Source organism: Micrococcus sp. HSID17227 (genome assembly GCF_003989405.1).
In the GTDB taxonomy this organism is placed as follows: domain Bacteria; phylum Actinomycetota; class Actinomycetes; order Actinomycetales; family Micrococcaceae; genus Micrococcus; species Micrococcus luteus.
Map to the genome: position 1 here is coordinate 1 of NZ_RBLN01000001.1, position 48339 is coordinate 48339.

At 66.7% G+C, this 48339-nt stretch carries 40 protein-coding genes, 1 tRNA gene and 3 pseudogenes; 13 read left to right on the forward strand and 31 right to left on the reverse strand.

Features of this window, described 5'->3' with window-relative positions:
• Positions 1-77: 77 nt before the first annotated feature.
• Together D8M29_RS00005 and D8M29_RS00010 are read right to left on the reverse strand one after the other, a co-directional pair.
• Positions 78-821 (reverse strand): recombinase family protein, encoded by a 744-nt coding sequence (locus tag D8M29_RS00005; RefSeq protein WP_238692744.1) that lies wholly within the window; start codon positions 819-821, stop codon positions 78-80.
• A 62-nt stretch (positions 822-883) separates the two neighbouring features.
• Positions 884-1300 (reverse strand): hypothetical protein, encoded by a 417-nt coding sequence (locus D8M29_RS00010; protein WP_036341018.1) that lies wholly within the window; start codon positions 1298-1300, stop codon positions 884-886.
• 195 nt (positions 1301-1495) lie between these two features.
• On the opposite strand from D8M29_RS00010, the gene D8M29_RS00015 reads away from it, so the two are divergent.
• Entirely contained in the window at positions 1496-2200 is a 705-nt protein-coding gene (locus D8M29_RS00015; protein ID WP_235188204.1) for a DUF6349 family protein, read from the forward strand.
• 64 nt (positions 2201-2264) lie between these two features.
• Here the strand turns inward: D8M29_RS00015 and D8M29_RS00020 are convergent, their stop codons facing one another.
• From D8M29_RS00020 to D8M29_RS00135, 24 genes and pseudogenes are all read right to left on the reverse strand, one after another.
• Positions 2265-2855, reverse strand: coding sequence for a hypothetical protein (locus D8M29_RS00020; RefSeq protein ID WP_036341012.1), 591 nt, complete (start codon positions 2853-2855; stop codon positions 2265-2267).
• A 15-nt stretch (positions 2856-2870) separates the two neighbouring features.
• Positions 2871-3371 (reverse strand): single-stranded DNA-binding protein, encoded by a 501-nt coding sequence (locus D8M29_RS00025; protein WP_052001302.1) that lies wholly within the window; start codon positions 3369-3371, stop codon positions 2871-2873.
• 86 nt (positions 3372-3457) lie between these two features.
• Complete coding sequence (locus D8M29_RS00030) at positions 3458-8467, reverse strand: helicase (RefSeq protein ID WP_231919627.1); 5010 nt, start codon at positions 8465-8467, stop codon at positions 3458-3460.
• A gap of 59 nt (positions 8468-8526) precedes the next feature.
• A complete protein-coding gene (locus tag D8M29_RS00035; RefSeq protein WP_036341009.1) occupies positions 8527-9075 on the reverse strand; it encodes a hypothetical protein in 549 nt (182 codons plus the stop codon).
• Between the two features lie 221 nt (positions 9076-9296).
• Positions 9297-11087 (reverse strand): TraM recognition domain-containing protein, encoded by a 1791-nt coding sequence (locus D8M29_RS00040; protein WP_058630947.1) that lies wholly within the window; start codon positions 11085-11087, stop codon positions 9297-9299.
• Positions 11084-11554 (reverse strand): hypothetical protein, encoded by a 471-nt coding sequence (locus tag D8M29_RS00045; RefSeq protein ID WP_231919628.1) that lies wholly within the window; start codon positions 11552-11554, stop codon positions 11084-11086. Before D8M29_RS00045 ends, D8M29_RS00040 begins: the two co-directional genes overlap by 4 nt.
• An 80-nt stretch (positions 11555-11634) precedes the next feature.
• Entirely contained in the window at positions 11635-12087 is a 453-nt protein-coding gene (locus D8M29_RS00050) for a hypothetical protein (RefSeq protein WP_036341000.1), read from the reverse strand.
• On the reverse strand, positions 12084-13586 hold the full coding sequence (locus D8M29_RS00055) for an ATP-binding protein (protein ID WP_058630946.1): 1503 nt from the start codon (positions 13584-13586) through the stop codon (positions 12084-12086). The genes D8M29_RS00050 and D8M29_RS00055 overlap by 4 nt, the downstream gene beginning before the upstream one ends.
• Positions 13583-14383 (reverse strand): hypothetical protein, encoded by an 801-nt coding sequence (locus D8M29_RS00060; protein ID WP_036340994.1) that lies wholly within the window; start codon positions 14381-14383, stop codon positions 13583-13585. Before D8M29_RS00060 ends, D8M29_RS00055 begins: the two co-directional genes overlap by 4 nt.
• Before the next feature lie 52 nt (positions 14384-14435).
• Complete coding sequence (locus D8M29_RS00065) at positions 14436-15908, reverse strand: SCO6880 family protein (protein ID WP_052001299.1); 1473 nt, start codon at positions 15906-15908, stop codon at positions 14436-14438.
• 6 nt (positions 15909-15914) lie between these two features.
• Positions 15915-16868: pseudogene (locus D8M29_RS00070) on the reverse strand (conjugal transfer protein TrbL); the annotation flags it as partial.
• The gene (locus D8M29_RS00075; protein WP_127434959.1) at positions 16751-17758 is read right to left on the reverse strand and encodes an IS481 family transposase; all 1008 of its coding nucleotides are present in this window, start codon (positions 17756-17758) and stop codon (positions 16751-16753) included. The pseudogene D8M29_RS00070 and the gene D8M29_RS00075, both read right to left, overlap by 118 nt.
• A 111-nt stretch (positions 17759-17869) precedes the next feature.
• A pseudogene (locus D8M29_RS00080) lies at positions 17870-18439 on the reverse strand (conjugal transfer protein TrbL); the annotation flags it as partial.
• 36 nt (positions 18440-18475) lie between these two features.
• A complete protein-coding gene (locus D8M29_RS00085; protein ID WP_052001297.1) occupies positions 18476-18745 on the reverse strand; it encodes a DUF6112 family protein in 270 nt (89 codons plus the stop codon).
• 115 nt (positions 18746-18860) lie between these two features.
• A complete protein-coding gene (locus tag D8M29_RS00090; protein ID WP_036340989.1) occupies positions 18861-19127 on the reverse strand; it encodes a DUF6112 family protein in 267 nt (88 codons plus the stop codon).
• A gap of 12 nt (positions 19128-19139) precedes the next feature.
• The gene (locus D8M29_RS00095) at positions 19140-20771 is read right to left on the reverse strand and encodes a M23 family metallopeptidase (RefSeq protein WP_231728765.1); all 1632 of its coding nucleotides are present in this window, start codon (positions 20769-20771) and stop codon (positions 19140-19142) included.
• Between the two features lie 16 nt (positions 20772-20787).
• Positions 20788-21513, reverse strand: a complete 726-nt coding sequence (locus D8M29_RS00100; protein ID WP_036340984.1) for a hypothetical protein — start codon at positions 21511-21513, stop codon at positions 20788-20790.
• Positions 21514-21549: 36 nt separating this feature from the next.
• Positions 21550-22530, reverse strand: a complete 981-nt coding sequence (locus D8M29_RS00105) for a ParB N-terminal domain-containing protein (RefSeq protein ID WP_058630943.1) — start codon at positions 22528-22530, stop codon at positions 21550-21552.
• Positions 22527-23375 carry a hypothetical protein gene (locus tag D8M29_RS00110; protein ID WP_036340978.1) on the reverse strand — a complete coding sequence of 283 codons (849 nt, stop codon included), beginning with the start codon at positions 23373-23375 and terminating at the stop codon, positions 22527-22529. Before D8M29_RS00110 ends, D8M29_RS00105 begins: the two co-directional genes overlap by 4 nt.
• Before the next feature lie 92 nt (positions 23376-23467).
• Positions 23468-23929, reverse strand: a complete 462-nt coding sequence (locus D8M29_RS00115; RefSeq protein ID WP_052001295.1) for a hypothetical protein — start codon at positions 23927-23929, stop codon at positions 23468-23470.
• Positions 23926-24591, reverse strand: coding sequence for a DUF2637 domain-containing protein (locus tag D8M29_RS00120; protein WP_052001293.1), 666 nt, complete (start codon positions 24589-24591; stop codon positions 23926-23928). The genes D8M29_RS00115 and D8M29_RS00120 overlap by 4 nt, the downstream gene beginning before the upstream one ends.
• A complete protein-coding gene (locus D8M29_RS00125; protein ID WP_052001291.1) occupies positions 24591-25556 on the reverse strand; it encodes a bifunctional DNA primase/polymerase in 966 nt (321 codons plus the stop codon). The genes D8M29_RS00120 and D8M29_RS00125 overlap by 1 nt, the downstream gene beginning before the upstream one ends.
• A gap of 281 nt (positions 25557-25837) precedes the next feature.
• Positions 25838-26707, reverse strand: a complete 870-nt coding sequence (locus tag D8M29_RS00130) for a helix-turn-helix domain-containing protein (protein WP_080695013.1) — start codon at positions 26705-26707, stop codon at positions 25838-25840.
• A gap of 254 nt (positions 26708-26961) precedes the next feature.
• Entirely contained in the window at positions 26962-30120 is a 3159-nt protein-coding gene (locus tag D8M29_RS00135; protein ID WP_036340976.1) for a bifunctional cytochrome P450/NADPH--P450 reductase, read from the reverse strand.
• A 211-nt stretch (positions 30121-30331) separates the two neighbouring features.
• Here D8M29_RS00135 and D8M29_RS00140 point away from each other — a divergent pair, with 211 nt between their 5' ends.
• The 5 genes from D8M29_RS00140 to D8M29_RS00160 all read left to right on the forward strand — a co-directional run bounded on the left by D8M29_RS00140 (position 30332) and on the right by D8M29_RS00160 (position 34674).
• Positions 30332-30973 (forward strand): TetR/AcrR family transcriptional regulator, encoded by a 642-nt coding sequence (locus D8M29_RS00140; RefSeq protein ID WP_036340973.1) that lies wholly within the window; start codon positions 30332-30334, stop codon positions 30971-30973.
• 176 nt (positions 30974-31149) lie between these two features.
• A complete protein-coding gene (locus tag D8M29_RS00145) occupies positions 31150-32592 on the forward strand; it encodes an MFS transporter (protein WP_238693307.1) in 1443 nt (480 codons plus the stop codon).
• A 55-nt stretch (positions 32593-32647) separates the two neighbouring features.
• The gene (locus D8M29_RS00150; protein WP_036340967.1) at positions 32648-33220 is read left to right on the forward strand and encodes a TetR/AcrR family transcriptional regulator; all 573 of its coding nucleotides are present in this window, start codon (positions 32648-32650) and stop codon (positions 33218-33220) included.
• Between the two features lie 32 nt (positions 33221-33252).
• Positions 33253-33891 carry a GNAT family N-acetyltransferase gene (locus tag D8M29_RS00155; protein ID WP_036340964.1) on the forward strand — a complete coding sequence of 213 codons (639 nt, stop codon included), beginning with the start codon at positions 33253-33255 and terminating at the stop codon, positions 33889-33891.
• 150 nt (positions 33892-34041) lie between these two features.
• Positions 34042-34674, forward strand: coding sequence for a DUF1345 domain-containing protein (locus tag D8M29_RS00160; protein ID WP_052001289.1), 633 nt, complete (start codon positions 34042-34044; stop codon positions 34672-34674).
• Between the two features lie 3 nt (positions 34675-34677).
• Here D8M29_RS00160 and D8M29_RS00165 read toward each other — a convergent pair whose 3' ends face one another.
• Both D8M29_RS00165 and D8M29_RS00170 read right to left on the reverse strand, forming a co-directional pair.
• Positions 34678-35553: a M23 family metallopeptidase gene (locus D8M29_RS00165; RefSeq protein ID WP_036340961.1), complete on the reverse strand. Its 876-nt coding sequence runs from the start codon at positions 35551-35553 to the stop codon at positions 34678-34680.
• Complete coding sequence (locus D8M29_RS00170) at positions 35550-36089, reverse strand: helix-turn-helix transcriptional regulator (RefSeq protein WP_052001286.1); 540 nt, start codon at positions 36087-36089, stop codon at positions 35550-35552. Before D8M29_RS00170 ends, D8M29_RS00165 begins: the two co-directional genes overlap by 4 nt.
• A 333-nt stretch (positions 36090-36422) precedes the next feature.
• Between D8M29_RS00170 and mobF the strand changes: the two genes are divergently transcribed.
• From mobF to D8M29_RS00190, 4 genes are all read left to right on the forward strand, one after another.
• Positions 36423-39983, forward strand: a complete 3561-nt coding sequence (gene mobF, locus D8M29_RS00175) for a MobF family relaxase (protein ID WP_231728764.1) — start codon at positions 36423-36425, stop codon at positions 39981-39983.
• Positions 39984-40127: 144 nt separating this feature from the next.
• Positions 40128-41666 carry an SIR2 family protein gene (locus D8M29_RS00180; protein WP_080695011.1) on the forward strand — a complete coding sequence of 513 codons (1539 nt, stop codon included), beginning with the start codon at positions 40128-40130 and terminating at the stop codon, positions 41664-41666.
• Positions 41663-42532 (forward strand): sce7726 family protein, encoded by an 870-nt coding sequence (locus D8M29_RS00185; protein ID WP_127434960.1) that lies wholly within the window; start codon positions 41663-41665, stop codon positions 42530-42532. Before D8M29_RS00180 ends, D8M29_RS00185 begins: the two co-directional genes overlap by 4 nt.
• Positions 42519-43457, forward strand: a complete 939-nt coding sequence (locus D8M29_RS00190) for a sce7725 family protein (RefSeq protein WP_127434961.1) — start codon at positions 42519-42521, stop codon at positions 43455-43457. Before D8M29_RS00185 ends, D8M29_RS00190 begins: the two co-directional genes overlap by 14 nt.
• A 101-nt stretch (positions 43458-43558) precedes the next feature.
• On the opposite strand, the gene D8M29_RS00195 is transcribed toward D8M29_RS00190, so the two are convergent.
• The 3 genes from D8M29_RS00195 to D8M29_RS00205 all read right to left on the reverse strand — a co-directional run bounded on the left by D8M29_RS00195 (position 43559) and on the right by D8M29_RS00205 (position 46641).
• Positions 43559-43912 carry a hypothetical protein gene (locus D8M29_RS00195; protein ID WP_101556366.1) on the reverse strand — a complete coding sequence of 118 codons (354 nt, stop codon included), beginning with the start codon at positions 43910-43912 and terminating at the stop codon, positions 43559-43561.
• Positions 43913-44008: 96 nt separating this feature from the next.
• On the reverse strand, positions 44009-45034 hold the full coding sequence (locus D8M29_RS00200; RefSeq protein ID WP_036340952.1) for a hypothetical protein: 1026 nt from the start codon (positions 45032-45034) through the stop codon (positions 44009-44011).
• Positions 45035-45510: 476 nt separating this feature from the next.
• Entirely contained in the window at positions 45511-46641 is a 1131-nt protein-coding gene (locus tag D8M29_RS00205; RefSeq protein ID WP_127434962.1) for an oxidoreductase, read from the reverse strand.
• Positions 46642-46813: 172 nt separating this feature from the next.
• On the opposite strand from D8M29_RS00205, the gene D8M29_RS00210 reads away from it, so the two are divergent.
• From D8M29_RS00210 to D8M29_RS14425, 3 genes and pseudogenes are all read left to right on the forward strand, one after another.
• Positions 46814-46889 (forward strand) — tRNA-Ala (locus tag D8M29_RS00210).
• Positions 46890-47132: 243 nt separating this feature from the next.
• Positions 47133-48212: a hypothetical protein gene (locus D8M29_RS00215; protein WP_036340945.1), complete on the forward strand. Its 1080-nt coding sequence runs from the start codon at positions 47133-47135 to the stop codon at positions 48210-48212.
• Positions 48134-48339 (forward strand): annotated as a pseudogene (locus D8M29_RS14425) (UTP--glucose-1-phosphate uridylyltransferase); the annotation flags it as partial. The gene D8M29_RS00215 and the pseudogene D8M29_RS14425, both read left to right, overlap by 79 nt.

A 48339-nucleotide genomic window follows, 5' to 3' on the forward strand; every position in this document is an offset into this window, starting at 1 on the left:
CCGGCTCGTCGAAGGCCAGGCCGTCACGAACTGGAAGCAGGCCCTCGCCCAGCTCGCCGCGGCCTACCCCGACCGGATCAACCCCTACCTGTGACCACCCCGCTTACACAGACAAGTTGACACGCCCGCGGGGCGCGCTCGGCGTCGATCTCGACGGTGCGGTACTCGCGGCCCTGCTCGTCACGCTTGCGGACGTTGAGATACCCGACTGGTGCTCGCATCGGGGTTCCGCCGGTCTCGAACTTCTGGTTCAGGCCCTTGCTGACCTCGGATGCGAGGTTTTTGGAGTAGAACTCTGCGATGGAGGACATGATGCCGTGCAGCAGCATCCCCGAGGGCGTCTCGTCGATGTTCTCCGTCGCAGACACCAAGGTCACCCCGGCTTCGACCAGGCGGCGGTGAATCTCCACATCGTCCAGTCGGTTGCGGGCGAGGCGGTCGACCTTGTGGACGATGCAGTATGTGACTTGATGCGTGGCGATGTACTCCAGCATCCGTTGCAGGTCTGGCCGGTCAGCTGAGCGGGCGGACTCTCCGGCGTCCACAAACTCGGCGACGATGCGTGCGCCGAGGTCTTCGGCCTTGCGCGCGTTCGCCTGGCGCTGAGCGGGGATGGAGAACCCCTCGTCACGACCCCCCTTGGTCGCCTGCTCCTTGGTCGAGACACGTTGATACGTCACCGCTGTCAGAAGCGGCGACGTATCCGTGTCGTGTATCGGCATTGTCAGGGTCATGGTGGCCTCCTTGCTCGCCAGACGACGAATGGGCGTGCGTCGTGTTTCCGGTGCTGTGTCGATCACCGATGCGACGCTGCTGCTCATCAAGCTCCTGGGCGTGAAGTCCATCCGCGATGTGCAGAACCAGCGCGATCAGTTGCTTGTTGTCAGGCTTGGAGCGCACCCGAGGCTCGGCCGAGATACGTCGGCCCGTGCTCGTCACCCGGTAGTGCCTCATACCCGCCAGGTGAACTCGCCTGCCCGTTAGCGTCACGGGCGACGCGGCGTTCCTTGCGGCGGGCGGCACGGAGCCGGAGGTAGATGCCGAAGCCGTGAAAGAGGAAGCGGAAGCCCTCGCAGATCCCGATCAGAACGAAGAGGTGGAGCCACTCCGGGCCTCCGTTGTCGATCAGGACGGTGCACCCGTAGGCGAAACCGAAGTAGACGACCCCGGCGAGCACGGCCCACAGACCCCACTTCGGGTCGCGCTGAGTGCGGAACCAGTCGAGCAGGATGGTCGAGGGTATCCAAGGCCGCAGCACCCGGAAAAGGATGACGACTGCGATGAAGATGAGCCAGATCATGGTCAAGTCCTCCCGAAGCGGCGACGCTTCCTATGGGATGGACTTGCCGGGGCGGCTTCCCCGGTTCGTCTGCCACCTGCCTGGGGCCGGTGACGACTAGCTGAACATTGATGTCGCCTACCCCTAGTCTAGCGCCTGCACGCTGCTGTCGGAAGAGCGGTCGTCGTGGGTCGGGTACCTACCCGTATGGCCACGATGGAGCAGCTGGCGTTCGACTTCGATGAGTTCGCCCGCGAGGACGCCCGCGCGCGACTGCCCGAGTGGGCCGGAGCACCGCTGCACTACACCGAGGACTACTACCCACCGAGGCTGCTGGACGAGGCGTTTGAGCACTGGCGGTTCATCAACGGCAGCTTCGGCTCGTTCGCGCGTAGCCATATGTGGCACCGCTTCAGTCATGCCACTGTCGAGTTCGGCGAGCATCGCGCCGAGATGTTCCACGCCGATCTTCGCCCTGAGCCCGACGCGGAGGGGCCGGGCGATCTGCTGAAGAAGATCGTCTGCGGGCCGTGCGCGTGGCAGTCCGACGCCGGCGGCGAGTCAGATGCGGTCGAAGCGTGGCACGATCACGCCGTACCGGGGTGGCGAGACCTCCCCGTGGTTCCCGGCCAGATTCGGGTACGCACCGACAAGGGCCTGTCGAAAGTGGCCCTGCGGTGGATTGAGCAACGCTACCCGCAGCACATGCAGATACCTGGTGCCCCGATCATCACCGAACGCCAGCAGTTCGGCATCCGCCACGTTCCTGCCTACTCACCCTGGGGCGGCTACGACCTGTCCGCTACCGCGCTGGAGCGCCCCGCGCCTCGGCCCGCAGGTCACGCCGTGCGCCGGGAGCCTGCCCAGTTCGAGCCGTCAGTGAGCGCGCCGCGTCGGACCGGGCGCATGCTCGGCGACTGACCGGCACACGAGAGCGGGGCCGAAACTTGGGAGTAGGGCTTCGGCCCCGTAAGCGGTGCGATGCTCAGCTGATCTCGCCGGTCTCGGGGTTGAGGTTGGCGTAGAAGTCGTGTTCGAGTTGGCGGCGGCGCTCGACGTCGGCGATGACGTAGGCCACGAAGTCCTCGTCGCGGTCGGTGATCGGGGTGTCTTCGATCGGTTCGGCCTCGTCCTCGCCGGGCCAGACGGTCTGGCGCGTGGGCCGGTCGCGGTCGAGGCGGGTGCCGCACGCGGCGACCCAATCACGCAGCCGCTGCCTGGCGTCCGCGAAATCCCGGTGCCAGCCGATCGGGGCCGAACCGTTCTGCTGCGGGTCGAACGCGCACAGCCAATGGGTGTGAAGCGCTGAGAGTTCCCAGTGCAGCTCGGGGTGACGGTGCCACATGGGAGGCACCACCGACGACGGCAGCCCGTAGGTCGTGCGAAGCCAGTTCACCCACTGGTTCAGTTCCAACCATGCGGCCTCGGCGTCGTCGGCGGTCAGCAGATTCCAGTTGATCGGGCCGGGCGGTTCATCGAGCATCGGCCCCGCCGCCCCGACCCGGTTTGTGGTGCCGTGGTCGATTTCGGGTTCTGGCTCGTCCTGCTCGGGTACGAAGTCCTCTTCGTCATTCATGGTGTCGGCCCTGTCCTACTGCGACATCACGGCCGGTTCGCGCTGCTGCGCGGGCCGGTCGTCGCGCTCGAACCCTTGGCTGCGGTCGAGGCCCGGGGCCTCACGCTGCGGTGTCTCCTGCTGCGGCGCACGGTCGACGGTGTAGGGCGTCCACATCATGTCGTGGCCGATCTTCGTGGCCACGAACTCTTCACGCTCGTTGCCGTTCTGATCGGTAAACGGCCGCACGTACCCCTGTGCGATGAAGCGGTCGTCCTGCTGGAACTTCTGGCTCGCTTCCTCGGCGGTCTTGCGGAAGAGCACCATGTCGTGGAACGTGGTGCCGGTCTTGACAAACGAATCCTCGCCGTCACGACGGAAGTGATCGACGCCGACGCGCGCGTACAACCGCGCGATCCCGTTCTTGCTGTACGTGAGCCTGGGTTCGGAGTCGATGTATCCGACCAGCGCTTCACGTGGTCGCAGCTTCGCCCGTTCCTGCCTCTGGCCGTCGTGCGGCTCGTTCTGCTCGTCCATCAGCTTGCCTCCTACCTCACGGTGCCCCGCCAGTAGGCGGCGCTGCTTGTGTGTGGCGGCAAGGTGCACGAAGCGGCCCGCGAGCCTTAGAACCCTCGCGCGGGCGTCTCCCGCGCCCACGACTGCGCCGACGAACCAGCTCTGCTGGATACCGGGGTGCGTTCGGGGTTCGGGCGGACACCGAGCGCGGGCCGGTGTGCTCGCACGGTCTCGACGTTCAGCCCATTCGGTGGGTTCCCCGGCGCGGGTTCGGGTTGTGCTGCGTGGTCGATGTCTTCTTGCATCGCGGCCAGCTGGGTCTCGATTCTGGCGAGGTCTTTCTCCGCGTCGGCAAGGGCCTGGGCGTGGCGGAACGGCTGGCCGATGCGCTGCTCGGCATCGTCGCGTTCGGTCTCGGCGCTGGCGAGGTCGCTGCGGGCTTGCTCGAGGAGGGAGGGGATGCCGGATGCGCGGTTCTCGATGCGCTGGATGAGTCCGACGCCGCCGTCGAGGAACGACTGGCGGGTCATGATGAACCCGCTACGCGGCACCCCGTCGAGCCGAATGTTCACCACGGGGTCGGCCCCGAGTGCCGGGCTGGTCGAGACGATCACGTCAAAGCCGCTGATCTGGCCGATGACGCCGTGGTCGCGGGAGGCGTAGCGCGGTGCCCACTTCAGGTCGGAGTCGTGCGCCCAAGTTGCGAGCGCGTGTGCAGCATCGGCCCGGGAGGTGTAGGTGTTGTCGCGTAGCTCGATGCGGAACCTGTCACCGGAAGTGTCGGTCACGCGCGGCAGCACCGCTTCGAGGGCTTCGATGTCGGCTGCGGCACTCCGTGCATGGTCACTGGCGCGGTCGCGGGCGTGGACGAGCATCGACTCGTTGCGGTGATAGGCGCGTTCGAGACGGCGGAGCCGTTGTACTTCGGTATGCACCGTGGAGTGCTCCAGCAGAAGCGGGTTCCCCGAGGAGATGGCCTTGGCTTCGGCGGCGGATAGGGCGGATGAGTCAATCTCCTCGATCTCGCGGGAGTCGAGGTTTCCACGCATGAGCTGCGCGATGAAGGTCGCCTTCCGCTCGACCCCTTGCCACATGTAGGAGTCGAATGACCGTTCGGTGACGAACCGGACGATGCCGATCTCGGGGTTTTGGTTGCCTTGGCGCAGGATGCGGCCCTCGCGCTGGGCGATGTCGCTGGGTCGCCACGGGCAGTCCAGGTGATACAGCGCGACGGCCCGGTTCTGGACGTTGGTGCCGACGCCCATTTTCTGTGTGGAACCCATCAGCACCGCGACGTGCCCGGCACGCGCGGCAGCGAACAACCTGGCTTTGTCCACGTCGGTCTTGGCTTCGTGCATGTACCGGATGGACTCGGGCGGCATCCCGCGCACGACAAGCTGCGCCCGCAGTTCGTCGTAGGCGTTCCACTGGGTTGGGTTCGGGGTGCCGATGTCGGAGAACACCAGCTGCAACGCACCCCGCACGGGCGACTCCTGCCCGGTGATCGGGTCGAGGTAGATGTTGTCTTTCGTCTGCTCCCAGACCCGGTGGATGCTGTCGGCAGCCAGGTCCACCTTGGTCGGCCCAGACGGGTCGGTGGATGCGATCATGCGGATATCGAGGGCGGCCTTGCGCCCATCGGTCGAGATGGTGAGCATGTTGTCTTCGCTGGGCGACACCGCCCGGGCTGCGACCTTCTCGGCACGCTTGCCGAGGGTCTCGATGAACTGCTCCAGCTCGACCGTGGGCTGGATCGCGACCGTCGCCGGTGCCCGCCTACCATCCTCGCGCTCGGCGATCTCGGGGGTGGGCAGTTGCAGATCCTCGGCGGTCTTCACATCCGCGAAGATCGACCAGAGTTTCAGCATCTCGGGCACGTTCTGGAACTTGGCGAACCGCGTCTTCATGCGGAACGTGTTGTTGCCGGTCGGGGCCATCTCCATCTGCGTGACCGTCTGCCCGAACGTCGCCGCCCACGCATCGAACGCGCCGATACCGGCGGCGTCGAGCAAGTCCGGGCGCAGGTACTTCTGCATCACGAACGCCTCGGTCACGCTGTTCGAGATCGGCGTCGCGGTCGCCCCGGTGACCACCCGTTCGCGGCCTTCGGAGCGCAGGTATTCGAGCTTCATGTGCAGATCGGAGGCACGGTTGGAACCCTCGATCGCGGCGTCTTGGATGTTCGAGTCGGTGGCGAGGTTCTTGTACATGTGCATCTCGTCCACGACCACGTAGTCGATGCCGGTGTCCTCGAAGCACACCCCGGCATCTCGGCTGGTGTCGATGCGGGCTTTGACCTTGTTCTCCAGCTGGAGCAGCTTGCGCTGGATGCGTTTGACGCTCATCGCGTTCTCGCCCGTCGCGGTGGCGAGCACTTCCCGCATGTCGTCGACCTGGGCTTGGATGTACGCCTGCTGGGTCTCGGTGCGCAGTGGAATCTTCTCGAACGCGCCCTGCGTCATGAGCACGCCATCCCACTCGTTCGCCGAGGTCCGTGCGACGAACAGGCGGCGCTTGTCGGCGGTGAGGTCTTTGCTGGACGCGGCGAGAATCCGGGCCTGCGGATAGATTTGCAGCCACTCGCGGGAGAACTGTTCCAGCATGTGATTCGGAATTACGAGCACGGGCTTGTCGATCAGCCCCATGCGGCGCATCTCCATCACGCCCATGATCATTTCCGCTGTCTTGCCCGCCCCGACCTCGTGGAACAACCCGGCAGCCGGTTCGGCGATCATGCGGGCGACGGCGGAGCGCTGGTGCGGGCGCGGGGTGAAGTTCTCCGCCAGCCCCGGCAGGCTCAGGTACTCGCCCGCGTCGGTGTAGTCGCGCAAGACGATGGAGTTGAAGCGCCGGTTGTACTCGGCCACGAGCGTGCGGGCACGCTCCGGGTCTTCAAACACCCACTCGGCGAACCGCTCTTGCAGGGCGTCGGCTTTCTCCTGCGCGGCGGTGGTCTCCAGCGGGTTGAGCACGCGGCGCTTCTTGCCGTCGACGTTCTCGATCTCGTCGTAGACGAGCAGGGTCTTCTGCTCCATGATCGCCTGGGCGATATCGGGGGCCGGGCGACGCTCGGTGCCCCACTCGTTGGTGGCCAGCAGCCCTTGGCGTCCTCCCCGCACTTCCCACATGCCTGGCAGCGGGTTCTCCACGTTCACGTCGCGGGTGCGCAGCAGCTCGTTCAAGAACTGCGCGTGCACGTCGGCGCTAATCCACACCGCGCCCATGCGGGCGCTGATCTCTTCTACGCCGAGTGCTTCGGGTACGACCTCGGTGAGCGCGTCGACATTAGCCTGGAACGCCGGGTCGTCGGCGGCGCGCTCGGTGGCGTGCTCCAGCTTCATGCGCACGTCGCCGGAGAGATACGCGGGGGCGTGGATGAGCTCGTCGGTGATCGGGTCGGTGAACACCAGCCCGGTAAGCGAGGCGCGGGCTTCGGTTTCGTCCATGCCGAGCATGTCGGCGATCAGCGGCAGGTCGATCCTGCCGGTGCGGTCGAGGCTGACCGCTATCGCATCGGCCGGGGTGTCAACGCCTTGGGGTTCGGTGCGCGGGGAGACGACGCGGCGTGTCATGATCGCCGCCGGGGTCGCGGTCTGGTCGGTGTCGTCAAACTGCTCCAAGGCGAGCACGAGCGCCCCGAACGGGTCGGAGCGCAGCAGCCGGATCGGGGTCGGCACCGTGCGGGCGTAGGTGTCTTCCCCGGCCTCGTTGGTGCGGCCGGTGCGGCGCAGCGTGTACCGGTTCAGCGGCCCGTACCTGCCAGCATACTTCCGGTAGTCGCGGTACAGGCCCTCGCGCGCCTGGTTGATCTCGTCGGTGTCATCGACGGTCGCGGCCTCCAGTTCGAGCAGCCGGTGCGCGCCGTCGCGCAACCCCAGCAGGGCGCGCAGCTCCGGCCCCGCCGATTTCGGCACGTCCAACGGTTCGACGGAGCCTTGGACGACGGTGCCGAACCCGGTGTCGGTGGCGACGATGCTGCCATCCCACAACTGCGGCGGCGACGGCACACGCGCGGCCTGCCGTGCCTGATACTCCGCCGTGGGCGCAGTGAAGACCCTTCCGGTGCGGCGGGCTGTGAACGTGATCTGGTCGAGCACATCGGCCAGGTCGGCCTCCAGGCGGTCGAGGTCGCCATCGACGGTGAGCGTCGGGGTGCCGTACATGCCCTGCCGGATGCTCAGGGTGCCGAGCACATGCTCGGGGTGGTGATCGAAGTAGGCGTTGATCTTCGCGCGCTGTCCGTCCAGGCTGATCGGGGTGACCGTTTCCCACAGGTCATCTGCCGGGGGTTGCCCGTCCTCGCGGCGGTGCAGGATGAGCAGATCGGTCACCACGTCGGTTCCCGCCGTGCGCCGATGTGCCCCGGCGGGGAGCCTGATCGCGCCCACGAGGTCAGCGAGCATCGCCATCTCGCGGCGCGCGCCGGGGTTCTGCGCGTCCATCGTGTACTGCGACGTGAGCACCGCGACCATCCCGCCGGGCCGGGTGAGCCGCAGGCTCTTGAGGATGAAATGGTTGTGCATCGACAGCCGCGTCGGATTGTGCACCGGGTCGTGCAAGGTCACGTCTGAGAACGGCACGTTCCCGATCGCCGCATCGAACGAGGCTTCGGGCAGCCGGGTGTCGGCGAACGACTCAGTCCGTACCTCGGCGTGCGGATACAGGGCGCGGCTGATCGCCGCGGTCACCGGGTCGAGTTCCACCCCGGTCATGCGCGCGGTCTCGGGGGCCATGCCGAGGAACGTGCCCAGCCCGGAGCCGGGTTCCAGCACCCTGCCGCCGTCGAAGCCGAGCGCGGTCATGGTCCGCCACATCTGCCGCACGATCAACGGGTCGGTGTAGTGCGCGTTGATCGTCGTGCGTGCGGCGGCATCCCACTCGTCCGGGGTCAGCAGGCTCCGCAGCTGCTCACGCTCGGTTGTCCAGTCCTGCCTGGACTCGTCGAACACATCGGGCACCGCGCCCCAGCTCGACCAGCGCGCGAGCGTCTGCTGCTCATCAGCGGTCGCCGGGCGTTCCTGCTCGACCAGCAGCCGGGCGGTTTCGATCGCCGCGATGTTCGCGCGAAAGCGGGCTTTCGCGCCCGAGGGAGCGAGGTCGTCGTGCGTGGCGGGCACGAACCGCCCCACCGTCGCGGCAGGCTCCGAGTCGGTGGCGGTCTCGTCGGCGGTGGAGGTTAGCGGACTTCGCGCAGGAAGCGGATCGTCGCCGCTTCGGCCAGCAGGCTCTGGTGTTCTTCCAGGTACTGCCTCGGGATCTCCGCTTCGACCAGACCCTCCAAGAACCAAGTCGGCACGGCCCAGTCTTTGGCTTTCTGCTCCAGGTCGACCGTCGAGGGCATCAGGTCGGGGGCGTCTTGCATCCGCTCGGCCCAGGTCACCAGATTCTCGTCCGACGGCCGGGTCTGCTCCCACTCCTCGCGGGCCTCGTCCAGCGGCAGGCTCGGGTCGCTGACCCAGGCGAGTTGCTGCATCACGACCTCCTCCGCTATCCGTAGCGCCGTCATCCGGCGTGCCACGTCCTGCAAGTAAGTCTGCTCCGAAGAGGCCGTCTTCGCCAGCACCGACGCCGGTGTTGTCTCGATCTGTCGCGCCAGTTCGCTGATCTGGCCCTGCGCCTCCTGGCCCAGATCGGTGAAGAACCGGGTCGGGTCGTCGAGGTTCTGGAACCGCTGGGGTGCGTGGGTCTTCCAGTGCGCCATCGCCTGCGCTCCGTACTTGTTCATGTGTCGATCCCTCCAGTCCGGTCGCGGTTTCGGCTGCTTCGTTGATCTGCTCGTCGGCGGTCTGCTCGGCCAGCCCCCACAGGTCGAACTCGAGCTGACCGGGCGGCGCTTTCCGGCTCCTGCGGGCCATTGGCCATCACCTCCACGCCTCTGCCGTCGTTGCTGCGACCACCGATCGCAGCTCGCGGCCACGGTTCAGCGGTCGGTGAATGAGGTGCAGCTCAGGGGCCATTCGCGCCTCGTTCCAGCAACGCCTCGATCTCGATCCGATCGGCTTTCAGTCGCTCGCCGTCGTCTCGCTTCGTCCAGGCCCGCAGATCGGTGATGATCGGCGGGGCCGAGCGCAGCAGCGTGACCGCGGTGCCGAACGGGAGGGTGCGGATTCGCTCGGGCGGCATGATCGCGATGCGTCTGACCGAGCGTTGATTGGACCGGGTGCCGTGGTCGCCCAAGGTCACACTGTCGGTGAACTCGTCGCGTTCCCCGATCAGTGAGGAGAGGTCTTGCAGATCACGGCTGTTGGATGCGCCGCCGAGGACGATCTTGGTGATCGCGGCATCCCAGGTCGCGTTGGCCTGGTTCTCGCTCCAGCGATCCCGCGCTTGGGCGAGGCTTTGGAGCACGGGCATGGCGGTGATTCCCGTTCCGCCTCCCTCCGACATGAGTGTCGGCAGGCTGGGAAGCGGGCTGAGGTTGGCGATCTCGTCCAAGGCCAGCAGCAGGGGCGGGTCGAGGCGTGCGCCAGGTGAGCGTGCCGCTACGCGGCGGGCTGCCTCGACGAGGTCTTCCACGAACGCCGCCACGAGCGCGGCACTCGCGCCCGCGCCCGCGCCGGTGGCGAGCAGGTAGAGGGTGCCGCGCGAGAGGATGAACTTCTCCGGGTCGAAGTCTTCGCCCGCGCCAGGTGAGACCGCATCGAGCACGCGCGGGTCGGCCAGGGCGCTCAGCGACAGTGACACGCCCTGCCAGATGGAGTCGCGCGTCCTCGGGTCGGCGTCGATCATCGCCTCCAGCGACTCGGCCCAGCCGCCCGCCGCGAGTGGGCTGTTCGTCAAGATCGCCACCGCATCGGCGGCGGCTGTGGGGTCGAGCGTCCACCGGAACAATTCCGACGGTGGCCTGTGGTCGATCGCGGCCGCGTGCAAGAGCGCCTGCAGCGCGGAGCGGGTCTTGCCCTCCCAGAACCCGCCGCCCTCCACGCCGCCCGAACTTAGGCCGGTGGCCGAGGCGAGGCCGGTTGCGCGGATCATCGCCGTCAGCGGGTCTTCGCAGCCCCTGATCGGTGACCAGCGCAGCCCGGCCGGGATGCCCTCGGCCAGGTGCTGCGGGTCGAACACGGCGGTCGGGCCGATGCGTTGGCGCGCGCGCAGGCTCGCGGTGAGGTTGTCCGGGCGGGTCGAGGTGGCGACCACTCCGCCGGGCGCATCCAGGATCGTCGGCACGACGATCTGGAGGGATTTGCCGCTTCGAGGCGGGCCGATGACCAGCAGAGAGTCCTCCACGCTGGCCCACACGTCAAGCCCATGCGAGGTGCCGATCCGATAGCCCACATCGGACGGCGCGGGACGCTCCAGAGAGGGCCGGAGATTCCCTGCCCGAGATAGCAGCGCCTTGGCGGAGGCGGCCTGAGCCACGTCATGTTTCGTTGCCGTGCCGGGAAGTCGATGAGGGTCTTGCGCACTCTTGCGCGACTGGCGGCGCAGGAGTGTCCACGCCCAGGTGATCGCCGCCGCCAGCAGCCCCAGCAGCACGACCGCGACGATCCAATAGGCGACGACACTGAGGCCATCGGCCTCCAGCGCGGTCGCCGGGTCGCCGGGGTTGAACAGCACCCCGACCCCGGCGGCGGGGCCGGCCAGGGGTTGAGCGGTGCCGGTGAGGAACGCCGCGACCGACCCGGCACCGCGCAGCAGCAGCGTGAGCGCGAACACCCCGATCAGTCCGATCATGGCGGCGTTGGTCAGCTCGTCACCGAAGGAGCCGGTCTGCCTGCCCGGTGCCGGGGCACTCATGACAGGCTCCGCACGACGAACGTGCCCGAGACCCTGCCCACGAGCACAACCTCGTCGCCGGGGTCGACGTGGTCACAGGCCAGGTCGATGAGCGCGCGGGCGGTGCCAGTCGGGGCGGCGTCGGTGTGCCTGATGATGTGGCACACCGCAATGTCCTCACCGGGCACGAAACCATCCCCGGTCACTTCCAGCAGCCGGGGCGCATCCGCAGGTTCGGGTTCCGGCGGGGCCGGAGCGGGGGTGTTCTTGCGGGCGGTGGCGGTGATGATGTCGGTGAACGTCGAGCCATCGGCCTCGGTGACCTCGACTCGTGCCGGAATCATCCGCTCGGCGGTGACCTGATCGACAATCCGCGCGAACGAGCCGCGCCGCCATGCGCCCTCGGCGACCGGCGGGGCGAGGGGTTCCCCGTCGACGGTGGCGCTCATCGTGCCGTCGTCGTGCACGGCGAGGCGGATCAGCGGCATCGAGACCGGCGCGGGAGCAGCGGCATGGGCAAGTGGTTTTCTCATGCCGTCAGGTGCGCCTGACGCCTCCCGGCGAGCGGCTAGAGCCTCGGCGCGGGCGGTTCGTTCCTTCGGCGGTGACCGATGCCGAACTGTGCGGCCTGAGTGGTGCGGTTCTGTATGCGCCGCGCCCAGTTCTCGGCCTCGACGAGCACCTGCCAGAAGTCCTCCGCACGCGCTTCGCCGGTGCGCTCGACGCCCCACATGTGCGTGCCGTCCGAGTGGCGCACGCGACGTTCCGCTGTCCACGTCCACGACGTCGGCAGCCGCTCGTCGTCTGACCAGTCGGTGCCGGTGTACTGCTCTTCGATCGCAAACCGTGAGCGGGTGTCGTTCTCCGGGTAGAACACGAAGTGCCCGGCGCCGAACGTCTCGGGATCTTCGTAGAAGAACTGCACCGCGCCCTCGTGCTTCCGAGCGATCCGGTTCAGGCCGTCGTCGAGCGCCGTCATCGTCAGCGTGAGGCGCTCCCGATCAGGTTCGCTCTGGCTCATCGCACGCTCCCGCCCGGAGAGCGCCCCGATGCCCGGGCACTCGTGTCGAAGAGCGCGAGCTCAGCAGGGTGCAACTGCTGTTGGACGACGAAGCTGCGTTCTTTGATGCGCCACAGGCCCTGCCCGACGCCGAGTGAGGGCAGCAGCTTACGCTCGGTGGTCGTCAGGCCGAGGGCCTTGGCGGTGACGCCCAGCTGGTCGGATTCCTGCCGGTAGATCACCCGCGTCTCGGCGTTCGCCAGCAGGCTGTTGGCGAGCGAACGCATGGCGCTGCCGGAGTCACCGACGTTCTCCAGATCGGTCAGCTTGTGGAAGATCAAGGCATTGGCGATGCCGTAGTGCCGGGCGAGCCGCCAGTGCGCGTCCATCCGTCTCAGCAACGACGGCTGAGACATCAGCCGCCACGCCTCGTCATAGATCACCCACCGTTGCCCGCCTGCCGGGTCGAGCAGCGCCGACTCCATCCACGCCGAACAGCACGTCATTAGCGCGCTGATGAGCGTGCTGTTCTCCGTCACCCGCGACAGGTCGAGGCTCATCATCGGCAGCGTCGGGTCGAACTGCACCGTCGAGGGGCCGTCGAACAATCCCGCCAAGTCGCCTGCGACCAAACGCCGCAAGGCGTGGCCGACGATGCGGCCGTCCTCGGTCAGTCGCCCGTCGGCGTCGTCGGACGGGGCGAGGATACGGTCTACGACCATCGGCAGAATCGGCACGGTGTTCTCTCGCACGGTCGCGATCAGCGCCGTGTCGATTGCGGTGTGCTCCAGCGGCGTGAGGCCTCGGTTGAGGACGACCTCGGCCAGCGCGCCGATGAGGTCGCGGCGGCGCGCTGCCACGGTGCTCTCCCACTCCGCATCGGTGAAGTGGGAGGGCCGATACCCCTCGTCCAGAGGGTTGAGCCTGTTGGCCATGCCGTGGCCGAGCGCGATCGCCCTGCCGCCGACCGCTTCAGCGATGACGGTATGTTCCCCTTTCGGGTCACCCGGCACGTACACGCGCCGCCCGAACGGCAGGCTGCGCGTGTAGAGCGACTTGGCCAGTGAGGACTTGCCGGACCCGACGATTCCGGCCAGCACGACGTTCGGCGCGGTGATGACGCCGTTGGCGTACAGCACCCACGGGTCGTAGACGAAGCTCCCGCCCGAGTACAAGTCTTGACCGACGAAGACACCGGACGAGCCGAGGCCGCCCTCGGCGACGAACGGGTACGCGCCGGAGAGGGTGGCGGAGGTGTCTTGATGTCGGGGCAACTGGAAGCGGCCCGGTGTACGCAGCATCGAGGGTCCGGGTTCCCCGGCGGCGGGCAGATACTGGCGTGCGGCGCGCTCGGCCTTGTCCGCTTCGGCGCGGGCCTTGGCCTCGTCTATCCGCTGCTGGCGCTGCTCGCGGTGCAGCTGGTCCGCGGCTTGGCGCCGCTGCTTGCGGTAGCGGCGCCGCTCTTTCGCGGGGGCGACCAGCACCGAGGCGTGCAGCTTCTCCTCGTCGCTGTGGCTCATCGTTCCAGCCCCCGGTCGCGCTTGATGTCCGCGATGCGGTCGGGGGTGAACCAGGACCCATCGCCACGCACGCGGTCGCGGCGCTCATCGAGCGCGCGGCGCGCGGCCTCGACGTTCGCCGCATCCTGTGCGGGCTCCACCCGCTGTGAACCGTCGGCGTTTGCTGTGGCGTTGGCTGGCGGGTTGTAGTCACGGTAGAGGGCGACGTTGCCGAGCGTCCGGTTGTAGGTGAGGGAGTAGCCGGCGGTCTTGGCGTATTTGTCGGTTGTGCTGTCGGGCAGCTCGTCGTAGACGTGCCCGTTTGCCAGCGCGGCATTGTTGGTCTCGTCGCCGTAGTCCAAGCCTCGCAGATACTCGATTGCCGCGTCGGTGCCGTCGCGGTCGATGAAGTCAAGCACCCGGTCGGCTTCCTCGCCCTGCAAGAACACCACGGTCACCCACTGGCGCTCGGACGGCTGCCAGGCGATGCGCCCCAGGTGCCCGGACGCCTGATCCAGGCAGCTCTCGGCGGCGCTGACATGCTGCGCGGCCTGGCGCAGCGCATCGGCAGCGGCCCAGACATCCGCGGCACCGAGGTCGCGGTCACCGTCGTCATGAGCGGCCCGGCCTTGGTAGGTGATACCTGCTCCGGCGAGCTGGATGAACGACTGTTCCAGCAAGCGGGTCGCGGCCAGTAGTTCCCCGACGATGCCGTGGAGCTTGTCGGGGTTGTCGATGCGTCGGCTGGCGTGCGCGAGGCCTCGCAACGCCGCGTTTGCTTCCGCAGCGTCAGCGGTCGGGTCGTTGAACGTGGGCATGTCGGACCTCCAGATGAACAGGTGCAGGTGGCTTCGAGGTGCGCCCGACGGCTCAGACCTTGCGGCACAGCGGCAGCGCGGCGGCGGTGAACGCTTGGGCCTGCTGGCCGACCAGCACGCGGGCCTCACACGAGGCTTGGATGGCGGCCTGCTCGATCGCAGCGACTGCCGCTTCCAGTTCCTCGAGCGAGTCGGCAGACACCGAGATCAGACCCGTGTAGCGGAGCACTCCGTGCCCGGCGGTGAGGTCTGCCTCCTGCTGGAGCACGTCGTGGTATTCAGCGGTTTGCGAAGCGTCTTCGATCTGCCCGATGCGGGCGCGCTGGGCCGCGTCGCTGATGTACTCGGTCTTCTTGCGGCGAATGTCGCGCGCGGCCTGATCGGTGCGCAGCGGGGTACAGATCAGCGAGAACGCACGGTGGATACCACTGGACAGCAACACGGGTGAGAGGAACCCCGGATGCACCATCGAGCGCGGCCACTCCGAAATCCAGACGACGGTGTGATAGGCCGAGTCGCTGCGCAGATGCCCCCACGACTCGGTGACCGCGACTGGCCCGGCGGTGGCGAGGTCGTGTCCGAGGTCGCCGTGGCGTTCCAGCGTCGCGGCGATAGCCGGGTCATACGCCGAGCGCAGGATGACCGCGATCTGCCCGGTGCTGAGCCAGCCCTTGCTCGTCAGGTCTGCCGAGCGCAGCGCTGCCGACAGGGTGCCCATCTCCTGCCGCAGTACGTTCGCCGCGCCCTTGATGCCGCCGCCAGCGGTGCGAATCTGGCGGGCGGCGGCGCGCATGTCCAGGCTCAGGCTGAGCGTGGTCGCGTGACGTTCCCCGGCAGGTCCGGCCCGGTCGATCAGCTCCTGATAGGTCGTCGCCGCCCACGAGCCGTCGGCGGTGCCGTGCGCGGCCCACCACTCGGCCAAGCCCTGCCCGGAGTCCGGCAGGGTGCGTTCCAGCACTTGCAGGGTGGCGATGCGCCCGGAGCGGCACACGGTCGCCAGCACCCGGCCCCACGCGGTCACGCGGCGTTCCTGCTCGCCGGGGTCGAGCAGCACGAACGCGGGATGGGTGATCACGGTGACGACGGTGAGGGTTCCGGCGGTCGGGTCGTGCACCATCCCGGCCCCGGTCTCGGGGTCGGTGTACTCGCGCAGCCGGGCCATGTCGCCGGGCAGCGCGAGCGTTCCCGCAGGGCGCGGGGTGACGATTCTGCGCCGGTAGGCCAGTTGCCCGCCGGTCTTGCGCCACAGCCACCAGCAGGCCACCGGCAGCCACTCGACGAGCGGGCGGCCCGCCACGGGAATCCAGGTGATCGCGGCAGCAAGTACCCAGATCGGGGCGGTGATGAGGAACAGGAGGCCGCCGCCGCCGTAGAACGCGGCCACGAGGCTCGCCCCACCGACGCCGAGGGTAATCAGCTGGCTCAGCGACAGGCCGAGCAGGATGCCGCGTCTGGTGAGGCGTGAGAACTTCACGGGCACCAGTTCGCCGCCACCTGGCTCGTGGGGCGTCTCCGGGCTGGGCATGGCGTGTCACTCCTTCGTCGGCTTGGGCTTCGGCGGCGGCGCGGAACTGGTCGGGGTTTTCGGCAGCGGTTGCGAGGGCGGCGGCGCGTGCGGGGTGACCGGAGCCGACCCCGCTTGCTCGGCACCGCTGGCCGCTTGATCGGCTTGACCGGCCAGCGCCTGGCCCGCTTTCGGCCCGGCGGTGGCGGCGGCTTTGACCACGGCGGCACCCGCCACGACTCCGGCGGCGACCGGCCCTGCCGCCGCCGCGCCTCCACCGGCACCGGCACCTGCGGCTCCGGCGGAGCCGCCTGCACCAGCTGCACCACCACTGCTCGCACCGGCTCCTCCGCCGCCTGCCGAGGACGGGGCAGGCGTGGGGTTGGCTTTGGGGCCTCCACCGGCCCCGCCGCCCCCGTTGCTACCTGCGCTGCTGGACTTGTCGCCGCCTCCCTTGCTGCCCTCGTCGAGCACCTTCTTCGGCTCGCCCCCTTGTGGCTTGCCCGGCGTCGGAATGGGCCGGTTGAGCGCGCTCTTGGCTTCCTGCTCGGTGCCCATCGAGTTGTAGAGGTCGAACCCGATGAACGACAGGAAGCGGTATGTCATGTACGGCGCGAACCCGGCCAGCGCCATCAGCACGACCCCGGCGAGGGGGTCGGCGATACTCGACAAATCGCCGTCGATCGGGGCCGACACCTGGGTCACTGCGACCAGCAGAATCACGACGAGTACGAGCTTGGAGAGGATGAGCGCGACGACGAACATCGCCCACTTGGAGATCCAGCCGCGCGTGGCATCCCAGGAGGCGCCGGAGAACGCGAACGGGGCCAAGACCACCGCGACCAGTAGGAGCGCCTTGCGGACTAGCTGTAGGAGGGCATGACGTTGTTGACTCGGGCCGGTGCCAACGAGGCCGGCGGGGCGTCTCCGCAGGAGGTATGAGGCCGATGGTAGTTGTAGTGGTTCACCCACACGGCCAGCGCCTCACGCCGAGCTGTCTCTGAGGTATACGGGCGGGCGTAGAGGACCTCATCGACCATCAGCCGGTTGTACCGTTCGACCTTCCCGTTATGGCGCGGGGTGTAGGGGCGGATCCGGTGGTGCCGGCCCCCGAGCGAGACCACCTTGGCGGTGAAGTCCACGGCCCGGTAGTTGTTCCCGTTGTCCGTGATCACCCGGTCCACGGTGATGCCGTGGGCGGCGAAGAACGCCCGCGCCCGGCAGAAGAACCCGATCGTGGTCACCGCCTTCTCATCCTCCAACGCTTCGGTGTACGCCAGGCGGGTGTACCCGTCGATCGCCGAGTGCAGGTAGGTGTACCCGACCCGCCGGCCGGCACCACGCTTGGAAGCACGGCCTGCTTCACTTTCACGTCCGTGGGTGCGCCAGCCGCCCCCGTCTGGGATCTTCCCGATCTTCTTCACATCCAGGTGCACCATGTGCCCCGGCCCTCTCGCGGTGATCTTCTGGGGTCGTTGGCGCAGGTCTTCTCCGGCCGGGGTCAGGTCCCGTAGGCGGGAGATCCCGAGTCGGTGCAGCCACCGTCCCACGGTACGAAGACACACCCGGTGGCCCTCGGAGACGAGGTGGTGATGGATGCGCCGTGCGGACCACTTGCGCTCCCGCCGCAGGGCGTGGATCTGGGCGACCAAGACCGGATCGAGCTGGGCAGGTGAACGGTGCGGCCGGCTGGGCAGGTCCTGAAGGCCGGCTTCTCCCTGGGCGCGGTAGCGGGCGACCCAAGTGGCCACCGTGGGCCGGCTCACCCGGAACTCGGCGGCCACGTGTGCCTGCGGGATCCCGTCGTGCAGGTGGCGGTGGACCATCCTGAGACGGCCGGTCGGGGTCAGGGGTGCGTTAGCGTGAGTCATGAGTGGGTCTTCTCGGGCAGGTCGGTGGTGTAGGAACTTCCATCCTGCGGGAGAGGCCCACTCGTCTCATCTCAGCCCGTACCCCGTGGCAAGAACCTCATGACCCACAACAACTAGCAGGCTCAGCCAGACGATCGCAGCGGCTGCGATGGCCAAGGCCGCGAGGAAGATGGTCAAGATCGCACCGACACCGGGTGCCCCCACGTTCAGCGCGGTCAATCCGGCGACGAGGATCGCGATCTTGTCGCCCATCGTGGCTGTGGTTTCGCCAGCGGCTTGGATGATGCCGACCGAGAGTTGGTCAACAATCTCTAGCAGTAGGGCCGTGAGGGTGATCACCACGAAGGAGCCGAGGACGCTCTTGGCCAGCCCGAGGGCCGCTCGGGAGAGGGCGGCGGGTTCTCGGCGAATCATGCCCGTGATGAGCTGTAGACAGAAGAACAGCAGCATGACGAACACGGCGATTCCGAAGATCAGGTTGTAGACGCCTAAGTACTCGCCGCTGGTGACGTCGACCATCGTGGTCGTGTCGAAGACCGTCCAGACAGCCTCAAACATCCAGGCGGCTGCCGCGCCCATCGCACTGGCGAGCCAGTCGAATGGTGCCGAGATCAGCGTCGCTGCGGCTTCACCGGCGACGTCGCAGACGGTGGAGATGACGGGGATATCGCACACGCCCATCACGAGCCTCCTAGTGGTTCGGAGTAGATGGGCGGGTCAGACGGCTTGGCCGACGCCCCAGAAGAAGTTGATGAGCGTGACCGACGCGCCACAGACGACGGCGGCACCGCACGAGATCAAGACGCCGATCTTGCCGCGACCGGCCAGATGCGGGTTGGAAGAGTTGGACCCGTAGGCCCAGATGATCGCCGAGACAATCAACGCCAGGACCGACAGGATCAAGCCCACGGTCATGACTGCGCCGACGATGATGCGCAGCTGGTCGATACCCGGCAAGCCACTGGAGTTGGGGTCGATGTCGATCACGGCAGTTCTCCTTTGTGAGAGGACGGATGGTTCTGCCGTCAGGTGCTCTCCGCTGCCACGCACACGAAAGCGCCCGCCCCAGAGAGGGGCGGGCGCTCAGAAGAAGCCGGAGTCGTCAGAGTTGCTGGCCGATGCCAATCAGCCAGTTCATCCACGCGACACCGGCACCGGCAAGGACTGCGCCTCCGAGGGAGACCAGCACTCCGACGCGGCCCTTGGCGGCGGCGGCATAGTTGCCGGTGCTCGATGAGACCGCCCAGATGATCGCCGAGACGATCAGCATCAGCACCGCGATCACGAGCGCGAACATCAGCAGCGCCCCGACGACCTCCCGTAGATCGTCGATACCGGCCAGTCCATCGAAGTCGGGAAATACATCCATGACGCACCCCCGCTACTTCACCGTGACGTGCAGGTGGTCGTAGTGCCCACCCGTCACGTTGTCGGGGTCGTGCATCCCGCCGCCGTTGTAGGAACGCCAGCCCTCGGAGTCGCGCGAGAGCGACCAGATCTTGCCCTGCCAGATCAGGTACTCGACACCGAGAGCTTCGGCGTGGGTCTGCATCCACTCGGTGACCTGCCAGCCGTAGTCGAGTTGCTCGCTGGCCGGATACTGGCCGATCGCGTTGCCGAACGTCAGATCACACGCCCTGCCCAGGGGATGCTCTGACTGCGTGCCGGGCCGGGGCGAGTAGCAGCCCCAGCCCGTGTCGGGGAACTGGGCGAGAGTCTGCTCATACAGGTGCAGCATCCGGGCAGTGATCTGCCCGGTCGACGTCGGGTCATCGACCATCCGGCTCGGGTCGTCGCCGTCGAATGGAGCCGGGTCACCGGCGATACCGTTGGTGCCCGCGCAACCGTGGGGAGGCCCGACTGAGGCTTCGGGGAGGTCGGCGGCGTTGTGCTGGTTCAGCCATGCTGCCGGGTCGATCTGTTCGCCGTTGGTGCCGCCGGGTCGAACCTCGAAGTGCAGATGTGCTCCGGTGCTACGTCCACTCGACCCGACATCGCCGATGTGCTGGCCCGCGCGCACGTGATCTCCGACCGAGACGTGGATGCCGTGCTGCCACATATGCGCGTAGGCGGTGGCGACGGTCTGCCCGCTGATGGTGTGCTCGATGATGATGAGACCGCCGTAACCGCCTGAGAACTCAGCCACAGTCACTGTGCCGTCAGCGGCGGCCAGGATGGGGGTGCCGTCAGCTGCGCCGAGGTCGAGACCGGAGTGATAGGAGGTCTCGCCGGTGAATGGGTCGCTGCGATACCCGAACTCGCTGGTGACGACCCAGGTGCCCTCGGGCAGCGGGAACACCACGCGCGAAGACTCCGTGACTTGTCTAGTCGTCACCAGGTAGGGGCCAGTCGCGGTGGTCGGGCCGCCGGAGCCGGTGAGGGCACTGAGGATGGTGGCCGCGACCGGCTCGTAGTTGTTGTACCTGTCCGGGTGGGCTGAGACCTCGACAGCCTGTGCCGCCTCGCCCTTGCCCATCTGCTGCCAGCCAGGAATGTCGAGCAGGCCACGCGGACTCGGGTAGTTGGGGCCGTCCGGCCCGCCGTAGAACGCCCGCGCTTGATACGTGGAGTCCATGAGGTCGGCGACCGTTCCCCACCCCGACTGCGGGCGCATCTGGAACAGGCCGAGTGAGTCGTGGTCTGAGCCATTGCCATCGTTCGGGTAGTCGGCGCTCTCGGGGTAGGCGGAGGTGTTCGACAGCATCCGCAGGCTGGATTCGGTCAGTGCGGCCATGAGCGCGATCTGGATGCCGTCGCGCCCCACCCCGTCGATGCCGGAACCGATCTCGATGATGGTGGCCGCGTGCGTGAGTTGCTGCCGGTTGAGCGTGATGGTCTCGCCGTTCGCGGTGGTCGCGGTCAACGAGTCGGGGATGTTCCCTACGGTGATGCCGGAGCCGTCGATGGTGCACTCGGCGTTCGCGGAGGGGTTCATCAGCACGCCGATACCCAGCAGGCCCATGAATGGGCCGAGCAGGAGCAGAAGGGCGAGGGCGATGACTGCTTTCTTCATCGTCATGGCCTCCGTCTCAGCGCAGTGGCTGGTCGAGAATCGACAGGCGCAGCAGGTAGCAGGACGGCACGACACCCGCATCGGGCGTGCTGGTCTCGCTTTGGCTGCCGGTCGGCGGGTCGTCGGGCGGGCAGGCGAGGAAGATCGTGAACGCCACCGAGTGCTCGGAGGTCACGGGTTCGTCGTTCCAGATGCCCTCGCGGTGCCGGGTGCCCTCGATCGTGATGGCGGTCGCCCCGACCGGGAGTTGTCCGGGCCGGGCTTGTTCGACCGCTTGTGCCCACTGCTCGGGCACGTAGGCTTCGGTGATGGTCAGGTGCTGGCTCGTGCTGTACTGGCGCAGATCGACCCAGGCGTCACGCGACGGCAGGTAGGAGGCGATGTCAGAGGCCAGGCCCGCCTGCTCGTTCCCGGTCGGGTCGCCCACGTCCAGCAGCACGGCGGTGTAATCCAGCGGCAGGAACCCGCTGGTGGTATCCCAGGTGAACAGCACGTGCGCGGCCTCGCGCGCGAACTCGTCGGGGTCGGTCGACGGGGCGATGTAGGGCAGGCGCGGAGTCGGCCGGGTCGGGTCGGTGGGCGCAGGCGCTGCCGGTGCTTCGGGTCGGGTGCCGTCGTCGTTCGGGCCGGTCACCAGCCCGTAGACGCCGATCGCAGCCAGGACGAGGAACGCGACGCCGGCGCAGACAAAGGAGATCAGTCGGCGGCGGGTGCGGGCGGGATCATCGGGAGTCGTCTTCATGACCCCCAGGTGCGCCGTCCGCGCACCCGACGAGGGTCAGAGCGCCCGGAGGTGCCTGCGCGGATTGCTCAACGCCTGCCGCGCCGTGCGCAGGTCGTCGGCGAACGTGCTGGTGCCGTCAGCGGTCGCCAGGAACGAGGCGATCTGCTCATCGCTGAGTTCGTTCGCCAGCACCTCGGCGTCGTAGTGCGTCCACCAGTCGGCAAGCTCGCTCCAGGTGGCGACGAACGCGCGCACCGGCCACCGTGCAGGCTCGGCCGCGCCCGCGAAGGTGACCGGCGCAGGCTTGGTCTGTGCCGCCTGCGCGCGGGCGACGGCCTCTCGTGCGAGTGCCTCCAGGTCGGTGGTCTCGCTTGCGGTCTCGGTGACGGCGGCGCGGATGCGCTCGAAGCCGGGATGCACCGGGGCACCGGCGTCGATGCGTTCGAGTTCGGCAGCGGCGTCGCCGCGCACCGTGGCGGGCAGGTCGGGGTCGTCGGTGACTTGCCGCAGGTAGTCGATCTTGTCGAGCGTCTTGTACGACGCGCCGCCGGGAATCATCGCGGCGGCTTGCTCGCTGGCACGGCCCACAGGTTCGGACGGTGCGGGAAACTTTCCCGCACCGTCCTTTCCGGGCTGGTTCTCCGCGCTGAACCGTGTCGCGGCCTGCCTGCGCGCGGCATCCTCGGCCATGAGGGTCTTCAGCTCGCGGTAGAGCGCAGCCGCCTCGACCGGGGTGAGGTCTTTGTGGAGCATGTTGTCGTCTTGCTCGGCCAGCAGGTGACCGAGCCTGCCCGAGATGCCCGAGCGCACCCACACGCTCACCGTGCGCCAGCCGAGCATCTTGATTGCGGCCAGCCGCCTCGCACCGCACACCAGCACCCCGTCGATGGTGACCGTCAGCGGTTGCAGGAGGCCGTCGCGGGCGATGGACTCGGCCAACGCGGTCAGGTCACCCAAGTCAGTGCGGTGACGGTTGCCGACGACGATGGACTCGACGGTGCGGTTGAGTTCGATGTGCCCGGTATGCCTGCTCATGACCGGCCCCCACGTTTTGGGGCCGCGAGCGAGATCATCAGCACGAGATCGTCGTCGCGCAGCAGCGCGCGCAGGCTCTCGCCGATCAGCAGCCTGAGCAAGATGCCGCGCCCGGCAGCGGTCGCGGCGTAGGCCGGGCTGGGGTGCCCGAGCAGTGCCTTCAGCAGCGCTGTCCACGCGGTGCTGTTCACGTCGAGCAGGGCGCGGGCGTGCTTGTCGCGGCGCAGCGCTTCATAGGCGCTCTGGCGGCTGCCCGCCCGGGCAAGCGCCTGGCAGATGTGCTCGACCCCGGCGCGGGCGACATGCGGGGGCCAGCCCAGCAGCGTGAACAGTGCGATGGCGTCTTCGACCGCCGAGTCTGTCGAGCAGCACGCCGTCGTGCTTGCCGGTTCGTCCGTGCCAGTCGGGTCTGGGTCGGTAACGTGGAACGCCGTGTGGTAGTCCGTGAGCGGGTTCTCTCGATCTGACAGCCGCTCGGCGTCGTGGAACGCGGAGATGTGCGGACGCCGGGCTTGATGCACCGAACAGAGCAGGCCCTGCCCGCGTTCCTCGGCGATGCAGGTGATGCGAACCGCGTGGGTCACCACGCCCCACGGATCGTTCGCGGTGCGGGCGGCCTTGGTGCGCATCACATCGAACGCGGCACTGGCTGCCTCCCACGGGTCGAGGCCGTGCTTGCGGGCCAGCGCCCCGTACTTGTCGGCGGCGTAGGCCATCAGGTCGGCGGCCACCGGATCGCACTGCCAAGCGCCAGGGCCGCCCTCGTGCAGTCGGTTCAGCAGGGCACGCAAGCCCTCGCTGCGAGTGAAATCCTCCGGTACGTGCTCGGTTGTGCGAGTTGTCATGGTAGGCACCTCCTGCCAGCCAGGTGCGCTCCCATGCCCAACAGGTCGGGGGCGGTCGGGCGTTCGCTGTCGAATCATCGCTACTCACCACTTCACGACTTCCCGACCGCGGCCCTCGTCGGCGCGTGGTGCCGGGCACCGTGCCCGAACGCCGTCAGCGGCGACAGCCGCCTGGCCCGGTCGCTGAGGTTCCGCAGCCCGGCCACGAGTGGTTCGCGGGCCTTGCGTGACATCTCGACTTCCATGTCGATGCCCCGCCCGGCCAGCGACGCCGTGTTACGGGCGATGAGATCGGTGGGCCGCACCCACTCGATACCGCGCGCCCGGTGTTCCTCGAGTTTCTGCTCGACCTCTGCCGCCTCAGCTGCACCGGTCATCTCGTCAGTCGCGGGGGTCTCGACCGTGGTGTCCTTGCGCTTGGTCACGTCGGCAGCGGCGACCGCCTCGGGCACCTGCCGAACCTCGCTGCGGTCTTCCGGCATCTCCGGTTCAGGCACATCCTCGACGTGCCAGTCGTCGTAGGCATGCGCCTGCTCGCGCGGGTCGATGTTCATGGTGTTGTCTCCATCTCTGTTGTGGTTTCCGGCTCCTTGACCGGCGGGGTAAACCAGCGGCCCACCGTCGAGGCATGGACGCCGAGCTCGTCGGCGATGGCCTTGTTCGACCAGCCGGCCTCCCGCAGCCGAGTGGCACGCTCACGCCGCCCCAGCACCAGCTCGGCCTCCGGGTCTGCTTCGGACTCGATCGCGGCCATGGGTTCGGTCGCGGCGGATAGCTCGGGCGGTGCCTGCGCCGTGCTCGGTGGCGCGGTGGTCGAGCGTGTGAGGACGACGGTGAGGTGCGTGCTGGCGAGCAGTACCAGCGGCGGCACGGCCGCGACCGTTGCGGCGAGCATGGCGGGCACGCTGGCGTCGGCGGCGACGATCGCGTGCAGCGCGTTTGCAGCAACCGACACGAGTGCTCCGCAGATCAGCAACGCCCACGGATACCAGGCACCCCGGCGACCATCGAGTGCGACAACCGCGATGGTGGAGACTACGATCAGGCCGTCCACGAGCAAGGGCCAGATCCACGCCTGCCCCGGCGCGATACCCGACCGGGCCGCGAGATCGGCCAGCGCCATGAACGAGAGCCAGAACGCGCCGATACCGATCAGCACGGTGCCGGTCGCGGCGGTCACCACCGCCCAACCCCATGCCGGTTGCCGCACGCTCATCACAGCCTCCGACCACTCACCGAGACAGGCGGCTCGGTGTGGGCGAACCCGGAACCCGTCTGACGTACCGGGGCGCGACGGCGCGGCCCGTAGGTGCTGACGTGGCGATACGCCGAGCCGACTGTCCGGGTGATCTCGTGCTCTCCCAGCCCGGACTGGCCCGCTGCTGGGCCGAGCGCGTTGAGCGCGTCGCGGGGTGAGTGTCCGTGCTCAGCCATGCGGCACGCGGCCTTGAACAACCCGAGGTTGCGTTCGCCCTCGGGTTTGCGAGCTACCTGCGAGGCGAGCCGGGCAACGTCCAGCGGCCAGCCGCCCGGCGGTTCCGGCGCGGGCGCGTATTTCGGGCGCGGGTCGAGGAAGTCACGCAACTGCTGCGCGTCTAGTAGCGCGACAGGGCGCGTCGCCATGCTCTCGACCCGATACGGCACCCGGCGACCGTCGATGGGGCGCTGTGAGGGCGGCACGATGATGTAGCCGCCGTCGCCCCGAAAGTCGATACCCGCCCGGCCCGCCTGCCACGATCGCTGCTCACGTTCGGCGTCCGTTGGGTAGTACAGATGCCTGCCGCCGGTCGGCGTGGTAACGACCGCCAACGGCTCCGGCAGCAGCCCGGCGCGTGTAGCGCGTCTGAATGCGGGATACCCGTTGACCTTGTGTACATCGACGTCGACGACGACGACACCCGAGGCTGCGCCAGTCGGGATGGCGAGATTCGCATGAGGCCGATGCCGCCACCACGCCTCCACCTGTCTCACATCGTTGGTTGCCTCGTGGAAACCTCGATCGGGAATCGGGCGCTTCCCGCCGGGCGCGCACGGGAACACCGGCACGCCGTGTCGGGCTAGCTCGTGCGCGACCAGCGGTAGCGGCACGTCCCCGCCGAGCCGGGAGAAGACCGCAGCGACCGATGAGGCCCGCCGCTCGATCAGATCGTGCGCCCCGCGAGCGTCGCCTACCTTCACCATCGCCAGACCTCCCTCCCATCCGGAGACCACCCCTCGCTGGGTGGCCCTACGACCGTGAGGTGCGTCGGGAGGATCAGGAAGACGAGACGGACAAGGAATCGAGACTGTGACCGTCAGGCATCTTGAAGAACCCGACGTGTCTATTCCGGACTACCTACGTCGAGGCAGACTGTCCAGCAGTTGTCACGACTGCGGTACACATCGCGCATGACGGGGCACGAATGACGCATCACGCCACGCTGCGCGGAGGTGCGTCGGCTGGAGCTGCCCGCAGGACGTCCCTAGGTCGCGGCCGGGTGAGGTGTCTCCCGAAACTCGGATGGGGATACGCCGAATCGACGTCGGAATCGAGCGGAGGCGATGCGAGAATCCACCCACCCCACTTGCCGGGCGGCCGCGCTTATAGGCACATCTGTTTCTTCGATTAAGCGTGTGAACTCCGTTAATCGAATCTCAGCAAGAAACCGCATCGGAGGCGCGCCGGCGTGTGCCGTAAAGAGACGCGTGAGATGGGTGCGCGACACAGCGACCTCGTTTGCCAGAGAGTTCACAGTCCAAGGTTCCGCCAGTCGAGCGCGCAGAAGGTCAATCGCTTTGGTGACATGGCCAGCTGAGGGTGGCCGGGTCAGCCGTCCAGCGATCGGCCGCCACAACGGGCGAATGGGTTGCGGTGACATGCTAGCGTCCAGGAAGACAGGAAGAACACCGGAAACCCAGCGAGCGAACAGCTCAATGGTGTGGATCGCAGCTACTTCTGGCGCATGGGTACCATCATTCAGGATGCTCATCTGACGCCACAGCGGCTCGACCTTGCGTAGGGCGGCAGTCCCCGGAGTCAACACTATTGCCGTACCATCCCATTCGCAGGGGTGCAGCCCACTGTGAACACGTTCGCGATGAGGAAGAAACCAAGACATCTGCATGCGAAGAAACTGCTCATCTGCATAGATCGACCAGATGCGCACCCGGCCTTGTGGCTTGATCCGGCACCATCTGTCTGCCCCTAGGGCGATCGACATCCCGGCCCTCAGCATATAGTCGCCGTTGGCAGTCTCGATCCGAGTACTGCCTTCCATCACATTCATGATCTGCGCATGGCGAAAGAGCGCTCGACTCGACGCGAGCGTCCGGACAAGTTCGAGAGCCGTCATCCCTCCGGGAACATCTCGGTTCTCTGCTAGCGAGTGCGACCAATCCGCGCCGTTGTCGAGTTCGAGATGGAGTCTCCTCACAGCCTCGCGCGCGCCTATGGCTTACCTCCACGATCAGGAGCAACACGCGAATCGGCGTGAGGTCCGCGTGCACCACTTCCGAAGCGTGCGACGTGACGAGAACTCAGCTCCGAGAGTCTGAGTTCTCGAAAGGAACTGTCAGTCGTCTGAGCCCGCAGTCTCATGTGAGTGGCTCAGAAGAGGTCAGTGGCGTATCGCCCGGTCTGGCTGAGTTCGGTGAGCCAGTTGGGTCCGTGGACGTCCTGGCCGATCCGGGTCAGGGTCTCCTCGACCGCTGGCCCCATGCCGGTGACGTCACCGCACACATACACGTGCGCGCCCTGCTCGATGAGGTCGAGGATGCTGTCTCGTTCGGCCCAGAGCCGGTGCTGGACGTAGCGGACCTCGCCGTCGGGCTTGCGTGAGTATGCCCGGTGCACGCGCAGCGTCCCGGCAGCCTCGTAGGTGGCGAACTCTTCGGCGTAGAGGTCGTCCCAGTCGGGGTGCTGGCAGCCGAAGAACAGCACCGTCTCACCCGCCGGTTCGCCGCCGGTGGCGCGAGCATGACGAGCGTTGATGAAGCCGCGGAACGGGGCGATGCCGGAGCCAGCGGCGATCATGATCGCCGGGATCGAGTTCTGGGCTGGGGGCCGGAAGTGCTCGGTCGGCGAAGCGAGGGTGACGGTGAGCCGGTCGCCGGGCTGGACGCGCTGAAGGTAGCTGGAGGCCGCGCCTCGGTAGGTGCCCGTCCCCGAGAGTGCGGGGCCCTCGATGACTGAGACGGTCAGTGCTACTTCGGTCTGGGTTTCGGCGGCGGAGCTGATCGAGTACTGCCGTGCCCTGGGGGCGGGGAGTCGTTCGATCACCCAGGCCAGGTCGACCTCGCAGGAGGCGAACATCTCCAGCAGGTCCAGCAGTGAGAACCGGCGCTGCCTGATGGTGTCCGCCTGTTCAGGGGAGGCCAGCTTTTCGAGTTCTGCGCGCTCGGGAGGGCAGCGTGTCGTCTCGGCGAGCGAGGCGAGTACCCCCTGCGTGGCTGGGGCGGTCAGGTCGACGTGGCGGGTCAGCAGGTCATCGACCCGCACCGGCACTCCGACGGGGATGCGTCCGCTGGGGGCGTCGGAGTCGATGGTCACCAACTCGTCGCCTGGCAGTGCCAGGCGGGTGAGCATGCGGGTGACGAGTTCGGGGTGGTTCTGCGGCAGCACCGAGAGGTAGTCGCCGGTGCGATACGTCATGCCCTCGGGCAGGCGGAGTTCGAGGTGCCGCTTGGAGCGGGGCGAGTCGCCGCGGACTAGCTCGCGGTTCTCCAGCACGATCGCGGTGGCCTCCTCACGATGGGCGGCGGGCTGGCTGGTGGAGGCGATCCGGTAGCGGGGGCCTGTCGGGGCGGTGTCCTCGATCTGGTAGTGCTCGGACAGTTCGGGCCACAACGGCTGGTACCAGCGTTCCCAGTCGCCGAAGAAGTCGGTGCGGGCATCGGTGGCACCGCGTTCACGAATCCTCGTGGCCCCGGCAGCAGTCATGGCGTCGTCGATGAGGGTGGGGACGCGCTGGTAGGTGGCGGCCCAGTCCAGGCTCCCGCAGCCCAGCACCAGGTATTCAACACCGCTCAGGTCCGGGCCGGTGGTGGTGAGCCAGTCGACGAAGCGCTTCGCATTGTCGGGTGGGGTGCCGTTGTAGGAGGAGGTCACGATGACGACCGGCCCGGCCGTGGGCAGGTCCGCGGTGGCCTCATCGAGGGAGGCCACTCGGGTGTGCCAGCCACGGGCGGCCCCATCGCCGGCGATGGTGCGGGCCAAGCCCTCACTGCTGCCCCCGTTGGAGCCGTAAAGCACCAGCATCGGCGTGCCGTGCGCATCCGCCGGTGGTGTCGCGGCGGCGGACGCCTTCCGAGCAGGAGCAGGAGCAGGGGCGGACGCGGGTGCTGTGGCGTCGGTGCGGAGCTGGGTGTGGCTGAGGCGGTTGGCGGCGTGGATGGTGAGGTTCTTGGGCTTGATCGTCAGCGACTCGGCGATCTTCAGCTCATACCCGGGGTCGGTCAGGGCGATGTCGAAGCGCTGGAGCATCATCGCCAGCACCAAGGTGGCCTCCTGCAACGCGAAGGGACGACCGATGCAGGCCCGTGCGCCGTGGCCGAACGGCATCCACGCATACTCGGGGATCTCATCCATCCGTTCCGGGGAGAACCGGTCCGGGTCGAACCGCGTCGGCTCGGGCCACACGGCCGGATCGGTGTGCAGGGTCGGGAGCATCACCATCACGCTCTCTCCGGCGGCGATGTCGTATCCGCCCAGCGTGGTGTCCTCACTCGGGGACAGCGCGAACGCCGGAGCGGTGGGATGCAGCCGCAGGGTCTCACGCAGAACCTGCCCGATGTAGCCCAACTTGGCCAGGTCAGCGAACTCCGGGGTCCGATCACCCAAGACCTCATCAACCACCTCGCGGGCCTTCGCGAGCACATCGGGGTGGGTCAGCAGCTTGTGGGTCGCGAAGGACAACAGCCCGGAGGTGGTCTCATGCCCGGCGATGAGGAAGGTCGCGAGCTGATACTGGACGTTCTCCTCCGACAGCTTCTCCCCGGTGAGCGGGTCCGCAGCCGACAGCATCCGCTCCAGCAGGTCATCAGGCCGCTGATCGACAGGCCTACCGGCGCGGGCCGTGACGATGTCCTGGGTGATCTGCCGCATGGTGGCGATGTCCTCGCGGTAGCGGCGGTTGGTGCCGACCATGAACGGCTGCACCCCCGGTAGGCGCTCGCTGCGCAGCCCCGCCTCGGTCAGCGCGCCCACCATCGCACCGACGAAAGGGTGATGGTTCTCGGAGTAGAACGAGTTGAACCGCACATCGAACGCACACAGCGCGATCGTGTCCAGCGTCAGCCGGGTCATGTCCTCGGCGACGTCGATCTCCACGTCTGGCCCGAAGCGCTCCCAGCGGACCATCATCTGCTCGGCGATGTCGAGCATCTGGCCAAAGTAGTCCTTCATCGCCATCGTCCCGAACGCCGGCATCAACAACCGGTGCGCCTTCCCCCAGTTCGGCTCCTCGTTGTACGCGGTGAACAGCCCGTCACCACCGAAGTCGCGCACCTGATCGATCGCGTCATGGACCTTCTTCGACCACAACGGACTGGAGCACATCTCCGCCACCAGCGCGTGTTCCGAGGCGAAGATCTGCCGCGTGCCCAGCACATCAAGGGCGAACATGCCGCCGTACTTGGCGTGATAGTCCTCAGCGAACTCGATTGAGGTCTCCTGCGAAGCGCCCAGCACCTCGAACAGGTTCCCCACCACCGGCAGGGCGGCAGGGCCGGGGATACGAGGGGTGCCGGTGGCGTTGGGAGGAGTCATCGAAAGGGCCTTCCTGTTCACGATCTATCGGGTCGAACCGTCCATCGCCCCTGGTGGCTGGCTGTGAGCGGGCGCACCCGGTCAGAGGTCGGAGTGCGGCCTGAAGCCCGGCCATGAGTTCGGGCACCGCGTGACGTCTCCCAACACACTAACTTGGCCACTCGCCTAGGTCAACTGGCCACGTCGTGTGCCCAAGGCGTATGATGGGGCTATGGACGATCGAGGAGAGGCGCGTACGCCGCGCAAACAGATCAGCGCTGGCGAGCGTCGAGAGCAGTTGGTGGCCGCCGCGCTGCGGGTGATGAGGCGCGACGGGATCGCTGCGGCGAGCACCCGTGCGATCTGCGCTGAGGCGGGGATGCCGCACGGGGCGTTTCACTACTGCTTCCACTCCAAGAAGGAGCTGTACGCAGCCCTGCTGGCCAGTGACATCGAGATCGACCTGGGGGCCGCCTGGCCGCATATTTCACCCGATGCAAGCCCGTTTGAGAACATCCGCACCTTGCTGCTGGCGTTCTGGTCACAGATCGAGACCGACCCCGACGCGCAGTTGGTCCTGTTCGACCTGGGCAGCTTCGCGCTGCGCGACCCCGAACTCCAGGAGCTGCCACAGCACGAGCACGCCGCCTCCCTGGAGAAAGCCACCGGCTACATCACCCGCCTGGCGGACGAGGCGCGTCTGGACTTCGCCCAGGACGAGCGAGTGCTCGCCGAACTCGTCCTCGACACACTTAACGGAGTCGCCTGGTCCTGGCTGGCCCACCGAGACAACGACCTCGCCCGCCAGAGCCTGGAACGGTTCGCGAGCCTGGCGGCATCGTTCGCACGCACCAGCAGCGAACACACCAGCTAGCGCCACGCGGCACCTCGCCGCACATCACACCAGCAGTCCTGTACGGGCTGCGCACTACCACCAGAACTGTACCGGCACGACGGTTTAGTTTGAGGAAGATACTGAGGAGACTGAACATGAATGAACTGATGACGCCAGCCAGGCGATGGGCCTCGCTGGCTGTGCTGGTGGGAGCGGTGCTGCTGCTGGCCATTGACGCCACGGTGCTGTATCTGGCGGTGCCGTCGCTGACCGCCGACCTGTCCCCGACGGCCTCGCAGGTGCTGTGGATCGGGGACATCTACTCCCTGGCCCTGGCGGGGCTGCTGGTCACGATGGGGAACCTGGCCGACCGGATTGGGCGCAAGAAGCTGCTGCTGATCGGAGCCGCAGCGTTCGGACTCGCCTCCATCCTGGCCGCCTTCGCGCCGACCGCGGAAGTCCTCATCGCCGCACGCCTGCTGCTGGGTGTGGCCGGAGCGACGATCATGCCCTCGACGCTGTCGCTGATCCGCAACATCTTCACCGATCCGATTGAGCGCACCCGTGCGATCGCGATCTGGTCGGCAGCGGCCGCCAGCGGCATCGCACTTGGCCCTCTGGTAGGCGGGGCACTGCTGGAGAACTTCTGGTGGGGCTCGGTGTTCCTGATCAACCTGCCCGTCATGGCACTGGTCATCGGCCTGGGCGCGTGGTTGCTGCCGGAGTCCCGCAACCCCAACCCCGGCCGGTTCGACCTGATCTCCAGCGGCCTGTCGATGCTGGCGATCATCCCGTTCGTGTACACGATCAAGCAGGTCACCGGCGGCAAGTTCGACCTCCTCACCGCAGCGGCGATCATCGCGAGCGTGGTCGGCGGCATCCTGTTCGTGCGCCGTCAGCGCAAGACCGCCTCTCCGATGATCGACGTGGACCTGTTCCGCGTGCCTGCCTTCAGCGGCGCGGTGCTGGTCAACTTCATCTCGGTGTTCGCCCTCAGCGGTGTGCTGTTCTTCTTCTCCCAGTACCTCCAGCTCGCCCGCGGCCTCAGCCCGCTCCAGGCCGGACTCGCGCAGCTACCCGCCGCCCTCTCGGCGATGGCCGCTGTGGCAGTGGTCGGGTTCCTCCTCACCCGTCTCGGTCGCGGCCGGGCGATCGGGGTGGCTCTGATCACCGGCGCGGTCGGGCTTGGGCTGCTGGCCGCATTGGAGAGCAGCGAGCAGTTGGCCTGGGTGCTGCTGGCCGTGGTCCCACTCGGGCTGGGCATCGGTGTCGCCGAGACCCTGTCGGTGGATGCGGTGGTCTCCGCCGTCAAGCCAGCCAAGGCCGGAGCCGCGGCCTCGGTCGCCGAGACCGCCTACGAGCTCGGCGTGGCCCTGGGCATCGCGATCCTCGGCTCGCTGATGAGCGTGTTCTACCGCGGAGGCCTCGACCTGCCGACAGGTGTTCCCGGCGAGGTAGCGGCCCGGGTCGAGGACTCACTCGCCTCGGCGACCGCGGTCCTCGAGCCCGGAAGCCCGGTCCTGGAAGCCGCGCAGCACGCGTTCGTCTCGGCAATGCAGTCCACCACCCTGATCGCCGGGGGAGTGATGGTCCTCGCCGCGATCGTGGCCTTCACCCTCATCCCGAACAACAAGGACGCCGTCACCGCCGACCACTGAAAACCTGACCACAACTGAAATCCTTGAACCGAACCCACGAGAAAGGAGACGCATCATGGCACGGACCGCCGGACGCAGCGCAGACGAGACCAGACAACTCATCCTGACCTCGGCCGCACGCCTGATCGGCCGGCACGGCACCACGGTGCCCGTGACCGACATCGCCGAGGCCGCCGGGGTCTCCAAAGGCGGCCTGCTCTACCACTTCCCGAACAAGGAAACACTGCTGAACGGGGTGGCCACCAACCTGATGACCCAGTTCCGCAGCCACGTCGAGCAGGCCGCGACCGCCGAGCCCGAAGGGGTCCCGGGCAGACTCACCCGCGCCTACATCCGCGTCAGCTTCGCTCACGCCGGGGACCCCAGCGGGCTACGCGACTACATCGCCCTAGCCGCTCACCTGATGTTCGAGCCCGCCCTAGAAGAACTCGCCCAAGCAGACGCCGCGCAGTGGCGCAGCGCGCTCTTCGAAGACGGCCTCGACCCCGCGATCGCTCGCATGGTCATCGCCGCCACCGACGGGTCCAACAGCGCCCCGCTGTGGGGAGCCGTCCTGACCGAGCCCGACCGCACCGCCCTCGAAGCCGACCTGATCGCCCTCACGCAACGTGACGACTCATCCGGCTGACCCACACCATTCACGGAAAGGAAAACCACGCCATGACCAACATCGTCTACCGCCCCTACCAGCCGCAAGACGCCGAGGACATCAAGAAGATCATCAACGAAGCCTTCTACATCCACCGCTACGTCACCGGCCGCCTGGTCCTTGACAGTGCGCTGGAGATCTACCTGCGCGAGCGCCTCCTGGCCAGCACCTGGACCCGCGTCGCGGTCCAGGACGAACGTGTCGTCGGCATCATCATGGGCCAAGTCGACGGGCAGCCACGCCTCGGCGGCCGATTCACCAACCGACTCCTGACCCTGGCGCACACGCTCCGCGCCGGCATCCTCGGCCTGCCCCAGTGGAAGTCGATGCGCCAATACTTCGCCTTCGACCGCGTATACGGTGAGCTGCGCAAGAAAACCCCGAGCCCGCTGACCGACGAACTGACGCTCTTCGCCGTGGACTCCAGCACCCGCGGACTCGGCATCGGCAAGACCCTCTACCGCGACTACCTCGACCACCTCCGCAGCCTCGGACGCAGCGACTTCTACCTCTACACCGACTCCCTGTGCACCTTCCAGTTCTACGAGAAGCAGGGCATGACCCGCACCGCCTCCGAAGACATGAACCTCGTCCTCGACGGCAAACCTGAAGCCCTAGGCGTCTACCTGTACTCGGGCACCGCCACCTAAGACCACGACACGAGCACCGGGCTCCAGGACTTCAAGCCCGGAACCCTCGATGGGACAATGGGTCGCATCGGCCCGTTCCCGCCTACGGCACGCGATCGTCGCCGAACACCGGCAGACCGACCACGCCACCCGACACGAAAGCAGGAGCCGATGGCACGTACACGTTCCCGCGGAGGGTTCTGGGTCGGCGCGGTCGCAGAAATCTGCATCATCGTCGCCAGCCTCGTTTACGTGGTCTCCAGCGAACTCTGGGCGCTGATCGCTTGGGAAGCACTCGCGACCGGTTACCTCGCTATCGGGTTCACCCTCGCCTGGAGCGGCAAACGCCCCTCCCGAGTCTCCCGCGGCGACGTCCGCGCCGTCGCACGATGGTCGTGGGTTCTTCCCCTCATCTCCAGTTTCGCCGGCGTCAACTCCGCCGTGCTCGCCCTGATCGCCCGCGGCGACGGCATCCACAACGACGCCCTGCTCGGCGTCGCCGCATCCATCGGTGTCGTCCTGTCCTGGACACTCCTGCACACCGGCTTCGCGCAGATGTATGAAGCCACCGACATCGCCTCAGACCAAGACGCCATCACCTTCCCCGGCAACGACCGCCCCGTCTTCCTCAACTACCTCTACTTCTCCTTCACCATCGGAACATCCTTCGCCACCTCAGACGCCACACTCAAAACCCTCCCCGCTCGACGACTCGTCCTCATCCACGGCGTGGTCTCCTTCTTCTACAACGCCCTTGTCGTCGCCGTCGCATTCCAAGTCCTCCAACACGCCGTGGCTTCCTAACACCTAACGTGGCAATGCTTCGTGGCGCTCTCCTGTCGCTGTCATATGCTGCTCGTTCGCTGGGAGCGCGTCAACGGCCTCGGGATGGTTGTCGAGCGTGATGCCGGAGAAGCTCATCGGGAGGCCCTGTGCGGTCCAAAGTGAGGCGCGGTCCATGAGTTGCGCATGCACATGCGGCTCGCTGGTGTTGCCAGAGTTCCCGCAGCCTCCGATGACCGTGCCAGCAGTCACCCGGTCACCGACCTTCACGGTCAGCGATCCCTGCTGCAGATGTGCGACAGTCGCGTATGCGCCATCGCCACTGCGGATGGTGACGTGATTTCCGATGACGAACCCTGGCCCGCCGATTTCGCGGATCATGCCCTCGATCATCATGTAGACGATGCCCCAACCGTTGGAGCGGGCCCGGTGATCCCTGCGCCATCCTGAAGCGCGTACGACCTCCCCGTCGACCATCGCGAATACGGGCTCACCGAACGCAGGATACGCACTCGGTAGCCGCATCATCGCGCCACCGAACTCCGGGCGCGGTTCAGCCACCGGGTCGGCGACAATATCGATGGCATAAGCCTGCCCATAGGCCCTCACACCGTGGCTAGGAACCTTCGAGGCTGGACTATTCATCCCCAACCACCGGCCTCGCACTGGTGGCTCGACCACCCGGACCGGAGAGTCCGGGAGTAGTCGCGGTGCCAGGAACACCAGCATCAGACAGAGACCGGCAAGTGCGAGAGCGGCGAACACAGCAGCGAGCCACACCTCACGAACACCTCCGGCACTCATGAAGCGCCCCAAGACTGCGTTGCCGATGAGGACCACTGCCGCGAGGTAGTAGAGCGGGATTCGCACGCGGTACAGCGCCAGCACTGCTCGTTTCATCGCCCCGCCCCCACCAGGCAGGCCAGCAGCGGCACGATCCGCGCCGCGGGCACCTCGTAATTCCCGCGACCGCTCTGCTTGACCCAGCCCGCTGCGACAAGCTGCCGGAGATGGTGGTGCAGCTGTCCGGTCGTGCCGAGAGACGCAACCTCGGCAAGATCAGCCGTCGCGTGCGTGCCCGAGAGGATATGGCGCAGCAGTTCCAGTCGCACAGGATGCCCGAGCGCAGAGAATGCCGCGGCTTGATCGGACCACTCCGTCTCCCAAATACCCGCGGTGCCCGCGGCCTGCTGCCACGCTACCGGCGTACCATCCGGCAGTTTGAGCGAACCCACCAGCATGACCGCCCCCTCGACTGTCGAGGGGTGATCGTTCAGCTGGGACTGTAAGCCCGTCAAAGCCCAGAACTGCTCCTCATCCAGGATTGGTGAAGAATCACGCGCCCGATCGGGGCTTTCGGCCATCGCTTCCAACCGTGCCATGCGCTCGGACAGCGCCTCCAGCTCCGCTCTCAAATCCTCACCAGGCTTGATCATAAGCACGATAGTACGCTATATCGTTCTTCCGTACTAACTCTGGAACTCCTCTCTCACTTGCCGCATCCCTTCGACGAAGCGAGTCAGTGCCACCGCTCGCCGTCGTTGTCGTCACGCGGCTCAGGCACTCAGAGGGCGAGAGCGGAACGTATCCGGTCAGCCCAGCCCCGGCTACGACTCCCAGCGCTAGGGCCTCCGCGCTCCCGCTCCCTTGACCGCCCCTCAGATTCCCCCACACGTCTGGCACTAAGAGTGCGAGCCGCGCGCTGCGCGCGCACCTAACCCCCGAGATCGCCCCTGATGTGACGGTCTCGGGGAGGGGCCGTCGTGGTGATGACCATCCGTGTCATGTCGTCCGGCAAGGGCTACGAGTACCTGCTGAAATCGGTCGTCGTCGGCGACGGCGACCGGGAGATGAGCAGCCCGCTGACCCGGTACTACACCGAGTCCGGCTGCCCGCCCGGAACCTGGGTCGGCACCGGCCTGATGAGCCTCGACGACGGGCGCACCCCGGCGCTGGCCGAGGGCGACACGGTGACTGAGGAACACCTGGCCCGACTGCTCGGTGACGGCATCCATCCGGTCACTGGCGGTAAGCTCGGCAAGAGGTTCCCCTCGTTGCAACCCCCACGCGAGCGGATTGCGGCGCGCGTTGCACGCCTCGACCCCGGCTTGCGTGGCGCGGCGCGGGCCGAGGCTGTGGAGCGCATCCGTGAGGGAGAGGTTGCGAAGAAGCCTCGCACCGCCGTTGCAGGGTTCGACTTGACGTTCTCCCCACCGAAGTCGGTCAGCGCGATCTGGGGCGTGGCCGACGCGGGCACGCAAGCCCTGATTGCGCAGGCGCATCACGCCGCGATGCGCGACACGATCGCGTTGCTGGAACAGCGGGTCGCTGCAACCCGCGTCGGTGCGGGCGGTATCGCGCAGATGCCGATCGTGGGCGTGATCGCCACCGCGTTCGACCACTACGACTCCCGAGCCGCCGACCCGCAACTACACACGCACGTCGTGGTGTCAAACAAGGTGCAGGGCGTAGATGGGCGCTGGCGCACCCTCGACTCCCGCCGACTGCACAAGGCCGCTGTCGCTCTCTCGGAGTCGTACAACGCCTTCCTCACCGATCACACCGCGCGGCTGCTCGGCGTGACGTGGGTGCCCGTCGACCGGGGCAAAGACCGCAACACCGGATGGGAGATCGAAGGCGTACCGGCGGCGCTGATCGCGGAGTTCTCCCGACGCACCACCGGCGGCAGCGACGGCGGGGCGGGCATCGAGCAGGTCAAGAACCGGCTGATCGAGCAGTACGTCGCCGAGCACGGCAGGCAACCCTCAGCGGCGACGATTGCGAAGCTCCGGCAACAGGCGACCTTGGAGACGCGACCAGAGAAAGAACTGCACTCGCTGGCCGACCTCACCACCGACTGGCGGGCGCGTGCCGAGGTCGTGCTCGGCGAGGACGCACCCACCTGGGCGCAGCACCTGCTCGACCGGGGTGCGACCGAAGCCCGGCTGCGCGCGGACGATCTCGGGCTGGAGCAGATCGAGGATCTCGCCTCGGTGGTGCTGATGAGCGTGGCGAACCGGCGCGCAACCTGGGGGCGCTTCAACCTGCACGCCGAGACCATGCGGCAGATCATGGGCGTCCGGTTCGCAACCACCGACGACCGTCTCCAGGTGCTCGACCAGATCGTCGCGCACGCCGAAGCCGAATCGCTGCGGCTCACCCCCGACTACCACCGCGCCCTACCCGCCCACTACGTCGAGAGCGAGGGCAACAGGTTCCAGCCGGTCGATCAGATCGCGTACTCCAGCCAAGACATCCTCGACGCCGAGCAGCGCCTACTCGCACACAGCCAGCGCACCGGCGGGCCAGCATTGACGGCGCGGCTCGTCGCGCGGCATACCTCTCGCAAGATCAGGGGCGTTCGGCTCGACCCCGACCAGGCCGTCGCTATCACCCGCATCGCCCGTTCCGGGCTGAGCCTCGATCTGCTGGTCGGCCCCGCTGGTTCCGGCAAGACCACCGCGCTACGCGCTCTGCACCGGGCATGGACAGCCGCGTACGGACGCGACTCGGTGATCGGCCTCGCGCCGTCGGCAGCTGCCGCCGAAGTGCTCGGCGACTCCCTCGGCGTGCGAGCAGAGAACACCGCGAAGTTCCTCTACGAACACCATCACGGACGCTGGAACCTCGAAGCCGGGCAGCTCGTGCTTGTGGACGAGTCCTCGCTTGCCGGAACCCTCGCGCTCGATCGCATCGCCGAGCACGCCACCGAAGTCGGAGCCAAGGTCGTCCTCATCGGCGATTGGGCGCAACTGAGCGCGGTCGAGACAGGCGGGGCGTTCGGGATGCTCGTGCGACACCGTCAGAGCGTTCCCGAACTCACCGATGTGCGCCGCTTCGCCAACGATTGGGAGAAGAGCGCCAGCCTCGGCCTGCGACACGGACGCACCGATGCGCTCGACGAGTACCAGGAGCGCGGCAGGCTGGCGGACGGTGACGCCGAGGCCATGCTCAATGCGATCTACGAAGCATGGCGCAGCGACCGCGACGCGGGCCTGCGCACGCTGATGATTGCGGGCACCGGCGAGATGGTCGCCCAACTCAACGAGCGCGCCCGCGCCGACCTCATCGAGACCGGGCAGGTTGAGGCCGACGGTCTGCGTCTGCACGACGGCACCACCGCAGGCGTCGGCGATCTCGTCGTCACCCGGCTCAACGACCGCCGCCTGTCCACCGGCAGGGCATGGGTCAAGAACGGTGATCGCTGGCAAGTCACGCACCGCTACGACGACGGCTCGCTCGCTGTGCGGCGGCTGGGGCGCGGCGACAAGCCCCACGGCAAGGCGCTCGTGTTGCCTGCGAAGTACGTGCGCGAGGAACTCGAACTCGGCTACGCCTCCACCGTCCACCGTGCCCAGGGAGCCAGCGTGGATACCGCGCACGCGCTCGTTGACCCCGAAGTCTCGTCGCGGGAGTTGTTCTACGTGGCGATGACGCGCGGTAAGCACCGCAACCACGCCTACGTGATCGTGCCTGACCCGCACGAGGTCGAGCCGCATCTCGACCAGCCGAAGCCGCTGACCCTGATCGACCGGCTTGCCAAGGTGCTTGCGCGCAGCGACGCCGACCTCTCCGCGACCGAGACGCTGACGCTCGAGGTAGACCGTCACGCCTCGCTGTCCACGCTGCTCGCCGAGTACGACGTGCTCGCCCGCGAAGCGCAGATCGACCGCTGGGCCGCGCTGCTCGACATCGCGCCGTTCCCCGAGAACGTGGCCGACGACGTGTTCACCAGCCCCTACTACGAGCGCTTGGAGAGCGCACTCGCACGTCACGAGGCAGCCGGCCACCTTGCAGCCGTCGCGCTCACCGCGCTCGCACCGAGACTCACGCCCGGCGAAGACCAGGCCGACCCCGCCGCGCAGCTGGCCGACATGCTCGACCAAGCCACTCAGAAGCTCCGGCCCGGCAAACGAACCACAGTACGAGTTGCCGGACTCATCTCCACGCCTGCCGAGCCGATCGCAGACGACATGCAGACCGCGCTCACCGAGCGGCAGGCGCTGATCGAGGCTGCCGCGCGCGGACTCCTGCACGACGCCCAAGAAGCGGGAGCCGAATGGGTGGCGCGGCTCGGCCAGCCGAGTTCACGACCCGAAGCGCGAGAGCGGTGGGAAGCACACGCCGCCACGGTCGCGCTGTACCGCTACCAATACGACGTCAGCGGCCCGGCACCGCTGGGCGACCCGAACATCGTGCGTGGCCCTGACCAAGCGGCCGAGTACCGAGCCGGTCAGCATGCGTTGCGGCACATCAAGGCGAGTGCTCAACACGATGATCACAGAGGACCTCAGTCGACCGTCGGCAACACACCACGACGTGGACTCTGACCCGCGACCTCATCAGGCGCGCGACGACACGCCACGCGGAGAACCACTCGGTGACGACGTTGTGGCGGGTGGAAAACTGCTCCGCCGGGCGTGTCACCACGGAACCGACTACGCGGGAGGACGCCGGAAGATACCCTATGTAGCATGGGTACCGCGTACGACTTCCTCAGCTCTCATCTGAAGACGATGGCTGCGCCGTACCTGTTTATCGGCTCGGGGATTTCAAGACGGTATGCTGATCTGCCCGATTGGGAAGGTCTCCTCAGACACTTTGCTGCATTTACTAGCCACCCGTATGAGTACTACCGTGGCCTCGCTTCAGGCGATCTTCCTAAGACTGCCTCACTGCTGGCCAATGAGTTTTACTCGGTGTGGTGGTCCGATAAGCGATTCTCAGATTCGAGAGACAGGTATGGTCCTGAGGTTACTGATCCCTCATCAGCGCTAAAGATCGAAGTGGCAAGGTATTTCGAAGAAGCGATTGAAGGATTCGAGCCGACGGCCGAGCACGCTTCCGAGTTCTCGCTCCTGCAGAGCGCAAACGTCGAAGGAGTGATAACGACCAACTTCGACAGGCTGATGTCCGTTGTTTACCCTGACTACACCGTCTTTACTGGCCAAGATGAGTTGCTGTTTGCCGATCCACAAGGTATCGCGGAAATCTACATGATTCACGGGTCCTCGCAGCAGCCGCGTTCACTCGTTCTGACGGGGGAGGACTACGAGGACTTTCAAGAGCGAGATGCGTACCTTGCCGCCAAGCTGATGACCTTCTTCGTCGAGCACCCGATCGTTTTCCTTGGCTACAGCCTGAGTGACAACAACGTACTTGAGATACTTCGTTCGCTGGTGAAGGCGATGCGTGGCACCAACGCGAGCAAGCTTAAGGAGCGCCTACTTTTCGTCAACTGGGACTCGGAAGCTTCCCCAGAGATTCGCTCTCGAACTGTGCAGATCGAAGGTGGTCAAATCGAGGCATTTGAGATTGTTGTCCCCGACTTCATCGACGTCTTTCGAGCGCTAGGAATCAAGGAGAGGGCGCTTCCGGCTCGTGTTCTACGTCAGCTCAAGAATCAGATTTACGAACTGGTGAAGAGCAACGATCCTGACGGTCGACTCGTGCAGGTTTCCGACATTGAGTCAGCTTCGGATCAACTCGACGTGGTGTTCGGTGTTGGTGCCAAGATGACTGTTAAAGGGATCATTGGCCTATCTCGCTGGGACCTCGTTGATGATGTGCTTGGTTCGCCAGACCGTGGGCTTCCCAGTGACCAGGTGATATCGGAGGCGTTCGGGAGTTCCTTCGCTAGCAACTGGTATGTGCCCTACTGGAAGCATCTCCGGCAAGGTGGATTCCTTGACGAGGCGGGGAGCTTGCTGCCGCAGCTTGAGGTCCCATCCAAGATTCATTCCTATATATCCCGAGAAACCAAGAACCTGGGAAAACGCTCTCTCCCGGATGGTGTGACCTTTCAAGACGTGCTCGATCGCGAAGGAGAGGACTGGATTCTTGGCCACCCTTGGTCGTTGCTCGACGAGACCCGCGACGGTGAGGGCTTGCGAGAGTACCTGAACAACAACCGAAGCTATCGTCAGCAGTCCTACTACCTCACGCAGTACGCCAAGTTGGCCGTGACTCTCGACTGGCTGATGTACGGACCCCCGAACGAGGCCAAATCATGAGCGTTGTAGAGAGCCAGGCGGCAGCGGCTTCGGCATTGCTTTCGGCTCCCGTTCTCCGCTCAGCGATGCGAGACGGCCCGGCATCGAAGTTGGCGAATCGCACCATTTCAAGTCTTGTTGAGAGTGGTCTAGCCATTGGCGCATCCACCGTTCGAACACTGATCTGGCGTTGCGACCGATGGCTTTCGCGCCACTACCGTAACGATCTCGTCTACCGTAGAGCCGTTCTCGGTCAGATGATCCCGTGGAGCGACGGCATCCTTCTGCCGGAGTTCAGGGTCGGCCGCTCCATCGTCGACTTCTTGGCCGTGACAGACTCGTTGCACGCCGTCGAGATCAAGAGCGACCTCGACAACACTTCCCGACTCGATAGCCAACTACACGATTACCGGAAAATTGCACCCTTGGTGTCTGTTATGGCATCAAAGCGCGTAGTGGAACGACTGCTCGCTGCCCGGGAGTTCGAGACTGTTGGTCTTCACTGGCTTAATGTGAACGGTCGCGTGGAGACTGTCCGCAACGCGGAGTTTAGCCGTGAATACCTTGACTCAGAGGTCTTAATGCGGTCACTTCGTCGCGCAGAGTATCTCAGAGTCCTGTCTGCTCTTGGCTCTACTGTTCCCGATCTCCCGAACACGCGGGTGTTCTCATACGCACTAGCAGCTTCCCGAGATCTGGACCCGCTGATTTTCCACAACGCGGTAGCCGATCAGCTGAGAGCGCGGAAGCCGCGGGCTGGCCGTACATTGATCGCTAAATTGCCCGAACCGGTGCGGCCCGCCGTTTTAAAGCTTGATCCGACGAGACAGCAGATATCCAGTCTTCAAGATTGGATGAACCAGGAGGTGGCAAATGTATATGCCTAGGCTGAGGGCACGACAGCATGAGGTCTTCGCCGTGCGTAACTGCGCCTCAAGTTTTGCTGCATCTTCGCGTGTCGTACCGGTTCTCGAGCCGGTGGCCGCGCCAAACGACCTCTTCACGCGGAGGTTGGGAGCGATAGCCGACGAGGGAGGCAGTTGTGACCTCGTCCTTAACCCCTCGGTTGGTGACCTACGTTCGAAGGGTAGTTGGAGAGGGCTTGGCGACTACTACCTTGAGAATGATCTTCTCAAGCACCACGGACTTGCGGTCCTCTCCAATGCTGACGCTGATCACGCGGCGATGTCACGTTGGATCAGTGAGGCCAGGGGTGCTGGACACGAGTTCACACTCGACATCGTTCATGAACTGGATCTCTCCGTGACCCTACAAGGTGCGACGTATCACGGAGTTCGATGGAACATTGCCGAAGATCGGACGGTCCCGGCGTCATATGGTCTTCCCCTCGGAGGCCTTCCGGTGGTTTGGGCGAATGACCCGTTTCCTGCTTTGCCGCGCAATCGAGAGTACGTCGGCCGTGAAGAGGGGATCTTCAGCACTCGCGTTGCCGGCTACAAGAGCGCAGGCTACCTCGGCGTCAGCGATTTCCTCACGCTTGGAAGGGGATTTCAATCCGGCGGCGGGCCTGCCTATGCGGTGGTTATCCACTTCACATATGAATCCGGTGATGTTGTCCGCCTGAAGCACTTCTGCTCTGACAGCAACGAGACTCAGGATGACCCGGCTGGGAAGTTCTTCGAGGCCCTTGAGAAGCTCATCGACTTCGTTGACGAAAGGTCGCTCCCAACAAACCTAGGAATCGACGGGTTCCGCGATCTGTATCAGCGTCAGCACTTTCCCGGGCTTGGCAAGGTCAAGGAGTTGTCGATCATGAATCACATGTTGGTCATGCAGGACGCAATTATCTAGATTTCGTGTCGGTATGACTCCAGTCGGAGAGGGCACGGAGATACGAGCGGACGACTTTGCACGAGGATCCCAGCCTTCCTAACTAGAAGTGAGACATCACTTCAGTCATCAGACTGTGATTCGTCGGCTCGCTTGACGACGCCCTTGGCGACCGGCTTTAGAGGTCTCCAGTCGATGCCGCTGCCTCGCCAGTAGCGGTCGCATTCCGCCTCGATCTCAGACTTCAGTTCGTCCAGTTGCGCGTAGTTCGCTTGCTCAGACTTGGACAGACCTGGACCCTTCATCTGTTCTCTGTACGCATCGAGCTTCTCTTGAATTCGGCGCAAGGCTATACCAGCAGCGCTAGTAAAACCCCTTATGTGGCCGTCATCACGATGATCGCTTAATACCTGTCGAGCAGACTCCTGCGCAGTATCTCGCAGGAACTCACCTGCCTTTTGAAAGTGACTATTCATCGCACTCCTTCCTCGATTCTGCTAGCCGGGCGAGGCTGGCAGCGTACGTCAACTTGCCTTCGTCGCACCGATGCCGCTGGCGAACGCCGTCGCGGTTCAAAACGGAGTCTCGGCGTTCGTGGACCACGGACTGGTTGGCGTTGGCGGCAACGCACCTTCTGGGAGCGGTAGGTTTGCGACGACGTAGAGGTTCAAGATGTCGTCGCGATCCATGAACATGATCTGGCTGCGCTTGTGGGCGTCGAGTGCGTTGCCGAGCCAGTTGCGCGCCGCCTTGGTGATCTCGCCGCCCGCCACGATGAAGGCATGATCGACCAGGACGCGACGATTGGTCTCGGGGTCAAAGATCTCGTGCGCCAGCATCATGAGCGCCTGGTTGTGGATCTCAGCCATGTTGGCGTTACCCGTCTTGGTTGCCCCCGAAGCGTCGAGCTTGCCCTTCTTCGCCTGGATTCCGAAGTAGAGAATGTGCTGCGTCGGCAAGGTGTATCGCATCCAAATGTCCTTGCCGTACTCCAGAGCCTTATCCTTGTGCCCGGCAGCCGTGATGCGGTGGTAGCCAAGCTGTCTGAACATCGGGAGTAGCACCTCCTCGATGAGGTCATCCTCGCTGCACTCGTTGAGGTACGCCGTCAGGAGTTGCCGCCGTTCCAGCTCAGCCTTGCTGAAGGGTCGGTGGGGGTTGGTGGCAAGGATGGTCACGGTCTGGGTGCCGACATGACGCAGATAGCAGTGGTTGTCTTCGCCATAGAATGCCTCGAAACCTTCGCGGCCAAGGACCTCGTTGAGTTGCGCGAGCGCCCGAGGACGGTCTGACCCTTCGTTGAGACGATCGGCCGGGCTCATCAGCTGATCGATGAGGCGACAGAAGATCTCTGGCGGGCGGTTGGGTCCGTCGTGCGGTTCGGCCAGCATCTGTTCCAGCACATCTGCCACCCAGCGGTGGCGAGTGGAACCGTCATGCTGGTACTCAGTCTCCAGCTCTTGGAAGAACGAGGTGATGTACATGCTGGACCGGTAGGGGAAGTACTTGGCTTCGTCCTCATTTTCCGCGTCGTCACGGCCCGTGTTGCCCACGATGAGGTCAGCAAGAGCTTCGAGGTTGCGGCGCTTAAACTTCACGGTGCCATTATCGCAAGTGAAGCCGACAGGCCTCCGGACTCAGCAACGCTCGTGTGCCGCAGCTCGTGCACGGTCACCTCGGAGTGTGCAGCACAAGGGGACGTCAGAACAAGTCTCTCGTGTGCGTCCAGACGGTCATCCGATGCACGTTGAACCGCTGACAGATCGAGACCACGCTCTCACCGTTCGCGCGGGCTGTTCGGATAGCGTCCACTTGGCTCTCCGTGAGGGGTGTTCTAGCTCGTCTCCTAGGGTTCACGACGACTCCCGGCTCATCGTCAGCTGCGCCGTCCGGCTGGTCGCCGAGCACGAGCTTCGCCTGATTCCACGCGGAACTCAGCCGCTCCAATCGCTGCCAGGTGTTCGGTTTGAGTCCACCCGCGTCCACCAGTCAGAAGGCCCGGTCCACACGGACCGGGCCTTCGTCGTCGTCGGACTCCCGTGCGGGGCCGGGAGGCGACCGCCGCCCCGCGACATCACCGCGGTTCTGCACTGCGGTGATGTCGCTCCGCCGCGGTCGGTGCGGGGGACACGCCGGGGTACGCTGCGCGCTCCGCCGCCGTGAGTGCGGGTTCCACCGCACGGCCCTCCCGCGCCGAGGCGACGGCGGCCTCGAGCACCGCCATCACGGCGACGGCCTGGTCGGGGGTGGCGGCGTCGCTGCTCGCGCGGCCCAGGATCGCGTCGCGCACGCCCGCGTAGGACCGCTGCTGGGCTCCGATCGGCGCGGGGACGCGCTCGGTGTTCCCCTCCCCGTCGTGCAGGAGGATCGGGTCCGGATCGACGCCCCAGCCCTCGGCGCCGGGGAGCAGACCAGCGCGCAGCTGAACCTCCTGCCGATCCGGCAGTTTCTTCACCGCGGAGCCACGCGTGCCGTGGACCGCGAAGCGCGGGCTGCCGCCGGCCACGAGCATCGACGCCTGCAGGACCACGCGCCGGCCCGGGTACTGCAGCACGCAGTGCGCCCAGTCCTCGACCGGGGCGCCCGGACGCAGGGCCGCGAGGTCGGCGTCTACGCGTTCGGGGACACCGAAGAGCAGGAGCGCCTGGTCGACCAGGTGCGGTCCGAGGTCGAACCAGATGCCGCCCCCGGGCACCGCGGCTTCCCGCCAGCGGTCCCGGACGGTCGGGCGGAAGCGGTCGATCCGGGACTCGAGGTGGACGACGTCCCCGAGCCGGCCGGAGCGGACCAGCTCGGCGATGCCCAGGAAGTCGCTGTCGAAGCGGCGGTTCTGGAACACCCGCAGCACCCGCCCGGTCTCGACCGCGAGGTCGCGAAGCTCCCGCGCCTCGGCGAGACTCAGCGTGAAGGGCTTGTCCACCACCACGTGCCTACCCGCCCTCAGGGCCGTGCGCGCGAGCGGCGCGTGTTGGTCGTTCGGGGCGGCGATCACCACGAGGTCCACGTCGTGGCGAGCCAGGAGCTTGTCCACGTCAGGCACCACGACGACGTCCGGCAGGTCCGCGTGCACCGCGTCCGGGCGGCTCGAGACGACATGGGTGAGAGCGAGTCCCTCCGTGGCGTGGAGCAGGGGGACGTGGAACGTCTTCCCGGCGAACCCGTAGCCGATCAGGGCGGTGCGGATCGGTGCGTCAGTGCGGGACATGCAGGACCTCCTGGGCTGGCGGGGGGGGGCATGGGGGCGTCTCCTGCACGCTAGGCCGTGGCGTCGCGGCGGTCCATCGACGCCGCCCGGCCGGTTTGCGCGGTTGCCGCAGGCCGGGTATTCTGTTCAGGTGCTCCGGCCGGTCCGCCGGAAACGGAGTCACCACCCACCTGGGGGTATGGCGCAGTTGGTAGCGCGTCTGCATGGCATGCAGAAGGTCAGGGGTTCGAATCCCCTTACCTCCACCAGTCAGAAGGCCCGGTCCGTGCGGACCGGGCCTTCGTCGTCGTGACGGCCAGCTCGCCGTCGAGAACCACCGGTCACGACCGGGTTGCGGTCCAGCGTCGATCACGCATCGACGTCGCACAGCCCTTTCACGGCAGGCTCTCGGCGGACAGACTCGAGGCGTCTCCACCCGTGGAGCCCGGACCACCGGTGCTGCAGAGGCGGGGGCCGCCGGCCCTGTCCGGTTGACTCAGTGAGGAGCTGCCATGTCCGTCATCCGTACCCGTCGTCCCTCCCTCCGTCACCTGCCCGCCGCCGTCGCCGCCGCCGGCCTCATCACCACCGTCGCCCTCGCCGGCCCCGCCGCGGCCTGGGACGACGCCCATGGCCCCCAGGCCGGCTACTTCCAGGCCGTCGACCACGAGAACGTCACCGCCGCCTTCTTCCAGACCTACGACGGCTACGACCCGGAGGACCTCACGCTCACGCTCACCCCGGTGGCCGAGGACGGCACCCGCCTGGAGGGCGGCCAGGAGGTGGAGTTCACCGGCCTGGACGTCATCGACGGCGGCGCGGTGGACGTCCTGGAGACCCGCCGCGCGCTCGGCGCGGCCGGTGAAGGCCTCGTGCGGTACGACGTCGTGGCCGACGGGCAGATGCTGAACATGGGCATCACGCTCCAGGCGGACGCCGACCTCGCCGACGATCAGGGGGCGGCCGTGCACGCCGTCGACGGCCCGCAGATGGCCCACCTCGGGGACCGGCCCCTGGCCTGGGACTCGGCCGTGCAGTTGGCACCCGGGGTGGCGGGCGCCGAGATCGTCCACCTGGTCGCCGCGCCGACGATGGAGAACACCTACGCGACGGTCGTGGCCGAACCGGCCCACGGTGAGGTCTTCGCGTTCCGTGACTCGGAGCACTCCGAGCTCCGTGCCTGGTACATCCCCGACGAGGGCTTCGTCGGTACGGACACCTTCACCGTCGACTTCCACAGCGACCACGTCGCCCACGTCCAGACCGTCACCGTGCATGTCGGCGAGGAGATCTCCGCCGCGTACGACGGCTTCCTCGATGCCGAGGACGGCGTCCTCAACGGGAAGCCGCTCGACCTGACCGACCCGGACACCGCAGCGGCGCTCGCCGCGTTCCGGGGCGACGAGGCCGCCCCGGCTCCGGAGGATGAGGAGGAGCAGACCGCTCCGGTCGAGGGCGACGCCGACGAGCAGCACACGACCCCGGACACCGTCGAGACGGGGCAGTCCACCGGCTGGTGGCTGGCCGGCCTCGGCGCCGCCGCCGCGGGGGTGCTGGTCGCGGCGCGTCGTCGTCTCGGCCTGACCCGCTGACGGCCACCAAGGCCATGCCGAAGGAGATGCTGCCGGTGGTGGACCGGCCGGCCATCGAGTACGTGGTGACGGAGGCCCGGCGTGCGGGCCTCGCCGACGTGCTGATGATCACGGGCCGGAACAAGCG

What these genes read in the sequence shown, in the direction of transcription:
- D8M29_RS00005 (WP_238692744.1), bottom strand. Translation starts at nt 821, where the DNA reads ATGAGCAGCAGCGTCGCATCGGTGATCGACACAGCACCGGAAACACGA.
- D8M29_RS00010 (WP_036341018.1), bottom strand. Translation starts at nt 1,300, where the DNA reads ATGATCTGGCTCATCTTCATCGCAGTCGTCATCCTTTTCCGGGTGCTG.
- D8M29_RS00015 (WP_235188204.1), top strand. Translation starts at nt 1,496, where the DNA reads ATGGAGCAGCTGGCGTTCGACTTCGATGAGTTCGCCCGCGAGGACGCC.
- D8M29_RS00020 (WP_036341012.1), bottom strand. Translation starts at nt 2,855, where the DNA reads ATGAATGACGAAGAGGACTTCGTACCCGAGCAGGACGAGCCAGAACCC.
- D8M29_RS00025 (WP_052001302.1), bottom strand. Translation starts at nt 3,371, where the DNA reads ATGGACGAGCAGAACGAGCCGCACGACGGCCAGAGGCAGGAACGGGCG.
- D8M29_RS00035 (WP_036341009.1), bottom strand. Translation starts at nt 9,075, where the DNA reads ATGAACAAGTACGGAGCGCAGGCGATGGCGCACTGGAAGACCCACGCA.
- D8M29_RS00040 (WP_058630947.1), bottom strand. Translation starts at nt 11,087, where the DNA reads ATGAGTGCCCCGGCACCGGGCAGGCAGACCGGCTCCTTCGGTGACGAG.
- D8M29_RS00045 (WP_231919628.1), bottom strand. Translation starts at nt 11,554, where the DNA reads ATGCCGCTGATCCGCCTCGCCGTGCACGACGACGGCACGATGAGCGCC.
- D8M29_RS00050 (WP_036341000.1), bottom strand. Translation starts at nt 12,087, where the DNA reads ATGAGCCAGAGCGAACCTGATCGGGAGCGCCTCACGCTGACGATGACG.
- D8M29_RS00055 (WP_058630946.1), bottom strand. Translation starts at nt 13,586, where the DNA reads ATGAGCCACAGCGACGAGGAGAAGCTGCACGCCTCGGTGCTGGTCGCC.
- D8M29_RS00060 (WP_036340994.1), bottom strand. Translation starts at nt 14,383, where the DNA reads ATGCCCACGTTCAACGACCCGACCGCTGACGCTGCGGAAGCAAACGCG.
- D8M29_RS00065 (WP_052001299.1), bottom strand. Translation starts at nt 15,908, where the DNA reads ATGCCCAGCCCGGAGACGCCCCACGAGCCAGGTGGCGGCGAACTGGTG.
- D8M29_RS00075 (WP_127434959.1), bottom strand. Translation starts at nt 17,758, where the DNA reads ATGACTCACGCTAACGCACCCCTGACCCCGACCGGCCGTCTCAGGATG.
- D8M29_RS00090 (WP_036340989.1), bottom strand. Translation starts at nt 19,127, where the DNA reads ATGGATGTATTTCCCGACTTCGATGGACTGGCCGGTATCGACGATCTA.
- D8M29_RS00095 (WP_231728765.1), bottom strand. Translation starts at nt 20,771, where the DNA reads ATGAAGAAAGCAGTCATCGCCCTCGCCCTTCTGCTCCTGCTCGGCCCA.
- D8M29_RS00100 (WP_036340984.1), bottom strand. Translation starts at nt 21,513, where the DNA reads ATGAAGACGACTCCCGATGATCCCGCCCGCACCCGCCGCCGACTGATC.
- D8M29_RS00105 (WP_058630943.1), bottom strand. Translation starts at nt 22,530, where the DNA reads ATGAGCAGGCATACCGGGCACATCGAACTCAACCGCACCGTCGAGTCC.
- D8M29_RS00110 (WP_036340978.1), bottom strand. Translation starts at nt 23,375, where the DNA reads ATGACAACTCGCACAACCGAGCACGTACCGGAGGATTTCACTCGCAGC.
- D8M29_RS00115 (WP_052001295.1), bottom strand. Translation starts at nt 23,929, where the DNA reads ATGAACATCGACCCGCGCGAGCAGGCGCATGCCTACGACGACTGGCAC.
- D8M29_RS00120 (WP_052001293.1), bottom strand. Translation starts at nt 24,591, where the DNA reads ATGAGCGTGCGGCAACCGGCATGGGGTTGGGCGGTGGTGACCGCCGCG.
- D8M29_RS00125 (WP_052001291.1), bottom strand. Translation starts at nt 25,556, where the DNA reads ATGGTGAAGGTAGGCGACGCTCGCGGGGCGCACGATCTGATCGAGCGG.
- D8M29_RS00130 (WP_080695013.1), bottom strand. Translation starts at nt 26,707, where the DNA reads ATGACGGCTCTCGAACTTGTCCGGACGCTCGCGTCGAGTCGAGCGCTC.
- D8M29_RS00135 (WP_036340976.1), bottom strand. Translation starts at nt 30,120, where the DNA reads ATGACTCCTCCCAACGCCACCGGCACCCCTCGTATCCCCGGCCCTGCC.
- D8M29_RS00140 (WP_036340973.1), top strand. Translation starts at nt 30,332, where the DNA reads ATGGACGATCGAGGAGAGGCGCGTACGCCGCGCAAACAGATCAGCGCT.
- D8M29_RS00150 (WP_036340967.1), top strand. Translation starts at nt 32,648, where the DNA reads ATGGCACGGACCGCCGGACGCAGCGCAGACGAGACCAGACAACTCATC.
- D8M29_RS00155 (WP_036340964.1), top strand. Translation starts at nt 33,253, where the DNA reads ATGACCAACATCGTCTACCGCCCCTACCAGCCGCAAGACGCCGAGGAC.
- D8M29_RS00160 (WP_052001289.1), top strand. Translation starts at nt 34,042, where the DNA reads ATGGCACGTACACGTTCCCGCGGAGGGTTCTGGGTCGGCGCGGTCGCA.
- D8M29_RS00165 (WP_036340961.1), bottom strand. Translation starts at nt 35,553, where the DNA reads ATGAAACGAGCAGTGCTGGCGCTGTACCGCGTGCGAATCCCGCTCTAC.
- D8M29_RS00170 (WP_052001286.1), bottom strand. Translation starts at nt 36,089, where the DNA reads ATGATCAAGCCTGGTGAGGATTTGAGAGCGGAGCTGGAGGCGCTGTCC.
- mobF (WP_231728764.1), top strand. Translation starts at nt 36,423, where the DNA reads ATGACCATCCGTGTCATGTCGTCCGGCAAGGGCTACGAGTACCTGCTG.
- D8M29_RS00180 (WP_080695011.1), top strand. Translation starts at nt 40,128, where the DNA reads ATGGGTACCGCGTACGACTTCCTCAGCTCTCATCTGAAGACGATGGCT.
- D8M29_RS00185 (WP_127434960.1), top strand. Translation starts at nt 41,663, where the DNA reads ATGAGCGTTGTAGAGAGCCAGGCGGCAGCGGCTTCGGCATTGCTTTCG.
- D8M29_RS00190 (WP_127434961.1), top strand. Translation starts at nt 42,519, where the DNA reads ATGTATATGCCTAGGCTGAGGGCACGACAGCATGAGGTCTTCGCCGTG.
- D8M29_RS00195 (WP_101556366.1), bottom strand. Translation starts at nt 43,912, where the DNA reads ATGAATAGTCACTTTCAAAAGGCAGGTGAGTTCCTGCGAGATACTGCG.
- D8M29_RS00205 (WP_127434962.1), bottom strand. Translation starts at nt 46,641, where the DNA reads ATGTCCCGCACTGACGCACCGATCCGCACCGCCCTGATCGGCTACGGG.
- D8M29_RS00215 (WP_036340945.1), top strand. Translation starts at nt 47,133, where the DNA reads ATGTCCGTCATCCGTACCCGTCGTCCCTCCCTCCGTCACCTGCCCGCC.